45 protein-coding genes, 1 pseudogene and 1 riboswitch (2 of these 47 running past the window's edge) are annotated in these 57671 nt (G+C 65.4%); of the genes and pseudogenes, 25 read left to right on the top strand and 21 right to left on the bottom strand.

The window, feature by feature from the left end; genetic code table 11:
• The 8 genes from ACM9LZ_RS11990 to ACM9LZ_RS11955 form a co-directional block, all read left to right on the top strand.
• Positions 1–1873 carry the 3' portion of an NAD-dependent epimerase/dehydratase family protein gene (locus ACM9LZ_RS11990; RefSeq protein ID WP_416619702.1) on the top strand. 593 nt of this gene lie to the left of the window's left edge, so only the last 1873 of its 2466 coding nucleotides appear in the window; its start codon lies beyond the left edge, outside the window; it ends in the stop codon at positions 1871–1873.
• A gap of 412 nt (positions 1874–2285) precedes the next feature.
• Positions 2286–2585, top strand: coding sequence for a BufA1 family periplasmic bufferin-type metallophore (locus ACM9LZ_RS11985; protein WP_416619701.1), 300 nt, complete (start codon positions 2286–2288; stop codon positions 2583–2585).
• 10 nt (positions 2586–2595) lie between these two features.
• Complete coding sequence (gene bufB, locus ACM9LZ_RS11980) at positions 2596–3453, top strand: MNIO family bufferin maturase (protein ID WP_416619700.1); 858 nt, start codon at positions 2596–2598, stop codon at positions 3451–3453.
• Positions 3447–4199: an HvfC/BufC family peptide modification chaperone gene (locus tag ACM9LZ_RS11975; RefSeq protein ID WP_416619699.1), complete on the top strand. Its 753-nt coding sequence runs from the start codon at positions 3447–3449 to the stop codon at positions 4197–4199. The genes bufB and ACM9LZ_RS11975 overlap by 7 nt, the downstream gene beginning before the upstream one ends.
• On the top strand, positions 4199–4708 hold the full coding sequence (locus ACM9LZ_RS11970; protein WP_416619698.1) for a DoxX family protein: 510 nt from the start codon (positions 4199–4201) through the stop codon (positions 4706–4708). Before ACM9LZ_RS11975 ends, ACM9LZ_RS11970 begins: the two co-directional genes overlap by 1 nt.
• 3 nt (positions 4709–4711) lie before the next feature.
• Positions 4712–4984 (top strand): hypothetical protein, encoded by a 273-nt coding sequence (locus ACM9LZ_RS11965; RefSeq protein WP_416619697.1) that lies wholly within the window; start codon positions 4712–4714, stop codon positions 4982–4984.
• A gap of 25 nt (positions 4985–5009) precedes the next feature.
• Positions 5010–5570, top strand: coding sequence for a sigma-70 family RNA polymerase sigma factor (locus ACM9LZ_RS11960; protein WP_416619696.1), 561 nt, complete (start codon positions 5010–5012; stop codon positions 5568–5570).
• Positions 5563–6207 carry an NrsF family protein gene (locus ACM9LZ_RS11955; RefSeq protein WP_416619695.1) on the top strand — a complete coding sequence of 215 codons (645 nt, stop codon included), beginning with the start codon at positions 5563–5565 and terminating at the stop codon, positions 6205–6207. Before ACM9LZ_RS11960 ends, ACM9LZ_RS11955 begins: the two co-directional genes overlap by 8 nt.
• Before the next feature lie 87 nt (positions 6208–6294).
• On the opposite strand, the gene ACM9LZ_RS11950 is transcribed toward ACM9LZ_RS11955, so the two are convergent.
• Positions 6295–7251 carry an SDR family NAD(P)-dependent oxidoreductase gene (locus ACM9LZ_RS11950; RefSeq protein WP_416619694.1) on the bottom strand — a complete coding sequence of 319 codons (957 nt, stop codon included), beginning with the start codon at positions 7249–7251 and terminating at the stop codon, positions 6295–6297.
• Positions 7252–7381: 130 nt separating this feature from the next.
• Between ACM9LZ_RS11950 and ACM9LZ_RS11945 the strand changes: the two genes are divergently transcribed.
• Positions 7382–8275 (top strand): AraC family transcriptional regulator, encoded by an 894-nt coding sequence (locus ACM9LZ_RS11945; RefSeq protein ID WP_416619693.1) that lies wholly within the window; start codon positions 7382–7384, stop codon positions 8273–8275.
• Positions 8276–8292: 17 nt separating this feature from the next.
• Here the strand turns inward: ACM9LZ_RS11945 and ACM9LZ_RS11940 are convergent, their stop codons facing one another.
• From ACM9LZ_RS11940 to ACM9LZ_RS11930, 3 genes are all read right to left on the bottom strand, one after another.
• Positions 8293–9573: an MFS transporter gene (locus ACM9LZ_RS11940; RefSeq protein WP_416619692.1), complete on the bottom strand. Its 1281-nt coding sequence runs from the start codon at positions 9571–9573 to the stop codon at positions 8293–8295.
• A gap of 61 nt (positions 9574–9634) precedes the next feature.
• Positions 9635–10432 (bottom strand): sugar phosphate isomerase/epimerase family protein, encoded by a 798-nt coding sequence (locus ACM9LZ_RS11935; RefSeq protein WP_416619691.1) that lies wholly within the window; start codon positions 10430–10432, stop codon positions 9635–9637.
• A 1-nt stretch (position 10433) separates the two neighbouring features.
• On the bottom strand, positions 10434–10901 hold the full coding sequence (locus tag ACM9LZ_RS11930) for a C-glycoside deglycosidase beta subunit domain-containing protein (RefSeq protein ID WP_416619690.1): 468 nt from the start codon (positions 10899–10901) through the stop codon (positions 10434–10436).
• Positions 10902–11613: 712 nt separating this feature from the next.
• Here ACM9LZ_RS11930 and ACM9LZ_RS11925 point away from each other — a divergent pair.
• The 5 genes and pseudogenes from ACM9LZ_RS11925 to ACM9LZ_RS11905 all read left to right on the top strand — a co-directional run bounded on the left by ACM9LZ_RS11925 (position 11614) and on the right by ACM9LZ_RS11905 (position 16610).
• The gene (locus ACM9LZ_RS11925; RefSeq protein ID WP_416619689.1) at positions 11614–12729 is read left to right on the top strand and encodes a Gfo/Idh/MocA family protein; all 1116 of its coding nucleotides are present in this window, start codon (positions 11614–11616) and stop codon (positions 12727–12729) included.
• A gap of 3 nt (positions 12730–12732) precedes the next feature.
• On the top strand, positions 12733–13800 hold the full coding sequence (locus tag ACM9LZ_RS11920) for a sugar phosphate isomerase/epimerase family protein (protein WP_416619688.1): 1068 nt from the start codon (positions 12733–12735) through the stop codon (positions 13798–13800).
• Between the two features lie 100 nt (positions 13801–13900).
• Positions 13901–15517 (top strand): GMC family oxidoreductase, encoded by a 1617-nt coding sequence (locus ACM9LZ_RS11915; RefSeq protein ID WP_416619687.1) that lies wholly within the window; start codon positions 13901–13903, stop codon positions 15515–15517.
• 30 nt (positions 15518–15547) lie between these two features.
• A pseudogene (locus ACM9LZ_RS11910) lies at positions 15548–15851 on the top strand (transposase); the annotation flags it as partial.
• Positions 15852–16016: 165 nt separating this feature from the next.
• Entirely contained in the window at positions 16017–16610 is a 594-nt protein-coding gene (locus ACM9LZ_RS11905) for a hypothetical protein (protein WP_416619686.1), read from the top strand.
• Between the two features lie 234 nt (positions 16611–16844).
• Here the strand turns inward: ACM9LZ_RS11905 and ACM9LZ_RS11900 are convergent, their stop codons facing one another.
• The 3 genes from ACM9LZ_RS11900 to ACM9LZ_RS11890 all read right to left on the bottom strand — a co-directional run bounded on the left by ACM9LZ_RS11900 (position 16845) and on the right by ACM9LZ_RS11890 (position 20824).
• Complete coding sequence (locus ACM9LZ_RS11900) at positions 16845–19190, bottom strand: TonB-dependent receptor (protein ID WP_416619685.1); 2346 nt, start codon at positions 19188–19190, stop codon at positions 16845–16847.
• Positions 19191–19424: 234 nt separating this feature from the next.
• Complete coding sequence (locus ACM9LZ_RS11895; protein WP_416619684.1) at positions 19425–19934, bottom strand: luciferase domain-containing protein; 510 nt, start codon at positions 19932–19934, stop codon at positions 19425–19427.
• 74 nt (positions 19935–20008) lie between these two features.
• Positions 20009–20824, bottom strand: coding sequence for a GntR family transcriptional regulator (locus ACM9LZ_RS11890; RefSeq protein ID WP_416619683.1), 816 nt, complete (start codon positions 20822–20824; stop codon positions 20009–20011).
• A 110-nt stretch (positions 20825–20934) separates the two neighbouring features.
• Between ACM9LZ_RS11890 and ACM9LZ_RS11885 the strand changes: the two genes are divergently transcribed.
• Both ACM9LZ_RS11885 and ACM9LZ_RS11880 read left to right on the top strand, forming a co-directional pair.
• On the top strand, positions 20935–21246 hold the full coding sequence (locus ACM9LZ_RS11885; RefSeq protein ID WP_416619682.1) for a putative quinol monooxygenase: 312 nt from the start codon (positions 20935–20937) through the stop codon (positions 21244–21246).
• A complete protein-coding gene (locus ACM9LZ_RS11880; protein WP_416619681.1) occupies positions 21243–22889 on the top strand; it encodes an FAD-dependent monooxygenase in 1647 nt (548 codons plus the stop codon). The genes ACM9LZ_RS11885 and ACM9LZ_RS11880 overlap by 4 nt, the downstream gene beginning before the upstream one ends.
• A 55-nt stretch (positions 22890–22944) precedes the next feature.
• Here ACM9LZ_RS11880 and ACM9LZ_RS11875 read toward each other — a convergent pair whose 3' ends face one another.
• The 5 genes from ACM9LZ_RS11875 to ACM9LZ_RS11855 all read right to left on the bottom strand — a co-directional run bounded on the left by ACM9LZ_RS11875 (position 22945) and on the right by ACM9LZ_RS11855 (position 30421).
• On the bottom strand, positions 22945–24252 hold the full coding sequence (locus ACM9LZ_RS11875) for an MFS transporter (RefSeq protein WP_416619680.1): 1308 nt from the start codon (positions 24250–24252) through the stop codon (positions 22945–22947).
• Positions 24249–25802 (bottom strand): serine hydrolase domain-containing protein, encoded by a 1554-nt coding sequence (locus ACM9LZ_RS11870; RefSeq protein ID WP_416619679.1) that lies wholly within the window; start codon positions 25800–25802, stop codon positions 24249–24251. Before ACM9LZ_RS11870 ends, ACM9LZ_RS11875 begins: the two co-directional genes overlap by 4 nt.
• A gap of 35 nt (positions 25803–25837) precedes the next feature.
• Positions 25838–26965: a dipeptidase gene (locus ACM9LZ_RS11865; RefSeq protein ID WP_416619678.1), complete on the bottom strand. Its 1128-nt coding sequence runs from the start codon at positions 26963–26965 to the stop codon at positions 25838–25840.
• A 71-nt stretch (positions 26966–27036) separates the two neighbouring features.
• Positions 27037–29277 (bottom strand): TonB-dependent receptor, encoded by a 2241-nt coding sequence (locus ACM9LZ_RS11860; RefSeq protein WP_416619677.1) that lies wholly within the window; start codon positions 29275–29277, stop codon positions 27037–27039.
• Positions 29278–29404: 127 nt separating this feature from the next.
• Entirely contained in the window at positions 29405–30421 is a 1017-nt protein-coding gene (locus ACM9LZ_RS11855; protein ID WP_416619676.1) for a dipeptide epimerase, read from the bottom strand.
• A 161-nt stretch (positions 30422–30582) separates the two neighbouring features.
• Here ACM9LZ_RS11855 and ACM9LZ_RS11850 point away from each other — a divergent pair, with 161 nt between their 5' ends.
• The 3 genes from ACM9LZ_RS11850 (at position 30583) to ACM9LZ_RS11840 (ending at position 33951) form a co-directional block, all read left to right on the top strand.
• Positions 30583–31218, top strand: coding sequence for a helix-turn-helix domain-containing protein (locus ACM9LZ_RS11850; RefSeq protein ID WP_416619675.1), 636 nt, complete (start codon positions 30583–30585; stop codon positions 31216–31218).
• Between the two features lie 100 nt (positions 31219–31318).
• Positions 31319–31425, top strand: a riboswitch (SAM-I-IV-variant riboswitch).
• A gap of 54 nt (positions 31426–31479) precedes the next feature.
• Positions 31480–32532, top strand: a complete 1053-nt coding sequence (locus ACM9LZ_RS11845) for a threonine aldolase family protein (RefSeq protein ID WP_416619674.1) — start codon at positions 31480–31482, stop codon at positions 32530–32532.
• 267 nt (positions 32533–32799) lie between these two features.
• Complete coding sequence (locus ACM9LZ_RS11840; protein WP_416619673.1) at positions 32800–33951, top strand: NAD(P)/FAD-dependent oxidoreductase; 1152 nt, start codon at positions 32800–32802, stop codon at positions 33949–33951.
• A gap of 503 nt (positions 33952–34454) precedes the next feature.
• Here ACM9LZ_RS11840 and ACM9LZ_RS11835 read toward each other — a convergent pair.
• Both ACM9LZ_RS11835 and ACM9LZ_RS11830 read right to left on the bottom strand, forming a co-directional pair.
• On the bottom strand, positions 34455–36575 hold the full coding sequence (locus ACM9LZ_RS11835; RefSeq protein WP_416619672.1) for a serine hydrolase domain-containing protein: 2121 nt from the start codon (positions 36573–36575) through the stop codon (positions 34455–34457).
• A gap of 49 nt (positions 36576–36624) precedes the next feature.
• Positions 36625–37962 (bottom strand): MFS transporter, encoded by a 1338-nt coding sequence (locus ACM9LZ_RS11830; protein WP_416619671.1) that lies wholly within the window; start codon positions 37960–37962, stop codon positions 36625–36627.
• Between the two features lie 266 nt (positions 37963–38228).
• On the opposite strand from ACM9LZ_RS11830, the gene ACM9LZ_RS11825 reads away from it, so the two are divergent.
• The 3 genes from ACM9LZ_RS11825 to ACM9LZ_RS11815 all read left to right on the top strand — a co-directional run bounded on the left by ACM9LZ_RS11825 (position 38229) and on the right by ACM9LZ_RS11815 (position 42040).
• On the top strand, positions 38229–38393 hold the full coding sequence (locus ACM9LZ_RS11825) for a hypothetical protein (protein ID WP_416619670.1): 165 nt from the start codon (positions 38229–38231) through the stop codon (positions 38391–38393).
• A gap of 135 nt (positions 38394–38528) precedes the next feature.
• Positions 38529–40619, top strand: coding sequence for a peptidase domain-containing ABC transporter (locus ACM9LZ_RS11820; protein ID WP_416619669.1), 2091 nt, complete (start codon positions 38529–38531; stop codon positions 40617–40619).
• Positions 40616–42040: an HlyD family type I secretion periplasmic adaptor subunit gene (locus tag ACM9LZ_RS11815; RefSeq protein WP_416619668.1), complete on the top strand. Its 1425-nt coding sequence runs from the start codon at positions 40616–40618 to the stop codon at positions 42038–42040. Before ACM9LZ_RS11820 ends, ACM9LZ_RS11815 begins: the two co-directional genes overlap by 4 nt.
• Before the next feature lie 29 nt (positions 42041–42069).
• Here the strand turns inward: ACM9LZ_RS11815 and rfaE1 are convergent, their stop codons facing one another.
• The 7 genes from rfaE1 to ACM9LZ_RS11780 form a co-directional block, all read right to left on the bottom strand.
• Entirely contained in the window at positions 42070–43572 is a 1503-nt protein-coding gene (gene rfaE1 / locus ACM9LZ_RS11810; protein ID WP_416619667.1) for a D-glycero-beta-D-manno-heptose-7-phosphate kinase, read from the bottom strand.
• A gap of 103 nt (positions 43573–43675) precedes the next feature.
• Positions 43676–45589, bottom strand: coding sequence for an O-linked N-acetylglucosamine transferase, SPINDLY family protein (locus tag ACM9LZ_RS11805; protein ID WP_416619666.1), 1914 nt, complete (start codon positions 45587–45589; stop codon positions 43676–43678).
• A gap of 26 nt (positions 45590–45615) precedes the next feature.
• Positions 45616–47418: a hypothetical protein gene (locus ACM9LZ_RS11800; protein ID WP_416619665.1), complete on the bottom strand. Its 1803-nt coding sequence runs from the start codon at positions 47416–47418 to the stop codon at positions 45616–45618.
• 5 nt (positions 47419–47423) lie between these two features.
• Positions 47424–48407: an ADP-glyceromanno-heptose 6-epimerase gene (gene rfaD / locus ACM9LZ_RS11795; protein ID WP_416619746.1), complete on the bottom strand. Its 984-nt coding sequence runs from the start codon at positions 48405–48407 to the stop codon at positions 47424–47426.
• 49 nt (positions 48408–48456) lie between these two features.
• Positions 48457–49623, bottom strand: a complete 1167-nt coding sequence (locus ACM9LZ_RS11790; protein WP_416619664.1) for a glycosyltransferase family 4 protein — start codon at positions 49621–49623, stop codon at positions 48457–48459.
• Between the two features lie 109 nt (positions 49624–49732).
• The gene (locus ACM9LZ_RS11785; RefSeq protein WP_416619663.1) at positions 49733–49969 is read right to left on the bottom strand and encodes a hypothetical protein; all 237 of its coding nucleotides are present in this window, start codon (positions 49967–49969) and stop codon (positions 49733–49735) included.
• A gap of 10 nt (positions 49970–49979) precedes the next feature.
• Entirely contained in the window at positions 49980–51032 is a 1053-nt protein-coding gene (locus ACM9LZ_RS11780; protein ID WP_416619662.1) for a LacI family DNA-binding transcriptional regulator, read from the bottom strand.
• A 429-nt stretch (positions 51033–51461) separates the two neighbouring features.
• Between ACM9LZ_RS11780 and ACM9LZ_RS11775 the strand changes: the two genes are divergently transcribed.
• The 3 genes from ACM9LZ_RS11775 to ACM9LZ_RS11765 all read left to right on the top strand — a co-directional run.
• The gene (locus ACM9LZ_RS11775) at positions 51462–53645 is read left to right on the top strand and encodes a TonB-dependent receptor (RefSeq protein ID WP_416619661.1); all 2184 of its coding nucleotides are present in this window, start codon (positions 51462–51464) and stop codon (positions 53643–53645) included.
• A 64-nt stretch (positions 53646–53709) separates the two neighbouring features.
• Entirely contained in the window at positions 53710–55908 is a 2199-nt protein-coding gene (locus tag ACM9LZ_RS11770; protein WP_416619660.1) for a beta-glucosidase family protein, read from the top strand.
• 10 nt (positions 55909–55918) lie between these two features.
• Positions 55919–57671: the 5' portion of a glycoside hydrolase family 3 protein gene (locus ACM9LZ_RS11765; RefSeq protein WP_416619659.1), read on the top strand. 200 nt of this gene lie beyond the right edge of the window; only the first 1753 of its 1953 coding nucleotides appear in the window; its start codon is at positions 55919–55921; its stop codon lies off the right edge, out of view.

The raw sequence follows: 57671 nt of genomic DNA, 5'->3' as shown, positions 1-57671 counted from the left end.
TTCCGGCGACACCGATGCCGGTCAGGCGATGGTGCATCGCGAGGATATGATCGATGCCTTCGTCCGGGCGATCGACCGGCGCGGACAATTGCCCGACGAGACGGTGATCCTGGTCGGGGAGCCCGATGCCATCGGCTATGACGATCTTCAGGACCGTCTCGGCTGCCTGATCCATGGCGAGGCGGACTGGGCCACTCTGCGTGTGCCGTCCGCCGTGGCCGGCATCGGTGCGTGGGTCCAGGATAAGGCGGAACCGCTGGTGCCCGACGCCATAGACGGGGGTGAGCGCCCCTTCATCCAGCCCTTCATGACGCGGATGGCCAGCGACCATTACGCGCTGGATATCACCCGGGCGCGGGAACTTCTGGGCTGGACGCCCCGGCATCGGCTGGCCGACGAACTGCCGGCCATCATCGCCACCCTGAAGCAGGACCCGGCCGCCTGGTACAAGGCCAACCGCATCCCGGCGCCGGATTTCGTGACCGAGGCGGAGCAGGTCGGCCATGATCCGGAGGTGCTGCGGGCCAGCCATGAGGATTGGTACCGCGCCGCCCATGCCGACAATCGCTGGGCGCATTTCGTCAATATCGCACTCGGCCTCTGGATCCTGGTGCAGCCGGTGATCGTGGAGGTCCGGGAGCCGGCCCTGTTCTGGTCGGAGATCGCGCTGGGTGCAGCACTGGTGCTGTTCGCGACGCTGTCACTGTCCTGGCGGATGGCCTGGGCGCGCTGGGCGTCGGCGGCGGTCGCGGCGGGGATCATGGCAGTGCCGTTCCTGTTCTGGACGAGCAATCCCGCCGCCTTCCTGTCCGACACGCTGGTCGGTGCCTTTGCCTTCGGCCTGGCGGTGGGGACGCGGCCGGAACCCGGCCCGTCCATGGTGGCCGCGATGACGGGGCCGGACATCCCGCCGGGCTGGAGCTACAACCCGTCCGGCTGGGCGCAGAGGCTGCCCATCATCCTGTTCGCGCTGATCGGCCTGCTGGTCGCCCGTTACCTGTCGGCCTACCAGCTTGGGCAGGTGAGCGGGGTGTGGGATCCGTTCTTCCCCGGCCTTCCCGGTGAACCGGCCAAGAACGGTACGGAGGCGGTGATCACGTCAGCCGTGTCCGAAGCCTTTCCCATCCCCGACGCCGCACTGGGCGGCTATACCTACGCGCTGGAGATCGTGACCGGCATCGTCGGGTCACGGGCACGCTGGCGGACCATGCCGTGGCTGGTGTTCCTGTTCGGGCTGATGATCGCGCCCTTGGGCGTGGTCTCGATCCTGTTCGTCATCATCCAGCCCATCATCATCGGTACCTGGGCGACGCTGACCCTGATCGGTGCCGCCGCGATGCTGATCCAGATCCCCTATTCGCTGGACGAGCTGCTGGCCACGGTCCAGTTCATACGACGCAGGGCCAAGGCCGGCCGGCCCTGGCTGCGCGTCTTCCTGTTCGGGGATACGGATGATGGCGACCGGGAAGCGCGGCAGGACGAATTCGACCGGCCGGTGGGCGCTGTGATGCGGGACATGTGGTCGGGCGGCGTCAACCTGCCCTGGAACCTCGCCCTTGCCGGCATTCTGGCAACGTCGCTGCTGTTCACGCGGCTGACATTCGGGGCCAGTGGGGCCATGGCGGATGCCGACCATGTCATCGGCTTTTTGGCCTTGACGGTGATATCGCTGGCGACGGCGGAGGTTGCCCGGACGCTACGCTATTGCCTGATACCGCTGGGAGCGGCCGCGATGGCGGCCCCCTTCCTGTTCGGGGCGGACATGGCGCACAGCGTGGCAAATGTGATCATCGGCCTGTCGCTGATCGCGCTTTCCATCCGGCGGGGAGCCGTGAAAGGGCACTATGGTGGCTGGGACCGGTATGTCATTTGAGCGGGCAGGGAGGGGCATCCCCGTGAAAGCCGATATGCGCATCGGCATTTGCGGCTGACGTGAAATGCTCAGGGGCCTTGTTCGAATGCGGTCCGGCCTTTTCCGCCTCCATATCGTCCACGGGCGTCGTGAACCTGCTTGAGCGCGACAGCGACCGGTTTGCGGTCCTTGCAGGACGCAAATGCCATGCTGTGGCGCGGGAGACCGACGGATATGACCCAGCCGGGCACGGAATTCCTGATAGTCCCCCCCGCTCGGCGTCGGAAGTGGCGTCCGGTCGAAATTTTTTCCCGGAGCGGCGTAACCTTTTTCCCGCCAGCGCGAATGACAGGATACGGGACGGCGAGGATTGCCGGTCCGGGTGGGGCCGATACCGGTGCCCATGATCATGCCCTGTCGAGGAACCACATCCATGAATACACGCATTTCCGCCCTGACCCTCGGTGCTGCCATCGCCGGTGCCCTGTCCCTGGCCGCCATCGCCGCTCCGGCCCATGCCGCCGAGGGGGAGAAGGTCCATTGCTATGGTGTGGCCAAGGCCGGCGAGAACGATTGCGCAAACAAGGCCGCCGGTCATTCCTGTGCCACCCAGTCGACGGTCGATTACAGCGGCCAGGACTTCAAGGCCATGACCAAGGAAGCCTGCGTGGCTGCAAAGGGCAGCCTGACCGCCTTCGAGGGCCCCAATCCCGCCCTGGCCACGCAGAAGTAAGGTTACCCGCATGCGTCCCCCGGCCAACGCCCGTTCCCATGCGTCCCCCCGCGCCACCGGTGTCGGGCTGCGGCATGCGCATGTGCCGGATTTCCTGGCGGCGGTCCAGCCGGTGGGATGGCTGGAGGTGCATGCGGAGAATTACCTGATCGCGGGCGGGCCGCGCCTGGCGCAACTGGAGCGGCTGCGCCGGGACTACCCCGTCTCCTTCCATTCGGTGGCCTTGTCCCTGGGGGCCGCCGATGGGGTGGACGGGGTGCATCTGGCCCGCCTGCGCACCCTTTACGACCGGTTCGAGCCGGCGCTCATCTCCGATCATCTGGCCTGGACGGGACTGGTGGGGGCCCCCGTGCCCGACCTGCTGCCCCTGCCGCTGACGGAAGAAACGCTGGCGATCGTGTCACGCAACGTGGAGCGGGTGCAGGATATGCTGGGCCGGCGGCTGCTGGTGGAAAATCCTTCCCTCTATCTGCGTTTCCAGATGGACCAGATGGATGAGGGGGAATTCCTGGCCGCCCTTGCGGCCCGCACGGGTTGCGGCCTGCTGCTGGACCTGAACAACCTTCATGTCAGCGCCCACAACCGGGGCGGGGATGCGGTGCAATTGCTGTCCCGTTTCCCGGTCGATGCCGTGGGAGAGATCCATCTGGCCGGTCATGCCAGGGTGGAAATCGATGGGGTGACCTTGTTGATCGATGATCATGGCAGCGCCGTGCCCCAGCCGGTCTGGACATTATACGACATGGCCGTGCGCCGCTTCGGCCCATGCCCCACGCTGGTGGAATGGGATACCGGCCTGCCAGCCTTGCCCCTGTTGCTGGCCCAGGCCGCCAGGGCTGATGACATCCGGGAGGCGGCGTCATGCTGATGGCGATGCAGCGATCCATGCTGGCCGCCTGCTACGGCGACCCCGGCGGTTTCGCGCAGACCTTGACCTATCTGGCGCCGGCCCGTGTGCCGGTGGACAAGGCGCTTTATATTCACACGGCCACGGTGACGGCGGCGCTGACCGGGCTGCTGGCCCAGGCCTATCCCAGTCTGGCGGACAGGCTGGGCCCGGAAGGGTTTGCCGATGCCGCCCGTGCCCATCTGCGGACCCACCCGCCGGCCCAGGCCGTGCTGGCCCTGTATGGCGAGGGGTTCGGGAAGGACCTGCCGGGCGAACTGCCGCTGCTGGCGGCTTTGGACTGGGCGGCGCATGCAGCCTATTTCGCAGCCGATGCCGATTGCATGCGGCCTGGAACCCTGGCGGGCATCAGCCCGGACAAGCTGGTTGATCTGCGTCTGTCGCTGGTGCCGTCGGTCCGGCTGATCGGGGGCGGGGTGGCGGTGCTGTCGGCTTGGCGCGCGGGGCGGCAGGATATCCAGCCCGTGGCATCACCCGTGCCTTTGGCGGGGCCGGAGGCGGCGGCGCTGGTCTGGCGCGGGCCCGATCTGCTGGTGGCGGTCACGCTGCTGCCACCCGATGCCGTCACCTTTGTCCGTATGGTGTCGGGTGGTGCTCCCCTGCTGGAGGCGGCCGGCGCTCTGGCCGCCCCCGACCAGTTTCCCCCTCTTCTGGCGCTGCTGATCGGCCATGGGCTGATCGCCGCCGCAACCGGTGAGTTGACGTGATGATCCGCCCGCTGCTGCACTTCCTGACCGATCCCGGTCCCACGGCCCGCGCGGCCCCGCCCTTGAAATGGGGGGTGGCGGCCCTGCTGCTCCTGGGGCGGTGGTGGCTGGCCTGGCCCTTCATCACGGCCGGCTGGCACCGCCTGTTCACCTGGGACAGCCAGGCCTTCCTGTTCACCGATATCCATCCGGTGCCCCTGCTGCCAGCGGCTGTCGCGGCCCCCCTGACCACGGGGGCGGAGATCGCGTTGGGCCTGTCGCTGTTGCTGGGGCTGGGGGGCCGGGTGGGGGCGGCGGGGCTGGCCGTGATGGCGGCGGTCCTGTTCCTGGTCATCGGCCGCACGCCGCAGGGCATGGAAAGCGGTATCGCCATTGCCGAAGAACAGATTCCGTGGATCATGGCGGGAACAGCCCTGTTCCTGTCCGGTCCCGGATCGATGTCGCTGGATGCCGCCCTGCGGGGTTTCTGGCGGCGACGCTTTCCCGCCATTCCCCAGACCATGAGGTGACGCATGCGCCTTTATCATCACTCGGGCCTGTTGCTGGCCTTTTGCCTTGCCGCTGTCCTGCCGGTGGCGGCACAGCAGGGGGGCGCCCCCGCCCTGAGCGCTGCCGAGAAGGCACAGAAGCAGGTGGCGAACGAGGAGGCGGAGCGCCTCTGCAAGACGGTCAAGGACCCGGACAAATTCAATGAATGCCTCGATCTTTATTTCCTGGATGCCGGGAAATTCAAGGCTTTCCTTGAGGCCAACGGTGTTTCCAGGCCTGACAAGCCGGGCAAGTGATGCCTTCATGCCGGCCGGGAGCGCCATGAAGACGGTGCATCATGAGGACCGGAACCTGGGCCTGTTGCTCGCGGCGGCGCAGGAAGGGGATCGCGCTGCCTATGCTTCCTTTCTGCATGCCGCCGTCCCTCTGATCCATGCCGTGGGGTGCCGGAAACTGGCACGTCGGGCCGATCTGGAGGATTTCGTGCAGGATACGCTGCTGGCTGTCCATCAGGCGATGCCCACCTATCAGCCAGGCCGGCCTGTCGGACCCTGGCTGGGAACCATCGCCCGCAACCGGCTGGCGGATGCGCTGCGCCACCTTTACCGCCGCCGCACCGTAGAGGCGGATTATGATGAAGGTGTGGCGGATAATGTCGCGCAGCCGGAGATGGAAGCCGCCCCCGTCCTGGCCCTGGGGCCGCTACTGTCGCAATTGCCGGAGCGCCAGCGCCAGGCTATCGACATGCTTAAGGTCAAAGGCATGAGTTTGAAGGACGCCTCAGCCGCCAGCGGCATCAGCATCGGGGCGTTGAAGGTGGCTGTCCATCGCGGTGTCGCGGGCTTGCGGCAATTATTGGGGAAGGATCCGGACCATGGCTGACCTGGGCCATCTGATCGATCGATTGAGCGCAGAGGCGAGACCGGTCAATCGCCTGCCTCCACCCGTGCTGCGGCTGGCGCGCTGGGCTCTGCTGTCCATCGCGCTGATGCTGCTGGCCACCACCTGGCATGGTATCCGCGGTGATCTTGCCGCCGTGGTGGTCAATCCGCTCTGGCTGGCCGAGCAGGCGCTGGCCCTGGCGGCGGCCCTGTTGGCCGGCTTTGCCGCGATATCCTTCTCGGTGCCGGGACGGCGGCGGTGGGAAAGGTTGGTCTGGCTGCCGGTCATCCTCTTCTGGATGCTGGTTTTATGGGAAAGTGGCCGGCCGCAGATGGCGGTGCAGGAGATGCCGGAACTGGTGCATCTGTTCTGTCCTTATTGTTTCCCCCTGATCAGCGTCGGTTCCGCCTTGTTCCTGGCGGCCGACATGCGTCGGGCGGCGCCGGTGGCGCCTGTGCGCATGATGGGTCTGCTGCTGGTGGCCGGGGGCAGCATGGCCCTGTTCGGGGAGCGGCTGATCCATGACGATCTGGACGCTCCGCTGCTGATCGCGGTGCAGGTACTGGCCATCCTGCTCCTGGGGGTTCTGCTGGCGCCGCTGGGCCGGGTGCTGTTCCGGTGGCGACGGCGCCGCTGAAATCCGCATGCTTTCCGCCTTGTTCCCCGCCCGCCCCTGGGTGCCGGGCGGGGGCCGGCACCGGGCGGCACACCGGGCGGCAATGGCTCACGAAACCAGGGCTTCGCTTTTCAGCCACAGCGTCTTCGCCGTTTCCGCGTCGATTGCGTAGTCGCGCACGCCCTTGCGCACGCCATCGCCGTGCGCCAGCGGGGCGACATTGCAATCCTCGCAATAGCGCCCGCCGATGCTCTCCCCATCCGCGACCACAGCCGCCCAGACGGAAGTGGCGGCTGCCTGCGGGATGCTCTTCAGCTTGAAGGCGGGGGCACCGGTTTCGGCCTTGGCGACGGCGTTGATGCGGGCGACCAGGGCGTCCATATCCTCTTGTGACACGCTGCGCTTCAGGCCGGTTTCGGCACCGCCGGGATGCACGGATGCAGCGCGGATGCCGCGATCCTTCCAGCGCCGGTCCAGTTCGACAGCGAACAGGGCGTTTGCCGTTTTCGACCGGCCATAGGCGATCCAGGCATCGTAATCCGTGCGCTCAAAGTTGGGGTCATCCAGGTCGACATCGGAGAAGCGATGGGCCGCCGATGACAGGACCACCACCCGGCCGCCATCCTTGATGACGGGGGCCAGCCGGTTGATGAAGGCGAAATGGCCCAGATGGTTGGTGCCGAACTGCATCTCGAACCCGTCGGCCGTGCGGCCGAACGGGGTGGCCATGATGGCGGCGTTGGCGATCACGGCATCGAAGGGGCGGCCGTCGGCGACCAGGGCATCCGATGCCGCGCGCACACTGGCCAGCGAGGCGAGGTCGAGCGTGATCAGCGAGAACCGGCCGCCGCCGGTCGCCGCCGCTGCCCGGACATCGGCGCTGGCCTGTTCGGCGCGGCCAAGGTCACGCACGGCGCCCACCACCGCCGCCCCATGCGCCACCAGGGCACGGGCGGTTTCCAGGCCAAGTCCGGAAGAGGTGCCGGTGACCAGGATACGCTTGCCTGAAAGTGTCAGACCGGCCAGCACATCATCGGTTGTGGTCGTGACATCGAATTGGGTCATTGACGTTTCCTTATGGCTTGGGGATGTTGTCTCCCTGTCCCCGCCATGATAGCGGGACCCCGCCCCGGCCGGCTGCCCAATCCTGGCGATCGCTTGCCTGATCCTGTCAAACGGTGAAAGAAGAAAGACCATGGACGAGGTGCCGGACCTGATCGGGGCCATGCGGGAAAGGGTCGCGCGGCATGCGACCTCCCCCCGCACCGAAACGCCGGTTCCCCGGCTGACATTGAGCGTGCTGACCCGTCCCGGCAGCGGTGTGGCCACGATGCTGACGCCCGTCACCTGCCTGATCCTGCGCGGACGCAAGCAGGTGACGGTGGGGGAGACGATGCTGGAATATGACGGCGCCCGCTTTTTCGTGGCCTCACTGGACCTGCCGGCCACGGGCCGGGTGCTGGATGCCAGTCCGGAGGCGCCGTATCTTGCCCTGGGGCTGGAACTGGACCGTGCGGTGCTGGCCGATCTGATCGCCGGCCTGCCGCCAGGATTGGTGGGTAATACGCTGGCGACGGGCGATCAGCCCTGTTTCGGGACAGGTGCCGTCACGCCCGACCTGCTGGAGGCCTGGGCCCGGCTCTTGTCCCTGCTGGACCAGCCGGAAGATATTCCGGCCCTGGCGGCGGCCCGCGAACGGGAAATCCTTTACCGCCTCTTACGCGGGCCGCTGGGCGGGCACCTGTGCCAGATCGCGCTGGGCGACAGCCGTCTGGCCCGCATCCGCCGGGTGATCGACTGGATCGGCAGCCATTACGAGGAAACGCTGCGCACCGGCATGCTGGCCGACATCGCGGGCATGAGCGTCGCCTCCTTCCACCGGCATTTCCGGGCGGCGACGGCCATGACCCCGCTGCAATATCAGAAGACCATGCGCCTGCACATGGCCCGCCGCCTGCTGGCGTCCGGCATGGAGGCGGGGGAGGCGGCCTATTCCGTCGGCTATGAAAGTGCTTCGCAGTTCAGCCGCGAATATAGCCGCGCCTTCGGGATGCCGCCGTCACGCGACGTTGAAAGGCTGGTGGGGTAAGGGTGCCCCGATCTCCCTTACCGCACGCCCCTGATGAAGGCCACGCAGAGCGTGCCCAGGGTGATGAACCCGATCCCCATGGGGAACAGTACGCCATAGGTCCCCGCGACGCTGACCATGGCGCCGGCCAGCCCGACGCCCAGGGTCTGCGACAGGGTCGTCGTCATGTTGATGATACCAAGGTCCTTTCCCGCATCATCCTGCGACGGCAGCACCTTGGTGATCAGCACATAATCGACCGACCCGAAGCCGCCGAAGCCGGCGCCGATCAGGAAGGAATAGATGACCATGCCCAGGAAGGTGGGGAAGGCGATGGGCACCAGGATGGCTCCCACCATCACGGCGGCACAGATATAGATCAGCGGCCGCGTCACCCCCAGCCGGTCGCTGAGCCAGCCGGCCAGCGGCGTGCCGATGGCGGCTCCCACCATGCCGGCCAGGCCCATGGCCGGCACATTCTTCACGGCGTCCGCGCCCAGCCCGACATAGTCCTGCAGGATGTAGAGCAGATAGACCTTCAGGGGGAAAAAGCCCGTCAGCATCAGGAACCGGCCCAGGAAGGTCCAGCCGAAGGCCGGGTATTTCACGGGATTGACCCAGAAGGTGGAAAGCAGCCTGGACAGGCTGAAAGGTGTTTTCGGCTCCCCGAGATTGGACCGCCGGTTCACGACCACGAAGGTGATGATGGACAGCAGCAGAAGCACGCTGATGACGGCGTAACCCAGCAGCATCTGTTCTGCGAAGGCGGCGCCGAACACCTGCCCGAACAGCACCCCCACCAGATGCGAAAGCCCGATGGCGGCAGAGAAGATGCCGCGCCGGGCCACCGGTACCCGTTCGGGGATATAGACGGTGATGGGTGTGAAGATCAGGTTGGTGCTGACCTGGATCAGCAGCCAATAGATGGCCAGTTCCGTGATGGTTCCGGCCTGGGCCAGCAGCAGGGCCAGCACGATGGTTGCCCCCGCCCCGCCCAGCATCCAGGGCCCCCGCCCGCCGATCCGGCTGCGGGTCCGGTCGCTGAGCGCGCCGGCGACGGGGGCCGTGAACAGTGCGCCGATGGCCCCGATGCCGATGACGAAGGCCAGACCACCGGCGGCCCCATCGGGATCGATCTGCTGCACCTGCAGGGCCAGGAAGACCGATTGCAGGGCCGTCCAGAACAGGAACAGTGAAACCGCGGCAAGCCCAAGCGTGGTCAGCAGGCCGACCAGCCGCAATTCACGCAGGCTTGGTGCTGTCGCCCCCTGGGTGGGGCTACCGGTGCCGGTGGCGGTCTCTTGGCGGGCAACGGACATGGGCACTCCTTGGGCGCGGCGGCAAGGGATCGGGTGTTTGGGGGGCGGACCGGGGCGCCCCCTATCGTCCGTATCGCTCCAGCAGGTTGAACAGGGTCCGGGCTGGCTGTTCGGATGGCAGGTCGTTGATGAACCAGCCCTCATATTCCCCGGCGATGGAGCCCTTGAACCCGTGATCGGCCAGCATGCCGAGCAGTTCCTTGTAGGGGGTGTTCGGCTCCTCGCCAGCCGCGTCGAACATGTGTGCCTTGGCGTGGCAATGCACCGTGTATTTCAGCAGCGGTTCGAAGGTGGAAAGCGGGTTGGTCTGGATCTGCCCCGGCGCGTTCGGCCCCTGCCAGCAGGAGAAGTCGGGCACCAGCCGGAACCAGGGCGAGTCCACGGTTTCCAGCGCTTCCTGATAATAGGCGGGCGGATGCGGGGCGTGTAGTTCCACGCCCCAGATGACGCCGTATTTCTCCAGCGCCGGCAACACGGCGTTGACGAAATCGATCAGTTCGCCCACCGGTTCGGCATTGAAGGCGGGGCGCATGACCCTGGCGCCCAGATATGCCGTCAGGGCGATCATCCGTTTGGCATTATGGATCAGTTCTTCCCAGGTCTGGGGCCGGTCGCTGCGGATATTCTTGCCGAAATAGCAGCTGAAGCAGAAAATCTCCATATCCAGCGAGGCCACCAGTTCCCGGATGGCGGTCAGGTCGTCCAGACTGGGGTTGGGCCAGCCGGGGATATGCTGTTCTGCGATGATCTCCACGCCGTCGCAGCCGATCTCGGCGGCTTTGCGGATAGCGTCGAAGACATTCATCTTGCCGGCATGGATGTCGGCACCGAAGGTGTAAAGGCTGAGGCCGAGTTTCATTTCAACGCATCTCCAGTTCGCCGGTCAGCCGGTAGGGCAGCGTGTCGTTGGGGAAGCCGTAGCTGAAGGTCGTTCGCATATCGATATCGACACCGACCTGATTGCTGGCGGTGACGATGTCGGCCAGTGCCGCGTCGGTCAGCAGCACCTCCGCCACTTCGCCCATGCCCCACCAGATTTCGTGCAGATATTTGGCATGGGCGGCCGGGACCTTTTGCCCGCGCAGGGCGATGAAGGTATCCGGTTCCGGCACCACATGGCCGTTCACGCTGATCTTGATGAACGACACGGTGGACAGATAAGTACCCGTGTACCAGGGGTTGCGGATCAGCAGGCGCCAGCCGTCGGGCGTCCTTTCAATCGCGTTATCGGCGAACAGGTCGCGCTGGCCCACGCGGGAAAAGACGACGATCCCCTGTTTGGCCCTGTCGGCCTGGTTCCGGTTCGTCCGTTGCAACTCGTTGCTCATCGAGCGTGTCTCCTCGGCATGATCTGCGGTTCTCCAATCTGCGCGACGCACGGCACGGGCGGCGCTGGAGATAGGGGAAATCAGGGGGAACCGGCGGAAGGCGCGGATCGGCCGCCGCTTCCGGTGGAAACGGCGTCGCTTGCAACCATGTGGATGATGAACAGGCACCGCCCCGCTGACCAGAGGCGATGCATGCCCTGGTGTGTTTTTCGGGAGTGGGTTCGTCTCATCGCCGCCGGGCAGCCATCCCGTGCGTTCGCTTCATCCTCTGAGTATCAGGCTTTCCACTGGCATGCAAGCGCTCTGATGACAGGCGCACACGTTTTTGACCCGTTTCCTGTTCTTGACAATAACCGGCAGGAATGGCCAGAATCTGCGGAAATCCGTTGGTCGGTGATGGTGTGGCCCTGACTTCGGCGCGCGGTGCGCGCATTCCTTCCCTTCATGGTCCGGCGGGTGAGGCGCCAGGCTTTCAGGGGTCCGGTACTGAAATTGCGGCAATCTAGAATTCTTGCATTCTAGCTTTGGCCCCTGTATGGGTATTCCTGCCGATGCGCGATACAGGCTGTGGGCCTGATGAGGGATGGGGCAGGCCCTGGTGGGCCGGTCCGGCGATCGCGCAGAAGCCTGCTTCCAGACAAAGAGCGACATCGGGCCCTTCCATGGCCGGCACGGACGGTGCGCCGAAACCCCAGTGAAAACAGGAGATGTGATGCGGCGGTTACGCATGGGCTTGATCGGCGGCGGGGCGGGTGCCTTCATCGGCCCGGTTCACCGCATCGCCGCCGAACTGGACCGGGAGATCGAACTGGTGGCTGGTGCCTTCAGCAGCGATCCTGCCCGGTCGCGTCAGGCGGGCGACATCTATCGCATCGACCCCAAACGGGCCTATCCCGACGTGGCGACGATGCTGGCGACGGAGGCGGGCCGCGATGACGGGATCGACTTCGTCACCATCGCATCGCCCAACCATCACCATTTCACGGCGTCGCGCATGGCGTTGCGCGCTGGCGTGGCCGTGATGTGCGACAAGCCGGCCACGGCCACCCTGGCAGAGGCCAAGGAACTGGCCGCCATCATCGCCCGTAGCCGCCGGCCCTATGGCCTGACCTACACCTATTCCGGCTATCCGCTGGTGCGCGAGGCGCGGGCGCGGGTGGCGGCAGGGGCACTGGGGATTGTGCGGAAGGTCTTGGTGGAATATCCGCAGGGCTGGCTGGCCGGTGCCGCCGAAGGCAAGCAGGCGCTGTGGCGCACGGATCCGGCCCAGGCGGGTGAAGGCGGGGCCATCGCCGATATCGGGGTGCATGCCTTTCATCTGGCGGAATTCGTGACGGGACTGCGTGTCACGCAATTGCTGGCCGATCTTGCCGCGGTTGTGCCGGGCCGCGTGCTGGACGATGATTGCCAGGTGCTGCTGCGCTTCAACAATGGTGCGCGGGGCGTGCTGCTGGCCTCCCAGATCATGGTGGGGGAGCGCAACGGTTTGCGCCTGCGTGTCTATGGCGACAAGGCGGGCCTGGACTGGTCGCAGGAACAGCCGAATATTCTGACCTGGCGCCATGGCGACGGGCGGACGGAGATCATTCAGGCGGCCGATGCCGGCCTGGGACCCGATGCGCGCTGGGCCACCCGCACGCCCGGCGGCCATCCGGAGGGCTATCTGGAGGCCTTTGCCAATCTTTACCGCGACTTCGCCCGGCAGTTGCGGGGGGAGGAGGGCAGCTTGCTGCCCGGCATCGATGACGGGCTGCGCGGCATGGCCTTCATCCATCTGGCTGTCACTGCCAGCCGGGCCGGGGCCGGCTGGGTCGAATTCGAGGTGTGAGAGATGCGCACGATCAAGGGACCCGCCATCTTCCTGGCACAGTTCACGGGCGACAAGGCGCCCTTCAACACGCTGGATGCCATCGCCGGCTGGGCAGCCGGGTTGGGCTACAGGGGTGTGCAGATCCCCAGTTGGGATATCCGCCTGTTCGACCTGGAAAAGGCGGCGGGCAGCAAGGATTATTGCGACGAGGTAACGGGTACGCTGGCCCGCCACGGGCTGGTGCTGACGGAACTGTCCACGCACCTGCAGGGGCAGCTGGTGGCGGTGCATCCCGCCTATGACGCTCAGTTCGATGCCTTCGCCCCGCCGGCCGTGCGCGGCAATCCCACGGCGCGGCAGGAATGGGCGGTCGGGCAGATGCGACTGGCGGCCCGCGCCAGCCGCAATCTGGGCCTGATCGCGCACGCCACCTTCTCCGGCGCGCTGGCCTGGCCCTATCTTTATCCCTGGCCGCAGCGGCCGACAGGTCTGGTGGAGGATGCGTTCGCCGAACTGGCCCGCCGCTGGCGGCCGATCCTGGATGCGTTCGACGATGCCGGTGTTGACCTTGCCTATGAGATCCATCCCGGCGAGGATCTGCATGACGGCGTGACGTTCGAGCGGTTCCTGGCGGCGGTGGATAACCATCCGCGCGCCAATATCCTCTATGATCCCAGCCATTTCGTGTTGCAGCAGCTCGATTACCTGGCCTTCCTGGATATCTACCGGGCGCGCATAAAATGCTTTCATGTCAAGGATGCGGAGTTCCGGCCGGATGGCCGGTCCGGCGTCTATGGCGGCTATCAATCCTGGGTCGACCGGCCGGGGCGGTTCCGGTCGCTGGGTGACGGGCAGGTCGATTTCGCGCGCATCTTCGCCAAGATGGCGCAGTATGATTTCACCGGCTGGGCCGTGCTGGAATGGGAATGCGCGTTGAAGCATCCCGAACAAGGGGCGGCCGAGGGCGCGCCTTTCATCGACCGGCACATCATCCGCGTCACCGAACATGCTTTCGACGATTTCGCCGCCGCCGCCGGCGATCGGGCCCTGAACGCGCGGGTCATGGGTATCAAAGCTGCTGTCGATTGACCGGAAAGCGTTCCGGCGGCCCCGAACATGAAGAACTGAAAAGCGAGAGCGTGTTTCCGGTCAGCGGAAACACGCTCCAATGGATCGGAAAAACCGAAGAATGGCTGATTTCGACTATATCGTCGTGGGGGCGGGTTCATCCGGCTGTGTGGTGGCGCGGCGGCTCAGCGATGATCCGGCCAGCCGTGTGCTGCTGGTGGAAGCCGGCGGCACGAACCAGAGCGTCTTCATCAAGATGGCCGCCGGTTTCGCCAGGATCATGGGCAATCCGGACTATTACTGGTCCTTTCCCGTGGTGCCGCAGCCCGGCCGCCGGCCGGAACGGCACAGCTATGGCCGTGGTCTCGGCGGCTCGTCGGCTGTCAACGGCACCTGGTATCTGCGTGGTCAGCCGCGTGATTTCGATGCCTGGCGCGACCGGGGGCTGCCATCCTGGGGTTGGAACGCCATCCAGGAATCCTATCGCCGGATCGAGGATTACCGGGCCCCCGGCGCGGACCGGTCACGCGGGTTCGACGGGCCGCAGCAGATAACCCAGGCCACATACCGGGGACAGGTGTTCGACGCCATCGTCGGTGCCTGCCAGGAAATGGGCATTCCCTGGACGGAAGATATCTGCACACCTTCGGTGGAAGGGGTGGGGCGCACACAATATACCGTGAACCGCCGGGGGCAGCGTGCATCGGCCTATGAATCCTTCCTGGCGCCCGTGCGCAACCGCCCCAACCTGTCCATCGTCACCGATTGCCTGGTGAAGCGGGTGGTGGTCCAAGGGGGGCGTGCCATTGCCATCGAATGCGAGCGGGGCGGCGAAATCCTGCGCCATACGGCGGGGCGCGATATTGTGCTGTCGGCCGGTGTCTACCGCTCACCCCAGCTTCTGATGCTGTCGGGCATCGGGCCGGGGGCGCATCTGGCGCAGCAGGGCGTTCCGGTCCTGCACGATTTGCCGGCGGTGGGGGCGAACTGGAGCGACCATCAGAAGATGGGCATCTCCTACGATCTGCGAAACCACCCTGGCCTGAACCGCGAATTCCGCGGTTGGCGGCTGCCGCGCAATGCTCTGCGCTATTCCCTGACGGGCACGGGGCCGCTGGCGCGGGTCGGCATGCCGGTCACGGCCCTGGTGTCAGGGGAAGGAGCGCCCGCCGACTGGCCCGACATGCAGCTTGCGGCCTCTCCCTTCGCCATGCGCACCGTCAAGGAAATGGCCGCCAATCCCGGCAGCCCGATCTCCGACAAGCCGGGCATCACCTTCGCCGGCTTCCACCTGCGGCCCAAGGGGCGCGGCACGGTGCGACTGGCCAGCGCCGATTACCGTGACGCCCCCATCGTCGATCCCCGCTTCTGGCAGGAGGAGGAGGATCAGCGCAAGGCGCTGGAACTGTTCGGCCTGCTGCGCCGGATGGCGGGGGCCAAGGCACTGGCGCGATTTGTCGGGGAGGAGCGGCAGCCCGGCCCCGCCTGTCAAAGCGGGGCGGAGATCATCACCGAGTTGCGCGGCATGACCGATCCGGGCCTGCATGGGACAGGCACATGCTCCATGGGCGTCGATCCCGACACATCTGTGGTGGATGATGCCTGCCGCGTGCATGGGGTCGGGGGCTTGCGGGTGGTGGATTGTTCCATCATGCCCATGCCCGTATCGGGCAACACCAACGGTCCGGCCATGGCCATTGGCCAGCGGGCGGCGGAACTGATCCTGCGGCGGGGGTGACGGGAAAACGGCCTGCGATGATCGCGGGCCGTGCAGACCTGCATCGTCCATCTCCTGCGCCACAGCATGGAATTCGCGTCATGGAAGGACCGCAAGCCGGTCGCTGCTGCGCTCAAGCAGGTTTACGACGCTTTGGAGGACAAGGCCGCCTAAGCGGCGCGGGCGGTGTTCGAGGAAGACCCTTGGGGCCAGCAATATGAGGCCATCGGCAAGGCTTGGCGCCGGCACTGGTAGGAAGTCATCTCCTTCTTTTCCTTTCATCGTATGATTAGGTACATGCTATATAAAAATAAATGCCTTCGGGGCCCTGAATTCAAAGCTCCGCCGTTCCATGGGACATGATGATTTTTCTGTTCGGCGAAAAGATCACAAAGCCGATAAACACCTGATTTCAGAACACCTAGCCGAGCGCGGAATTCCTGATACTCCCAAGAAGCCGGTTGACTCGTCTCCATCAACTATGACAATGGCGGACACTACAAATCAGTGAGATGAAATCATGCCTGTGCCGGATGAGCAACCTGACCTTGCACTGGTTGAAGGTTATCTAACTAGAAAGGGTATCATTGCCAGCCGCTTCCCCCTTTCTGCAACACAGAAAGGAAAGACACCGGATTTCCGGGTGATGCGGGACAATCAGCTGATCGCATATTGCGAAGTGAAATCGCCCAATGATCCATGGTTGGACACGCTGTTGGAGGAAGCGTCACCCGGCACCATTGTCGGTGGCCTGCGGAATGATCCAATCTTTAATCGGCTGGCTCGACTCTTGATGAAGTCAGCCGAGCAGTTCGAGGCCGTCAACCCGGGACGTAGCGCTTTCAACATCCTCGCCTATGTTAACCATGACGTTGCATGTGGTTTCGCCGACCTGCGTGAAACGGTGACGGGTTATTTCTATGCCGAAGGCGGTGGAAGATACGCGACCATGGTTCATCTAGCCGAGGGTCGCCTGCGCGAGCCAAAGCGAAAGATAGATGCTATTCTGTGGTTTGAAGCTAAAGAACAGCGGATGGTGGCCGCGATGGTCAACTATGACGACCCGATCCGGGAACAGCAGGTTCGTACATTGCTGAACCTACCAAGGAAATAACCAGGCGGCTATCGCCATCAGGTATACTTACTTTGGCAATGTGGCCCACCGATAAAGAGAGATTTCGCATTCCCTCAACTGGGAGGTGCCATCCGGCGCCATCCGGCGGCTTTCACGCGACACGAGGCGCGGGCGTTCAACGCGCCAACCAAGCTACAATGAGTTCCACTCATCGCAGCTTGGTATAGAATACACACCGGACTTTAGCAGAATGCTATGCGCCGGGTACCGCAATCAGAACCTGAACCCGGCCCGCACGCCGAAGGTGCGCGGATCGGAGATCTGGGCCGTGCCATCGGTCATGGCCGGATAATTGGCGGACAGGGCGACGCTGCCCAGGGCGATGTCGTTTTCCAGGTTCTTGGCATAGGCCTGGATATAGTAACGGTCGCCGGGGGCGTTGTAGGTGGCCGTCAGGTCGGTGCGGGTGAAACTGGGCTGACGGAAGAAGTTGCGCAACGCGGTATTGATCAGGTGATAGCCGCCGCTGATCCGCGACCGCGCCCCCAGCACCAGCGACCCTTCACCCACCGGCAGCGTATGGTCATAGCCCAGGGTAGCGGTCCATTTCGGCGACCTGTCCAATTGCTCGCCCTTCAGATTGACGCCGGGGGAGACCAGATAATCCGTGTAACGGGCGTTCAGCCAGGCCAGTGACAGGTTGAAACGGTTGCGCGCGTCGGGCTGGGCCAGCGCCTCGACTTCCACGCCGTCGATCTTGGCCTTGCCGGCATTGCTGGTCACAAGACACGGCGCCCCGTCGCAATAGGTGGCGGAAATCTGGCTGAGCTGCAGGTTGGAATAATCATAGTGGAAATAGGCGCCGGTCAGGCGGACCTTGCGGTCGGCCAGGCTGGTCTTCACCCCCGCCTCATAGGCGGTCAGGGTTTCAGGTGAATAGAACAGGTCGCCGGCGGGAACCGGGGCATTGCAGTTCTGCTGCCCGGCCAGACAGCCCTCGTTGAAGCCGCCGGCCTTGTAGCCTGTGGAGACATTGCCATAGAGCATTGTCTCTTCGGTCAGATCGTAATCCAGGCCCGCCCGCCAGGTCAGCTTGGTATAGCTGACGGCGGCATTGTTTAGCGAATCCCGCTGGCCACGCGGGTTGGTGGTTCCCGGCTGGGTCGCGGGGGTAAAATCCAGAGGATCGCCGACGTTGGCATGGTTGATGGTGGCGCCGACGCGCGACTTGTCATCGCTGGTATGGCGCAACCCGCCCGTGACGCGCAGATCGTCGGTCAGGCTGAAGGTCGCCTGCCCGAAGAAGCCCAGGGTCTTGGAGATGGTCGGGTCCTGCGGGAAGCCATAAACATAGCCCCGCTGGCCCGGCATGAAGCCGCGCGTGCCGAACAGCAGGAATTCCACGCCCGACTGTTCACGGAAATAATAGACGCCACCCTGCGCCAGCAGGCGGTCGGTCTGATAGGCGAAGCGCAGTTCATGGGATTGCTGTTCGTAATCGCCATTGAATGTTGCCTCCAGCGGCACCCGCGCGCCCGGCGGCGGCAGGCCCGGCAGGGCCTGATAGGTCAGGCCGACATAACCGCGCTGCAGCTCGTCGCGCGTGAATTCACGATATGACCCCAGATAGGTGGCGGTCAGGTTTTCAACGATATCGACCTCCAGCTCGCCATGGATGCCCCAGGTGCTGTTATCGGCGGTCGATTTGCGGTTCTGGGTGAAGCCCAGGCTGCGCAGTTCCCGGGACGATTGATTGGAGAGGCGGACGGGCGTGGCGCCGCGCTGTCCGTTCGGGGCCGCCGTGATGGGCATCTGAAAGAAGTTGGACAGGGCCACCCCGGTCTGGGGGTTGCCCTTCATCGTGCTGGTGTCGCCCTTCACGTAAAGCCGCACGCGCTCCCCGATATCGGCCTTGGCGCTGAGCCGGAAGGACAGGTCCTTCTTTCCGGGGTCGAGGGAGGCGGTCGACGCCCCCTCATACAGGTAGCTGTCGCGGTAATTGTAGTTGGCGGCGGCACGGATGGCGATATTGTCATCCACCGGCACATTCACCATGGCAGAGGCCTGCAAAGTGTCGTAGCTGCCATAGGTGAGGTCGCCCGACGCCTGGAACTTGTCCTTGGGACGGGCGGAGATCAGGTTGACCAGGCCGGCCGTGGTGTTGCGCCCGTAAAGCGTGCCCTGCGGGCCGCGCAGCACCTCCACCCGTTCGAGGTCGAAGAAGCTGACCTCCTGTGCCTGTGGCCGCGCGATATAGACGCCATCCACCAGGAAGGCGGCGGATGGATCGCCCTTTTCACTGTTGTCCGTGCTGGAAACACCGCGGATGGTAATCTGCACGCCCGCCCCATTGACGCGGTCGATGGTCAGGTTGGGTACGGCGTCGGCCAGGTTGGTCGGATCGCTGATGCCCTGGTCACGCAAATTGTCGGCGCTGACGGCGGAAACGGAAACGGGTGTCTTGGACAACAGCGTTTCCGCACGCACGGCGGTAACCACGATCTCTTCCAGTACGAATTCCCCAAGCCCGGCATTCGCCGGGGCGACCGTCTGTGCAAGGGCACCAGAAGCAGGCAGCCCGGTCAGCAAGGCCGTGCCGGCCAGCAGGAATTTCTTCATGAATACCTCCCCAAGGTCTTTATTTGTCGTCGATTGCTTGTTTCAGCAGGCGAGACGATGGCTGGCTGTTGCCGTCGATCCTGCCCTGATCGTTGTCAAACGCGGGGCGCTGCGCTGCGCGGAGGCAAGGCATCCCCGTCCAGCGCCCGGTGAAGCATCCGGATGCCGGCTTGTGACGGTTGGATTTTGCGGATTTTGCGGGTCGCGATGGCTGTTTCGCGGTCCGCGGCGATTTCAGAAGGCTGGTTCCGCGCCGACGCTGTCGGATGCGTATGCGTGGGCCTTGCGGACCAGCCAGGCGACCATTTTCACCTCTTCCTGGTTGCGGGGTGCATAGATCATCACGGTGTCGGGCGACACGGTGGGATAACCGGCCAACGGGTGCGGTTCCGCCCACCCTTTGGCGATGGCCTCGCTGCGCAGCGGCTCGGGCAGCACGGTATGCAGGCTGCCATCATCCTCCAGATGGACATGGGCGAATTCATGGCCCAACAGGAAAGCCCGTGGCCGTTCCTGCGGCCGCCCGTGGCGCAGATACAGGCCGACGGTTCCAGGCGGGGCGCGCCGGCTGCCACCTGTTTCCACGCCGGGCAGGGCGTACAATGCGGTCAGCAGCAACTGTCCCCATTGTCGCCGGTCCGCCGGGATCTGGTCGATCTGGCTGTGAGGCGCGTGGGGCGTGGTGCGGGGCCGGGGGCCATATCGTGCGGATAACCCGTCTTCATCTGTGGCAATCACATCCATGGCTGCATCCTGATGGCTTGGTATTGGTGATGGCGATGCCGCCGCTCAAGTGTCAACACCTTGTGGGCGACGGTTCAGTCGGGCAGGATCACGCATTCGACCCGTCCGCCGGGCATGCCACGCACGCGGATGGTCAGGGCGGAGGGGCCGGCCGGATCGGCAATGGTCAGCGCGCCGCGCACCGCCTCCACATAAAGGTTCAACTGCACCGGCAGATAACGACGGTCGAGATAGGCCAGCGCCTTGCCGGCGATATCGGCGATCTTTTCCGCAATGAACAGGGCCGCCGCGGCCGCATCCCGCTTCTCGCAGGCCTCCAGCAGTGGCTGGAACCCGTTTTCCAGCGGGTAGGGTGGCGGGTTTCCTGCCACCTCGTGCAGGGCGCGGAACATGGCCAGCCGGTCCAGAAGATCGTTGATCATCTGGGTCACATGGCGCCCGCCACGACTGCACAGCGTGCTGATCAGCCGGCGGAATGCCAACCGCCGGCGCGTGGCGCCCCGTGCGCTCTGGGCCAGTTCCGGGGCCGCTTCGATCCGGGCCACGGCGCGGCGGACAATGGCCATGTCCGCTTCCGTCAACCGGTCCGCCCCGGCCCGGATGGCCAGGGCCGCGTTCAGTGTCAACAGGGAGAAGACCTGTTCCAGATCGTCGATGGAATAGCTGACGACCCGGCCCTGCTGGTTGGTTTCCGCCTCGATCAATCCTTCCTGCTGCAACATGCGCAGCGCCTCGCGCACCGGCCCCCGGCTCGTGTCGAAATCCAGGGCCAGCTGCACCTGTGAGAGCGGCTGGCCGCCCTTCAGCTTGCCGGACAGGATCATCCGCCGCAGGCGTCGATAGACCGAGGCGACATTCTCGCGGGATGGGGGGGAGGCGCGTTCATTCATGATGCAAACCATTCTAGCAAGATTTGTCGACAGCGCAATGCCAAACTGTTGACACCTTGGGCGTCGTCTGCACATTGTACCGGCATAACGATCCAAGCAGGGAGGATGATATGCCGACGGATGCACTGGCCGTCTGGGCGACGATGGAGGCACATCCGGGCCGGGAGGATGCCGCGCGCGTCTTCCTGACGGAGGCCGCACGGCGCCTGCAGGCCGAGCCCGGCACCACCAGTTTCCGCGCCATGGATCTGGGCGGCGGCCGGTTCGCCATCTTCAACACCTTCACCGATGAGGATGCGTTCAAGGCCCATGTCGGGGGAGAGGTGGCGCGCTGGGTGCAGGAAAGCAGGGAGGACCTGTTCATCGAACCCTATGCCATCACCCTGTGCCGCACCTTCGCCGCCAAGGGGGATGTTCCATGAATATTGTGCCGGATTGCGATGTCCTGGTTGTCGGTGCCGGCCCCACGGGCCTGATGGCGGCGTGCCTGCTGGTGCGCAGCGGCGTCAGGGTCCGCATCATCGAGCGGCGGGAGGAACCGACGCGCGAATCCCGGGCCTTCGCGGTTCAGGCCCGTAGCCTGGAACTGTTGCAGTCCATGGGGCTGGCCGACCGTTTCCTGGCCCGCGGCGTCATCGCCGGCTCGGTGAACCTGCATGTGAGGGGACCGTTCCGGGGTGGATTGAACTTTGACCTGGCGCGCACCGGCGACACGCCATTTCCCTTCATCCTGATGATCCCGCAATCGGAAACGGAAGCGCTGCTGATCCAGGACCTGGAGGAACAGGGCGTCCGTGTCGAGCGAGGGCAGCAATTGCTGAACCTTGTGCAGGATGGCGATGGGGTCAGTGCCCATGTCACGGCCCCGGGCGGGACGGTGGATGAAATCCGCAGCCATTTCATCATCGGCGCCGACGGATCGCGCAGCGTGGTGCGCGAGGCGTCGGGGATCGGCTGGGACGGGGAAATGCTGCCCCAGCGTTTCCTGCTGGCCGATTGCAAGGTGGAATGGCCGCTGGACCATCACCGGTTCCGCGTCTTCATCAATGGCAGGCGCATCGGCCTGTTCCTGCCCCTTTATGGCAGCCAATTGTCGCGGGTGATGGCCACCGACCTTTCCGGCGGCTTCGGGGACGGGGAGGCGGCGCAACCGCCGCCGCTGGATCTGAAGGAGATGCAGGAGGGGATGTCGGCCGCCATCAACATGCCCATCACGCTGAGCAACCCGGCCTGGATCACCCGCTATCGCGCCCATCACCGGTTCGTGGACCGCTATCGCTCGGGCCGCGCCTTCGTGGCCGGCGACGCGGCCCATATCCATTCACCGGCAGGCGGGCAGGGGATGAATACCGGCCTGCAGGATGCGGCGAACCTGGCCTGGAAACTGGCCACCGTCCTGCGCGGCGGCAATGCCGGGCTGCTGGACACCTATGACGGGGAGCGCCGGCCCGTGGGTGAGAAGGTGGTGAAAAGCACGGGCCGCCTGTTCGCCGCCGCCGCCGGCCAGGCCGGGTTGAAGGCGGCGCTGCGCGACCTGATCCTGCCGCTGGCACTGAAGATCATCTCCCGCGCGCGGCCGATCCAGACCAAGGCCTTCCGCCGCCTGTCGCAGCGCGACATCGCCTATCCCGCCGGCACGGCGGCTGTGGCGGCCGACAAGACCGGCTGGAGGAAGGGACCGGCGCCAGGCGCGCGGGCACCCAACGCCGCCTTGCGGCCGGGGCGGGAGATATTCGACCTGCTGGCCGGTTACCGGATGACGGTGCTGGCCCTGTCGCGCAAGCCGCTGGAGGCACGGCAGATCGAGCATCTGAACCAGTCGCTGACCGGTCTGGCGTCGGATCGTCGCGGTGTGTCCACACATCTGGTGGCCCGCCAGGATTTCGGCATGGGTCAGGGGGTGGAGTTCACCTCCCTGCCGGATGTCTTCGAGCGTTACGGTGTGGGGCTGCGCGATGGCCAGGCCCTTTACATCATCCGTCCCGACGGGTATGTGGCCTGGCGCAGCCCGACCTTGAACATCCAGGGGGCGGCGGCCTTCCTGGCGGACATGGCAGGCGGTTGAACGACACCCGGACCGTCCCCCGCCCCGCCGCATGACAAGGGGGATGCCTCCCTTGTCATGCATGGGCACCCGTGCGCCGGAAGAAGCGGATCGCCTGATAGAAGAACAGGGCGGCACCGATGGCGCAGGGCACGCACAGGGCGGCGATGGCGATGCCCAGCTGGCTTTCCCCACCCAGGGAGGCGCTGACCAGGGCGATCAGGGGCGGGGCCGTGGCACCGGCGAAGATGGCCGTCAGCAGGGTATTGGTGCCCAGCGCCAGGCCGCGCACCTCGTTGGGAATGTTCAAGGTGATGGCGATGACACCCAGCGTGGCGACAACGGCACCGGCGAAAATATGCGCCGTCAGCATCACCGCGAAGATCGGCACGCCCGGCGCCATGCCGAACAGAGACAGGGGGGCGATGGCCAGGGCCGCCACCACCGCCGGCACCAGCACCCCGGCCCGGCCGCCACGACGCTGGCCCAGCTTGCCCAGCCAGCCGCTGCCGGCTGCACCGGCAATGCCGCCGATCAGCAGCACAGCACTCAGCCAGCCTGCGAACTGTCCTGGCGACAGGTGGTAATTGCGGATCAGCATGGGCGTGGCCCAGACCGATGCCGCCTGGATCGTCACCTGGCTCAACAACAGGGCGATGATCAGGGGCAGCAGGAAGCCCCGATACTGCCAGAGTTCCCGCAGGGCCACGGATGTCTTGCCGCTCCGGTCCTGCTGTTCCTGTCGCGCCGGCTCGCGCACGGGGGTCAGCAGCAACAGGATGGCCACGCCCAGGATGGCGGCGCCCAGATAGAGCAGGCGCCAGGGCGGCAACCCGAACAGCAGACCGGGGTCCACATCATGCCAGCGGGTCAGCGCGTCGAAGGCAAGGCCGCCGGCCAGGATGCCGATACCCTGGCCCGTCGCCTGCCCCACCACCAGCAGGCTGGTGGCCACCGACCGCCGCTCCGGCGGATAAAGGTCGGCGGCCAGGGAAAAGGCGGCCGGGACCAGCAGGGCGGCATTGGCCCCCATGACGACACGTCCCACCACCAGCGACAGGAAATTGGGTGCCAGGCCGGTGACGATCATGGCGATGATCCAGGACACCAGGCCCCAGAACAGCAGCCGCATGCGCACCTTCCGGTCAATCAGCCGGCCGCTGGGGATCGACGCGATGCCCAGCGCCAGTCCGAAGGCCGTACCCTGCAAAAGGCCGACCTGCAGGTCGGTCAGGGACATGTCACGCTTCATCGGCTCGATCAGGAGCGTGGTCAGCGTGATGTCCATCGACAGGAAGAAGCCCAGGATGGACAAGGCCAGCAGGGCATAGCGGGCCCGGGCCGGCGAGGGGAAATCGGGACGCGCGAGGGCGGGGTAGCTCATTTATGACGCTCGAAACGCAGGCGCAGGGTGCGGCCGGTGGTCAGGCGGAAGCCCCTATCGTCGAATTCCAGCGTGGCGGCCAGAGGCAGCGGCCCGGCGCCGCGCGCTTCCCAGAGATCGGTGGCCACGGGGGTGAGATTGTAGATGAAGGACCCGATGGCATTGCGTAGGATGAGGCGCGGCACCTCTTCCCCCGATCCGGCGATGATGGCGCTGATGCCGGCGGCGGCGCTGCCATAGTCGCCCAGGATCGGGGCGGCATCCTGCCCTTGCGCCGGGGCGACGCGGGTCAGAATCTCGCGTTGCCCGAACTCCGTAACGTCCAGCGACGCGCCGCCATCGATGGGGCGCAGGCGCATGTCGGTGGGCACGATGGGCAGGCTGAGCCAGCCGTCGCCGGCGCATTTGGCCGGCAGGGCCATGCCGCCCAGGCGAATGGCCTGCCGGCCCTCATGCGCCACCAGGGTCAGCTTGCGGCCGGTATCGGGGTTGTAATAATCCCCCTCAACCGGCACGCCCTCGGCGTCGCCGGGCAGGGGCGGCAGGCCGGGGATGCAGCGGTCGATGATGTCATCGACCAGCTTGTACAGTTCCAGGCTGCTGCGGCCGTTGGAGATGATGATGATGTCCAGCTCATGCCCAAGCACTTTCAGCATCTGGCTGGAACCGCCGACGACCGCACCGGCATGATGCACGGTGTCCAGCCCCCGATGCTGGTTCATGGTCAGGCCCAGGCCATAGCCATGGGTGGCGTGCGGGGTGCGCATCGCCGCCCATGTGGCCTCGCTGCCGACCACAGGCGCGCTCATATGCTTCAGCCAGAGCAGCATGTCGTTGATTGTGGAGACGATGCCGCCTTCCCCGCCGATGGGGGAGCCGAACACGCCGCGCATGTAGCCACCGTTGGGGCTGGGCACGTGCAGGGTGGCGCTGTTGGGCACCAGATCGGTGTCGAGCGCCCGCACCAGCGTGTCATGCATGCCCACCGGCGTGAAGATGCGTTCACGCAGGAAGCTGGCGAAATCCTGTCCGCCCAGCCGTGTCACGATCTCCGCCAGCAGGACGTAACCGCCATTATTGTAGCTCCAACTGGTGCCGGCTGCGAAATTCACGCTGTCCAGGGCCGCCAGCATCCTGAACTGGAAATCGGATGCGGTCGCTATGCCGGGGCCGGCCGCATGCAGCAGCAGGTCCAGGCTGTCACGCATGCCGCTGGTATGGGCCATCAACTGGCGAACCGTCATGGTATCGGCCCAGGCCGGCAGTTCCGGCAGATGCCGGCGCACACTGTCATCGATGGACAGCCTGCCTTCCTCCGCCAGCAGCATGACGGCCAGCACGCAGAAATGCTTGCTGGTGGAGCCGATGCGCATGCGGATGGTGGGAGAGAGCGTGACCGGCAGCTCGATGCTGGCCATGCCGACCCCGCGCCGGTAGACGGGCTTGCCCTGCAGCGCAACACCCACCGCGAAGCCGGGGGCATTGGTGGTGTCATAGGGTGCCAGAAGCGCGTCGAGCGCCGCAGGCTCGATCCGGGCCTGGACTGTCATCTGTCTCTCCTGATCCTGTCTTCGTGAATGCGCCGTCAGCCGGTCCCGGCGGCGGCGCTGTCGCCGGCCTGGGTCAGGACGCGCAGCAGATTGCCGCTCCACATCTTCTCCAGATCCTGCGCGGAGAAGCCGGCTTCCAGCAGCCGCTCGGTGACACGGGGCAGGGCGGTCACGTCGCGGAAGCCCTCCACGCCGCCGCCGCCATCCCAATCGGCGCCAAAGCACACATGATCGACGCCGGCCACCCCGATCGTGTGCAGCAGTGCCGCCATGTAATCCTCGAAATCCGCCTTCCACATCGGCGCGGTGGCATCCAGCGCGTTCCAGCGCCGGCCAAGATCGACCTGCTCGGCCATGGAAAGGTCGCCGATATGCCCCATGGTGCGGAACAGGGCGGCCCGTTCGGGCACCATATGCATGGCGGACAGGTAGATGGTGGTGAAGCCGATGACCCCGCCGCCAGCCACCAGCGTCCGGATACGCCCATCATCCAGATTACGGGGATGGTCATAGAAGCCGCGCGTGCCGGAATGCGACAGGACAAGCGGTGCGGCGGATAATTCGAGCATCCGGTCGAAGGCGGCGTCGGAGGCGTGGCTGGCATCGATGATCATGCCCAGCCGGTTCATTTCCGCGACCCAGCCTTCACCCAGCGGGCTCAACCCGTTCCAGCGGGGCGCGTCGGTGGAACTGTCGGCCAACTGGTTGGTACGCACATGCACCGGCCCGGCCATGCGCACGCCCTGGGCATGGAACTCGGCCAGCAGCCCCAGATCCTCACCGATCGGGTAGCAGTTCTCGATGCTGCGGAACGCCACCATCCGGCCTTGCGCATGCAGAAGCCGGGCGTCGTCGGCGGTCGTCGCCGGCCCGATCCGATGGGAAAAACGGGCCAGCGTCTCGTCGATTTCCCGCGAGCGCCGGCGGGCCTGGGCCAGTGCCCCGGCATAGCCCTCCGGCGTCAGCGGCCCCTGTGCGGTATAGATGACGAAGAAGCCGCCGGACAGGTTGCCTTCCATGCGCGGCAGGTCGAGCTGGGCGACATCATCCGCCAGATCGTGCCGTTCGTCGAAATGCCAGCCTGGCCGCGCGAAATGGATCGGCGTGTCGAGATGGGCATCCAGCGTCAGCAGATGGCGATGGAGGTCGGTGGCGTGAGGCATGCTGTCTCCTGCGGCAGGGATGCCGGTTCCGGTCGTTGCCGACATAGGGACCGACATCCGCCGCACTCGCGTCAATAGCTTGTGGAGATGGTCAGCCCGAAGCTTTGCGGGCGGATGATGCCGGTGGCCAGCGCTCCGCCCGGATGCACAGGTCCCCCATTGGCCGTGACGGAAGCGGTGGAGGTGCGGCCCTTGCTGTTGCCGATGTTCCTGGCATAGGCATCCAGCGCGAAGGAGCCGAAATCCAGCCCCGCCCGCAGGTCGATGACCTCGTAGGAGGGCAGATACCGCTGTTGGCCGTTGGCAGCGTAGTAGGCGGCGTCGTAGTCGCCCTGCTGCCTGGACAGGAAGCGGACCGACCCGCCGACCGAAGCGGTGATGGTGCCCGTCAGGTCCCAATTGTAATCGCCGTTCAGGGCGGCCGTGAATTTCGGCGTGAAGGGCAGGCGGTCGCCATCGAACCCGCCGATGACCGGTGTCGTGTCGTCGCGCAGCCTGGCGTTGGTATAGGCAGCGTTGGCCGACAGTTCCAGGCCGCGCATCGGCCTGAAGGTCACGGTGCCTTCGGCACCGTCGCTCTTGGCCTTGCCGCCATTGATGTTGATGCCATAGTCGTTGATGACGGCGATCAACTGGATATCGCGCCAGTCCAGATGGAAGACGGACAATTCCGCGCTGAACATGCCGTCTTCGGATTGCATCTTGGCGCCCGCTTCGTAGCTGATCAGCGTGTCGCTGTCGAACTGGCGCGGCGTGTCGGCGGGTGCGTTCGGCGGCAGCGGGTTGGGCCCACCGGGGCGGTAGCCCTTGGCCACGCGGACAAAGACCGATGCATTTTCCGAAATCTTGTACTTGGGCGCCGCGGAGAAGGTGAAGACGCTTTCCGACGAGCGGATGTCGGGATAGACCGAGGCGCCGCCGGCCAGCGCGCCGTCGGTGGTCTGGCTGGCCTTCTGCCGGTTATGGCTGTAGCGGGCACCGAAATCGACATCGAATTGCTGGTTCAGATGCAGGGTCGCATTGGCGAAGCCGGCATATTCCTCGTACTTGGACGGCAGTTGCACGTCGGCCAACAGGGGAAGGGTGGTGATCGGGGACAGCGTGCCGGGCTGCACGGCGGTATAGCCCTGCTGGATCAGCGCCTTCTCATGCACATAATAACCGCCGATCAGCCATTCGAACGTCCCTGGCTGAGAGGAGGTCAGGCGCAGTTCCTGGGTGAATTTTTCCACATTCGTGTTCTGCCCCAGATAAATCTCGTTCGGCGTGCCGAAGACGCCATCGATCAGGGCGGACAGGTTGTGGGTCAGATCGGTCCGGCTTTCCTGCTTCTGCGAGGAGAAGCTGGTCGAAGACAGGATGTCGGCAAACCCCGCCTCGTACTTGGCCGTGCCGTTATAGACGCGGTAGCGGATGTCGCGGAAGGACGGTACGAACTGCGAGAAGGTCGGGCGGCCATACAGCAGGGCGATGCTGTCGGGATCGCTTTCCACCGTGCTGGGCGCATCGGCCTTGATATCCTGCAGCAGGGCGCTGAGCCGCAGCGAGAAGCCGTTGTCGGGCGCATAGAGCGCCGAGACGCGGCCGCCATAGCTCTGGCTGTCGTTGATGTTCTTTTCCCGATCCGATCCGGCCGTGCCGATGCTGTCGATGAAGCCGCCGGTCTTGCGGTAATAACCAGAGGCCCGCACCGCGAAATCCTGCCCCATGGGCATGTTGACCATCGTGTTGCCGGAATAGGACAGATCGCCGCCCTTCGTGGTTTCAATACCCACGCGCGAACGGCTTTCCACCCTGTCCGTGGCGGGTTCGTTGGTGATGTATTTCAGGACGCCGCCCAGCGAGCTGGCACCATAGAGCGTGCCCTGCGGCCCGCGCAGCACCTCCACCCGGGCGATGTCGAACGTGTCGAAATCGCCGGCCAGAATGGCGCCATTGGCCATGGCCGTGCTGGAGCCGAACGGCGTTTCATCCATATAGACCGACACGGTGGATGCCACGCCGCCGGTATTGACGCCGCGCATCACAAGGCGGCCCTGGCCGGGTGTATCCTGCGCGATCTGCAGTCCCGGCACCAGCTTCAGGTAATCCTGGATGGTGTTGGCCTGCTGTTTTTCCAGGGTGGCGCCGGAGACCACCGACACCGATTGCGGCACGTCGATCAGGGTCTGGCGGCGCTTCTGGGCCGTGACGATGATCTCCTCCAGCACGATGCCGGAGGAGGAGGGCTGGCCCTGTGCCATGGCCGGCGCGGCCGCCGTGACGGCCATCATTCCGGTGGCCAGCAGCAGCGTGTTACGAAGCATCCCCATGAGGCTCTCCTGTTCTGGTCCATGACCCGCGCCTTTGGCTTGTCTGGGTCAATTTAATCCTGACTGGGATATTATTTTCTAATTTTACTATATGTCAAAGATTTTTCCGATTATCCGTGCGATTTCGTCAACTGCCCCCGGCCGCCGCGGCGCGCGTGCCCCATACATCCTCGCCGATATGGATGTCACCGCCCTGATAGACGGCGCCGGGTGTGCGGTCGCGGGCAAGGAAGATGGGTGAATCGAGATCGACAATGTCGCAAAGCTGGCCCAGCACAAAGGCCGGTGCCATGGCCAGACTGCTGCCGACCATGTTGCCGACCATGACGCCAAGACCCAGGCGCCGCGCCTCTTCCGCCATCAGCAGCCCTTCGGTCAGGCCACCGCATTTGTCCAGCTTGATGGTCACGATATCGAAGCGGCCAACTGCGCCGGCAATGTCGCAAAGCGATATGATGCTCTCATCCCCTGCGATGGGGATAGGGGAACTGTACCCTTCCAGGTCGGCATCCCGGGTGCGGGCCAGCGGCTGTTCCAGCAGGGCGACACCGGCCCCCTGCAGGGCGGCAACCAACGGATCCAACTGGTCTATGCTGAAGCCCTGGTTGCCATCGACGCTGAGCCAGACATCGGGCCTGGCGGCGCGGATGGCCTGGACGCGCGCGATGTCCAATGGCAGATCACCGGTCAGCTTGATCTTGATGGCCCGGGCATCACCATAGTTGCGGGCCCCCTGCGCCATCACCTCCGGCGTGTCGGCGCCCAGCGTGAAGGTGGTGCGCAGCGGCCTGGGCGCGGTCTGCCCGGCCAATTGCCAGACCGGTCGGCCGCTGCGTGCCGCCTCCAGTTCCCAGAGCGCGCAATCCACGGCATTGCGCGCGCCGCCCGGCGGCAGGATCCGGCGCAGTTCCTCGCGCGTGGCGCCGGCCTCGATGGCGGGACGGGCAGCGGCCAACTGGCTTGTCATATGGGTAATGTCGTCACCCAGGAAGAACACGCCGCCTCCTTCTCCACGGCCTTGATATTCGCCGTCGTACAGGGTCACGACGATGACGTCGGAATGCTCGAACACATAGCCGGAGATGCGGAAAGGTTGGGCCAGACGCAACCGCTGGGTCGCGACCGTCATGCTCAGTCGTGCCATTACTCGATCACCATTGTTCGGGGCGCCGTTGCGGCGGACCTTTGGTTCCTGATTGCCCTTTCGGCGGGCTGGCAATAGAATTGCCTGGCGAAGTTGCCATTAATGTCCTGATTGGGACAATATGATCCTTATCGGAAAATTCGTCAATGGAGTAGCTGCACTTGTCCTCTGCTCTTCCCACCCTCGGTGCGCTGCTGCGCGGCCTTCGTTCCCGCAAAGGCTGGACTCTCAAGGAGATGAGCGAGAAAAGCGGAATTCCTGTCTCCACCCTGTCGAAGGTGGAGCATGACCGGCTGACCCTGACCTATGACAAGCTGCAGCAATTGAGCCGGCGGCTGGGCCTTCGCATGTCGGAACTGTTTGCCGAGCCGGTGGGCGACCCGTCACCCGCCGCGGTGACGGCGCGGCGCAGCTTCGGGGATCTGGAACGTGCCATCCGGGTCGAAACCGACAATTACGATTACTATTATCTCTGTACTGAGCTGCGCCGGAAGCGGATGATCCCGGTCCTGACCAAGATCAGGGCGAAGACATCGAAACAGTTCGGTCAGCTTGTCCACCATTCCGGGGAGGAGTTCATTTTCGTCCTGAAGGGGCGTGTGGTGGTGAATACGGAATTTTATGACCCTGTCATCCTGGATCAGGGCCAATCCATCTATATCGACAGCACCATGGGCCATGCCTATCTGGTGGCAGAAGGGTGCGAGGAGGCGGAAGTGCTGGGCATCATGTCCAGTGCGGATGAGGAACTGATGCAGTCGCTTCTCTCCCTGCATGATGACCGGCCGTCTATGTGAGGAATGATCCTGATCAGGACTCTTTATGTCCCGTTCAGGCGCATGCCAGCATGGAGAAATTCACAGCTTGCCAAATGCGGGGGGCCCGGCTAATCACCTGTCCATGCATCGAGAGTCGGGCCGACGCCCGACACCAACCTGCTCCCGGGCAAGGTGGTGCCTCCCACAAGGAGGGATGTGGCCGGACCGGCAAAAAACGGGAAGCCCACGCGCGTCGTCACGTCACTCGAAGGCAGTCACCAGCCGGAAGGGACGTCGGACATGCAGCAATTTCCCCAGCAATTCGCCAGCGACAATTATGCCGGCATCTGTCCACAGGCCTGGGCCGCGATGGAAGCGGCCAACCAGGGCCATGTGCCGGCCTATGGCGACGATGTATGGACCGACCGCGCAGCAGACGCTTTCCGCACGCTGTTCGGCATCGATTGCGAGGTGTTTTTCGCCTTCAACGGCACGGCGGCCAATTCCCTGGCGCTGGCCGCCCTCTGCCAATCCTATCATAGCGTCATCTGCTCCTCGTCGGCCCATGTGGAGACCGATGAATGCGGTGCGCCGGAATTCTTCTCCAACGGGTCCAAGCTGCTGGTGGCCTCCACGCCGGACGGCAAGCTGACACCCAATGCCGTGCGCACGCTGGCCACCGGCCGGTCGGACATCCATTTCCCCAAGCCGCGCGCCGTCACCATCACCCAGCCGACGGAAACGGGGCTGGTCTATTCCATCGCGGAGATCAAGGCCATTTCCCAGGTCTGCCGCGAACTGGGCCTGCGCCTGCACATGGATGGCGCACGCTTCGCCAATGCCTGTGCGGCACTGGATTGTTCGCCGGCCGATATCACCTGGAAGGCCGGGGTGGATGTGCTTTGCTTCGGCGGTACCAAGAACGGCATGGCTGTGGGCGAGGCGATCCTGTTCTTCAACCGCGATCTGGCGCTTGATTTCGAATGGCGCTGCAAGCAGGCGGGCCAGTTGGCGTCGAAGATGCGCTTCCTGGCCGCCCCGTGGATCGGCATGCTGGAAAGCGGCGCCTGGCTGGACAATGCCCGCCACGCCAATGAATGCGCCTCACGGCTGGCAACGGCGGTGGCCGGGCTGGAGGGGGTTAAGACAGCCTATCCGGTGCAGGCCAATGCCGTGTTCGTGACGGCGCCGGCCCCGGTGCTGGAGGGGTTGCGGCAGCGGGGGTGGCGTTTCTACACCTTCATCGGCGGTGCCGCCCGTTTCATGTTCGCATGGGATGCGGACCCGGCACGGGTGACGGCCCTGATCGGGGATCTGCGGGTCGTGGCGGAACGAGAAGCCTGTCTGCTGTAATGCCAGCTTGTGATGAGTGGAACGCATTACAAGCTGGCACGGCGTTGACTGCCACAGCACCGCTCCTGCGCTGTCGCCAAGCTGCCGGATGGCAGCGCCGGCGATGGAGGGCGGTGATCAAAACCAAAAGGTTTACCGGGGGGCCGTCGGCCGTGACGGCAAAACAGCAAGAGAATTCCACGCATTTATTACTATGCGAAAAATTAAGAAAAAACTTTGACTTATACGACACAATTTCTCACCATGACGGCAATGGGAGGTGATTTCATGCAGTCATTTGACATCGTGATCGTTGGCGCCGGGATCGCTGGTGCCTCCATTGCGTCGGCTCTGGTGGATGCCGGTGTCGAGGGCGCGCGTATTCTGCTGGCCGAGCGCGAGGATTTTCCCGGCTATCACACGACCGGCCGGTCGGCTGCGCTCTACAGCGCGCTTTACGGAAACGAGACGGTCTGTGCCCTGACGGCAGCCAGCCGCGCCTTCTATCTGGCCCCGCCGCCGGGTTTCACCGACCATCCCCTGCTGACGCCGCGCGGCTGCCTCTATATCGCCGGTGAGGATGCGGTTGGCGAACTGGATGCGTTGGAGGCAACGGCGCAACGGGTGGGGGCCCGGACGACGCGGATGGGCGCCCATGAGGCGCGAGCCATGGTGCCTGTGCTGCGTGACGAACTTGTGTCTGCCGCCCTGTGGGAGAGGGAGGCGATGGATATCGATGTCCATAGCCTGCACCAGGGCTATCTGCGCCGGGCGCGGGCCGCGGGCGTGGTCCTGTCCACCGGTGCCGAACTGCGCGCGGCGGCAAGCGAGGGGGATGGCTGGGTCCTCACCTTCGGCAGCGCGAAGGTGCGGGCGGCGACCCTGGTCAATGCCGCCGGTGCCTGGGCAGACGAGGTGGCTCGCATCGCCGGGGTTCCCACGATCGGACTGATGCCGCTGCGGCGCACGGCCATCATGCTCGACCCGCCGGCCGGGGCCGACGTGCATCGCTGGCCGGCGGTTATCGATGCCGGCGGGTCCTTCTATTTCAAGCCCGATGCCGGAATGCTGCTGGCATCTCCGGCGGATGAGACCCCGTCGCCGCCCTGTGACGCGCAGGCCGATGAATGGGACATCGCCGTCTGCGTGGACCGGGTGCAGGCGGCGGCCGAACTGCCCGTGCGTCGCGTCGCGCGAAGCTGGGCCGGCCTGCGCAGTTTCGTGGCCGACCGCAGCCCGGTGGTGGGAAGGCCGGCGGCACATCCGGGCTTCTTCTGGTTCGCGGGACAGGGTGGCTATGGCATCCAGATGGGGCCGGCACTGGCGTTGACCGGCGCCTCGCTGTTGCTGACGGGGAAGGTGCCGGTGCCGCTGGCCGAACGGGGGGTGGATGTCGCAGCCCTGTCGCCGGACCGAAGCCAGTTGCGGCAGGCTGATTGATGGCAGCACTATACTATTTTGCGGTGATCAGAACCAAGAGGCTTTGATCACCACCCTCAATCGCCGGCGCCAACATTCGTTGGCTTGGCTGCGCCGCGCGAGCGGTGCTGTGACGGTCGCCGCCGGGCCAACTTGCGATGAGTTCCACTCATCGCAAGTTGGTATATCCAAATAACCAGAGAATCCCCGTAATCTCTTTTTTAAATCTCTGAAAATAAAGGAAAATATGAGGTCTCTACCGGGATTTTCTGAGGGGAGCGGTATATTACAGGCGGGCTTCACCTTGTCATCATATGCAGACGCCCCGGTGGATCACTCCACCGGGGCGTCTTCTTGTCGATCATTCGGCCAGGGGACCAGCCGGCCTGGAGGAACCTGCCGACTCCATGGTTTGCAGATTTTCCGAGCCCGCCCATCTGTGGGCGGAGTTCGGAAAATCTGCTTAGCAGGCGGGAAAGAAGCCCCCGGCCCTGGCGGGGCCGGGGGGTAAGTGATCGGCGGGATCAGTAATTCAGGCTGAAGCTTACCAGATGGTAGGTCACGATGAACCACAGCACGGCCAGGAACATCACCACCATCAGGCTGGCCCGGATGCGGGCCCACCAGCCGGCGGGCTGCCGCCACAGGTGCCAGGCCTGCCAGGCGGCGGGCACCAGACCCAGGACCGCCAGCAGAGCCGACAGTTGCAGCAGGCGCAGCAGCCAATCGATGGTGCCTTCCATCAGGGGCGTGATGGCCATCGTCATCACGGCGGTCATGCCGCCCAGTGCCACAACGGTCATCAGGCTGGCCGCGCGCACCAGCCGGTCGGCCAGCAACGGTTGGCCGGACAGGGGATGCGGCCGTCCATAACGGCGGCGCACCAGGGCGGCCACCGGCCACCACAGGGCGGTGAACAGGGCCAGAAACAGCGTGATGCCCAGGGCCGGCACGGTCCAGGCCTTGTTGGTGGCGGCGGGCACGGGTTCGAACACGAAGATGGCGGGATAATCGTCGGTGGTGATGGCGGTGACCCGACCTGATGCATCGGTGCGCGTATGCATCAGGCTGTCGGTGCCCACTTCCTGCCAACGATCGGGCGCCACTTCGCGCCAGCGCTTGGGCTTGCCCGCGAAATCGCGGAACAGGGTGAAGGAGGCGGTACCATCCTCGTTCGTCACCAGATCCCCCTGGCCGAACAGGTAGGTGAGGGAGAGCAGCGTGCTGTCGACGCGGCGGGAGGATTGGAAGGTGCCGCCCACCGGCACGGCGCGTTTGATCGTCTCGGCTGCCGGCGCCGGTGCTGCTGCGGGTTCGCGGGCCGGGAAGTAGCGGTCGGCGATCAGGGCGAGCAATTCGTCGCGGATCGGGCCGGGGGAGATGCCGTCGCCGGTGCTGTTCATGGAGATGAACAGGCCCACCCCCTCATCCAGCCAGAGTGCAAGGTCGCTGTGGAACAGCACCGTGTCGCCGCCATGGCCCATGATGCGGTAGCCGTTGCGGTTCTGCTCATAGAAACCCAGGCCCATGGCCAGTTGCTGGCCCGGCAGTGGCCGGTGATGCGGCTTCTGCATCTGGGCCAGGGTTTCCGGCTTCAGGATGCGGCCGTTCGGTCCTTCACCGCCATTCAGCAGCGCGATCATGAACCGGCCCATATCTGCACCGCTGGCCGACAGGGAGCCGGCGGGGGCCGGGTTGACGATCTCGAACGGCTGGGCCGGATCGCGGGAGGATTCATAGCCCTTGGCCATCAGGGGTGCCAGGTGGGCCGGCAGCGGCTGGGCCATGCTGGAATGGGGCATGCCGGCCGGCACCAGGATGTGCCGGTCGATGTAATCGGCAAAGGGTTCCCCGCTCAACCGCTGCACGATATAGCCCGCCAGCGCGGTGGCATAATTGGAATAGGCGGCGGTGGTGCCGGGCTTGAAGATGCGGGCCGGGATATGACCGGCCAGCAGCGTGCCCAGATCGGCGGGTGGCCCGCCCAGCACGATCAGGTCCTTCACCTTCTCCTCGAACCCCGCCGTATGGGTCATGAGATGGCGCATGGTGATCGGTTCGGCGAAGGTCGCCGGCAGCTTGAAATCAAGATACTGGTTGACGTCCGCATCCAGGTCCAGGCGCCCGGCCTCCACCTGCTGCATCACCGCGATCCAGGTGAACAGCTTGGAGATGGAACCCGGCCGGAACATCGTGGTTTCCGGGTCGATGGCCTGGCCCGTCTCCCGGTCGGCCACGCCATAGCCCTTGCCCAGCAGGATCTGTCCGTCCTTGACGATCGTGACCACGGCGCCGGCAATGTCGCCGCGCTTCAGGGCATAGGGCAGGAAGCCGTCGATCAGTGTTTCCACATCGCTGGCGGTCAGCGGATGGGTGGTGACGGGCGGGTCCTCCGCCGGGCTGGTGACGACGGGGGTGGGGTCGGGCACCTGCGCCAAGGCGGGGGCCACCGGCAGTGCCAGGGCCAGCGCCAGGGCCAGCCGTCCCCAGATGGGCTTCTTCGCGGTGACATGAGCCGTCTCATGCCGCTGGAGACCGGCACCCGCCGGCCCGCCCCCGCCCCCGCCCCCCCCGGCGCGGAACCCAAGCCGCCGGATGGCGGCAACCGGCGCCTGCGGGCGCCAAGCTGATATCAGATGTCTCATGTCCTCGTCCCTGTTCGGTCGTTGTGGTGGATTGCCTTTTCCCGGTTCTTCATACGTTTGTTCGGTCGGCCAGCGCCTGGCGCGTGCGCCGGTAGTGCGGCTTGGCCCGCCACAGCGCGGCGGCGGCCACCCCCAGCAGCGGCAGGCAGGTCAGCATGATGGAATAGCCCACGGCGTTGGGGTCGCCGAACACATGGTCGGTGGTCAGCGCCACCAATGTCGGCCCCATGCCAAGGCCGATGGCGGTGTAGAGAAAGGCCTGGATGGCCGTGGTCATGCCCCGCAGTTCCGACGGCACCAGATCCAGTATGGCGGCGATGCCGGTGCTGGCCCCGACGGCCAACAGGAAGGCGAAGAGCCCGAACAGCATCAGCAGCAGGGTATCGGACCCGCTGGCCGGGAACAGCAGACAGGGCACGGCCAGCGTCGTGGCCAGGGCGGCGATGATCAGCTTGCCGCCGGCCACGCCGCGCTGTTCCAGGAAATCGGCCAGGATGCCGCCCGACAGGGTGCCCAGGCCGGCCACCCCGATCAGGATGCCACCCAGCGCGGCGCCGGTTTCCGCCGCACTATAGCCATAGACACGCATCAGCAGCGATGGCGTCCAGCTATTGGTGCCGTAATCGACCAACTGGGTCAGGGTCAATCCGCCCAGCAGCAGGAAGAAGGTGGCGCGGTGCTTTCCCATGTAGCGCAGAAGTGGCCCCAGGCCCGTCGCGTCCTTGCCGCCCAGGCTTTCCCGCCGCTGCGGCTCCCTGATCGGCAGTACCAGGGCTGCCATCACCCCGCCGGCCAGCCCCAGCGTCACCAGCACCGCCCGCCATGGCGGCAGGTCGCCCAGGAAAGGCACGCCGCTCAGCGCGCCGCTGGCGAAAAGATCGATCAACACGCCGCCGGTCAGGGTGGCGGTGCCGCCGCCCATCACCATGCCGGCCAGGAAGATGCCCACCGCCGTGCCGCGCCGATGCGCGGGGAACAGGTCGGGTATCATCGACAGCGCGGCCGGTGCCAGGGCAGCCTCACCGATGCCCACCAGCACACGCGCCGCGAACAGTTGGCCGTAGCTCTGGGCCAGACCACAGAGCAGCGTGGCAAAGCTCCAGACCAGCACGCCGGCCAGGATCAGGTTGCGCCGTCCATGCCGGTCGGCATGACGGCCCATCGGCAGGCCGGCGAACGCATAGATGACCGCGAAGGCCGCCCCCTGCAGGAGGCTGACCTGGGTATCGGTGATCGCCATTTCCGCCCGGATCGGGCTGACCAAAAGGTTCAGGATCAGGCGGTCGGTATATGAGAGCATGGCGGCAAGGGCGAAGACGCCGATGGCGTACCATGCCTGCGGACTGGCCCCGGCCCGATCGGGCGGGATATCTGTGGCGACACCCATGGCACTTCTCCAGAATGACGAATATTTTTCTTATAAGAAAAATTTCGCCAATTGGGTATCGAATTATCAAATCCGGATGATGATAATCTGCTGTTGCTGTCCATCATGCTGTTTGCCCGCCGATCGGGCCAGACAGGCGGCTCCCCACTCAGGCGCCGGCGGCAAGCGGGTATGGTATGTATTCTGACATGGGCATCGATCCATCATTGCGGGTCGGTATAACCCGGCACGCGCAAACAACTGTCTGTCGGCCGGCCAGGTCGAGAATGATCATCGACGACCAGCCGGCGATCAATATAGGTCTGTATCGCTTCGATATGCCGCGCCTTTTCGGCCAGCTTGATGCGACCGTCCGGATGGTCGACCAGGCGAGAGCGGCAAAGATGAAATCGGCCGAGATGGCGTGGCAGATCAGCGGACAGGTGGGATAATCCACGGCCGTATGGAGATTAAGCTCGTGAAAATGCCCAAAGCCCGATAGTTTCGGGCGACAGGCATCTCTCACCCGGAATAGGCGTTCATTGTCTCCGCATATGTCAGCCTTGCGCTGCCTTTTCTTGATAGCGATGCACCACGGAATCCAGTTGGCACCGGAAGAGTTGCCGACAGGTGGTACGGACGATATCAAGAATTCCATTCTGCGCGCCATGCGTGCCGTCGGCCTGAAGGGCCGGGCGATCGACAATTGCAGTTGGGAGAAGGCGGGGGCCCTTGGCACTGCCTATCCCGCACTGGCGATACGCAAGGACGGCTCCTGGGTGGTGCTGGCCCAGGTGGTCACGGCTGCCGATGGTCAGCGCTTTGCCGCCGTGCTGGACCCGGCGACGGAGAAGGAAGGCGTCAAGCTGCTGACCCGCGAGCAGTTCATGGAGGAATGGGACGGCACGCTGGTCCTGTGCAAGCGCGTCTATGCGCTGACCGACGAGGAGCAGCCTTTCGGCTTCCGCTGGTTCATGCCCGAGATCGTGCGTCACGCCAAGCTGTTCCGGGGCGTGGCGGTGGCTGCCGTGATGGCCAACATCATCGGCCTGTGCATCCCGCTGCTGTTCCAGGTGCTGATCGACAAGGTGGTGGCGCACCAGAGCTATCAGACCCTGTTCGCCGTGGTGCTGATCTTCGTGGTGCTGACGCTGTTCGACGGGTTCTTCGGCTATGTCAGGCAGAACCTGATGCTGATCGCCTCGAACAAGATCGATGCGCGGCTGACATCGCGCACCTTCCGGCACCTGCTGGGCCTGCCGCTCGCCTTTTTCGAGACCAGCACGGCCGGCGTGCTTGTCCGACACCTGCAACAGACGGAAAAGCTGCGCCATTTCCTCACCGGCCGGCTGTTCCAGGTCCTGCTGGACGCCGCGACCCTGCCGATCCTGTTGATCCTGCTGGTCTTCTATTCCGGCACCCTGACCGCCGTGGTGCTGGGCTTCTCGGCGGCGATCGCCTGCGTCATCGGCGCCATGGTGCCGAAATACCGGACCGAGTTGAACAGGCTCTACGAGACCGAAGGGGCCCGGCAGGCCCATCTGGTGGAAACCATCCACGGCATGCGCGCGGTGAAGTCGCTGGTGCTGGAGCCGATCCGCCAGCGCGCCTGGGACGGCAAGGTGGCGAAGGCCGTGCATCAGCACGCCGCGGTGGGCCGCGTCAGCGCATTGGGAAGCGTGCTGACCGGCATGCTGGAAAAGCTGATGCAGATCAGCGTTCTGGCCATCGGTGCCGTTGAGGTGTTCAACGGTCAGCTCAGCCTGGGCGCGCTGATCGCCTTCAACATGCTGTCCAGCCGCGTCACGGGACCGCTGGTGCAGATCGTCGCCCTGATCAATGAGTATCAGGAGGCGGCCCTGTCGGTGAAGATGCTGGGCAACGTGATGAATACGCCGCCGGAACGGTCCGGCCGCACCCGGTCGGCCCGCCCGGCCATCACCGGACAGATGGTGTTCGAAGGCGTCACCTTCCGCTACAGCGCCGGGTCAAACGCGGCCCTTCAGCGCGTTTCCTTCGCCGTGGAGGAGGGGCAGGTTATCGGTATCGTCGGCCGGTCCGGTTCCGGCAAGACGACGGTCACCCGGCTGATCCAGTCGATCCATACGCCGCAGGATGGCATCATACAGTTGAACGGCGTCGATCTGCGCCATATCGACCTCAACCATCTGCGCCGGTCCATCGGCGTGGTGCTGCAGGACAACCTGCTGTTCCGCGGCACCATCCGCGACAATATCGCCGCCGCCCGGCCGGATGCGCCCCTGGCGGAAATCCTGGAGGCGGCGCGCATGGCGGGGGCGGATGAGTTCATCAACCGGCTGCCCATGTCCTATGACACCTTCGTGGAGGAGAATGCCTCCAACTTCTCCGGCGGCCAGCGTCAGCGCATCGCCATCGCCCGTGCCCTGCTGACCCGGCCGCGCCTGCTGATCTTCGATGAGGCGACCAGCGCGCTGGACCCGGAAAGCGAGGCCATCGTGCAGCGGAACCTGGCCGACATCGCCCGCGGCCGCACGATGATCATTGTCTCCCATCGCCTTTCCTCCCTGGTGACGGCGGACAGGATCCTGGTGCTGGAGCAGGGCGAGGTGGTGGATTTCGCCCCACATGGGGTATTGCTGGAACGGTGCGATATCTATCGCCATCTGTGGCAAACCCAGACGCAGCACATTCAATGAGCGGGTCCCTGAAAAAACTGGTGCCGGCCATCATCCGGCGTCGCATGGCCCAGCCGGCGGCCCCATCGGTGGCGCCGGAGGCACTGCCCTTCCAGGAGGACCTGGAGGAGATCATCGCCGCCCCGCCGCCGCGCCTGCTGGGCGCGCCGCACCTGGCGGTGGCGGGGCTTTTCCTGCTGATCCTGTTTATTGCCGCTGTTGTGGACGTGGATGTGATCGTCGCCGGCAACGGGCGGCTGGTGCCGGACAGCCCGGCCATCGTGCTGCAGCCCCTGGACCGGTCGGTCGTCCGGGAGATCAATGTGCGGCCGGGCGACAAGGTGACGCGCGGGCAGGTCCTGGCGCGGCTGGACGCCACCTTCTCGCTGGCCGACCGCGCCAGCCTGACCGCGCAGCAGAGCGCCCTGTTCGCCCAGTTGCGCCGTCTGGAGCAGGAGGCGGCGGGCAAGCCGCTGACCCAGGACATGGAGCAGGCCGTTGACGGCGACTTGGCGTTGCAGGCCAACCTCTACCGCCAGCGCCGTGCCCAATACGCCTCCAGTCTGGCCGCACTGGACGGTGAGATCGCCAGCCTGCAGGCCGGATTGCGCACGGCGGAGGATGACCGCGCCTCGCTCAGCGAGCAGTTGGCGGTGGCAAAGGACGTTGAGCGCCTGCGCGAGGAACTGTTCCGCGGCCAGACCGGGTCGCGCCTGCAATTGCTGGATGCACGGGCGACCCGGCTGGAGGTGGAGCGCAGCCAGCAGAGCACGATCAACAAGCTGTCCGAACTGCGGTCCAGCCTGACCGCCAAGCAGGCGGAACGGCAATCCTTCATCGACCAGTGGCAGCGTCAGTTGCTGGAGGAACTGGTGAAGGCCCGCAGTGAGGCGGTACAGGTCGACGAGGCGCTGACCAAGGCCGTGCGCATCAACGATCTGGTGGAACTGGTGGCGCCACAGGACGGCGTGGTGCTGGAAGTGGCCAGGCGTTCCACCGGCTCGGTGGCGCGCGAGGCGGAGGCGCTGATCACCATGGTGCCCAGCAATGTGCCGCTGATCGCCGAGATCACCGTGCGCTCCGCCGATGTCGGCTACACCAAGCCGGGGGACGAGGTGGCGGTGAAGGTCGACGCCTTCCCCTTCCAGCGCCACGGCATGGTCAAGGGCCGCCTGCTGTCGGTCAGCGAGGAATCCTTCGCCATCAATGCCGCGCCTGAACAGACGGATGCCGAGCGCGCACCAAGGCTGGCCGATGCCGGTGCCGTCCATCGCGGGCGGATAGAGTTGCTGTCGACCGAATTGAAGAACCTGCCGGAGGATGTGGGGCTGACGCCGGGCATGACGGTGCGGGCGGAAATCAAGGTCGGCAAGCGCAGCGTACTGTCCTATTTCCTTTATCCCATCACCCGCGGGCTCAGCGAGGCGATCCGGGAGCCGTGACGCGGGCGGGGGGGTGACGGCCTGCCGCGTCAGCTGCCGGGGCTCCCGTTCCCGCCGCTGGCAACCATGCGGGCCACCGTGCTGGTCGTGCTGAAACCGGCCTGCAGGTCGGCCAGCAGCACGCGGCCACCATGGGACTGCACGAAATCGGCCCCGACCACCTGATCGACCCGGTAATCGGCGCCCTTGACCAGCAGGGCGGGGCGGAGGGCCTGGATCAGGTCCAACGGCGTATCCTCGGCAAAGGGAACCACCAGATCGACCACCTGCAGCGCCGCCAGCACGGCGGCCCGTGCCTGCAATGGCTGGATCGGCCGCTGCGGCCCCTTCAGCCGGCGGACCGATGTGTCGTCATTGATGCCGACAACCAGGCGGTCACAGGCTGCCCGCGCCTGGCGCAGCAATGACAGATGGCCGGGATGCAGCAGGTCGAAGCAGCCATTGGTGAAGCCGACGACCAGCCCGCCTTCCCGCCATTGCGCCGTGCGTGCCGCCGCCAGCGGCCGGTCGGCGATCTTGGCGGCAACGGGGTCCCCGGCCTCCTGCTGGTGCAGCGTCAGGGCCAGTTCCCCCGGCGTCACCTGGGCCGTCCCCAGCTTGCCCACCACGATGCCGGCCGCAACATTGGCCAGCCGCGCCGCAACGGTCAGCGGCACCCCGCGCGCCAGGGCGCAGGCCAGCAGCGCCGCCACGGTATCGCCGGCGCCCGACACGTCGAACACTTCCCGCGCCTGGGCGGGCAGATGTTCGGCACCATCGGCCGTGACGACGGACATGCCGTGTTCGCTGCGCGTGACGATGATGGCACCAATGCGGTGGCGTCCGATCAGGCTGCGGGCGGCTGTGACCACCTCCTCATCCCCATCACAGGGGAGACCGCTGGCCTGACGCAATTCCCCCAGGTTGGGCGTGACCAGATCGGCCCCGGCATAACGGCCGAAATCATGGCCCTTCGGATCGACGATCACAGGCTTTCCGGCGCCGTGCGCGGCAGCGATCAGGCGGGGGGCCATGTCGCCGGCCAGCACGCCCTTGGCATAATCGGACAGCAGCAGCACATCGAAGCCCGGCAACACGGCCCCCACGCCGGTCAGCAGCGCCTCGGTCTCTGCCGGTGTCGGTGGCGCTATCTCCTCCTCATCCAGCCGCAGCATCTGTTGCTGACGGGCCACGATGCGGGTCTTCACCGTGGTCGGCCCGGCGGCCCGGCGGCCCAGGCGGGTGGTGGCACCGGGCAGGGCCGCCACCAGGTCACCGATCCTGTCGCCCGCCGCGTCGGCACCGACCAGCGCCGCCAGCAATGTGGTGGCCCCCAGGCTGGCGGCGTTGGCAGCGACATTGCCGGCGCCCCCCAGCATTTCCCGCCGGTGATGCAGCTTCAGCACCGGTACAGGCGCCTCGGGGGAGATGCGGTCGATATCGCCATAGACGAAACGGTCCAGCATCACGTCGCCGACAATGGCGACCCGCGCGCCGGCCAGGGCGGCGGCTATATCCGTCAGGACGGGGGACGCGCGTTCTGGCTCGGTCATTCCGGTCGGTCGCCTGCAATTCCGGTGGGGGCCGTGGGACGACGGCACCATCTGCCTTGCTGTATAGCGCTCCGGCCTGGCTCAGGCCAGCCACAAGCCGCTGTCAGGCGTGCATGTCCATGTCCGGCCGCACCGGATCGCCGGGTCCGGTGGCCGGACCTTCGGCCCAGGTCCGCCATATCCGGCGATAGGCCTGCTCCACCTGTCGGGCGAAGCCGTAGGGATCGCACAGGGGGCTGTTCCGCATGCGCGCCCGCAGCCCCCGCCGCAATGCCGCCAGCCGGTCCCTGTCCGCAGCCAGTCCGGCGGCGATGTCGATATAGCTGTTCGTATCCGCTGCAACCAGATCATCCAGGCCGCAGCGGTGCAGGATGCTGGAAGTGACGCGGGCGACATGGTGGCCGCCCTGCAGGGTCACCACCGGCACCCCCATCCACAGCGCCTCGCAACTGGTCGTCGTGCCGTTGTAGGGGAAGGGGTCCAGGGCGATATCGATGCCATCATAGGCGCGCAGATGGTCGCCCTGGTCGGGTGTATGAAGCATCAGTTCAAACCGGTCGGCAGCGATGCCCTGTGCGGTGAAAAGGGCGCTGTAGCGGGAATGGGTGGTGGGGTCGGCGAAGGAACGGCTTTTCAGGACCAGCCGCGCATCCGGCACGCGCTGCAGAAGCGCTGCCCAGACCGCCACCACTTCGGCCGATATCTTGGCATTGTTGTTGAACGACCCGAAGGTGACATGCCCGTTCCTGTGGGCGGGAAGGTCGGGGCTGAAGCCGGTGTCCCGCAGCGGGCGGAAACAGAGGAAGCCATCCTCCAGCCGTACCAGCTTTTCCATATGCCAGCGGTCGGTCACGCCCGGCGGGTCGGCAATCGCATCGGTCAGACGGTAATCCATCGCCGCCATGCCCGTGCCGTCCGGATAGCCCAGCCAGGAAACCTGCACCGGGGCGGCCCGGCGGGCGAAGATCAGCGGACGGCAGTCGCAGGTATGGCCCGCCACATCCACCAGGATATCGATGCCATCGGCCCGGATGCGCTCCACCGCCTCCTCATCCAACAGGCCGGTCAGCGGGAACCAATGGCCGGTAATGGCCTGGAACCGCGCGGTGGTTTCATCACGGCGCCGGGAGGTGGGATAGCAGAATATCTCAACCGCGCCGCGATCATGACCGCGCAGCAGCGGTTCCAGAAAGCAGGAAACGGCATGGCCGCAGAAATCCGGCGAGACATAACCGATGCGCAACCGCCGGTCGGGATCACGGTCATTGGAAAAAGATGGTGCCACCGCAGGGGCCAGGGGGGCGGCGTGGCGCTCCCCCCAATGCCGGTGGGCGCGGAAGATGACCTCTGGCGGGACATGCGGTGAATAATGCAGGGCGAACAACAGGTTGGAATGCAGCACGGGCAGGTGCGGATGCTGTTCCAGCCCGTGCTGCAGAAGGGTGATGGCCTCCGTCACCCGGCCCTGTTCCTTCAGCACCTCGCCCAGATTGACGTAAGGCTGCGGCAGGTGGGGCTGCAGGCGCAGGGCGGTGCGGTAGCATTCCATGGCCCGCGTCAGTTCCGCTGCCGATTTATGCAGGTCGCCCAGGTTGCTGTGGGCTTCGCCCATGTCGGGTTTCAGGCGGATGGCGCGGTGATAGGCCCCCCTGGCGGCATCGGTGGCGTGCAGGTTGCGGAATATGTTGCCCAGATTGAACCAGGCCTCGGCATAGTCGGGGCGCAGGCTGACGGCCAGCATGCCGACCTTGGCAGCCTGCGCATCCTGCCCCATGTCGGACAGCACGCAGGTCAGGTTGTTGTAAAGGTGGGCGTCTTCGGGGTTGGCATTCAACGCGCGCCGGTAGCAGGCGACCGCCTCCTCCCATCGCCGCTGCACCCGCAGCAGGATTGCCAGATTGTTGTTGGCGAACGGATGATCCGGGTTTTCCGCCAGCACCGTGCGGTAAAGGCGTTCCGCCTGCATCAGGTTGCCGGCCTTATGCTGGTCCAGCGCGGCGGTGAAGAGATCGGTCACGGTATCGTCCTGTCGGTAACGCCGGCTCAATGGCGCAGCAGCCCGGCATCCGCCAGGATGCGGCGCAGTTTAAGTGCTGCCTGGTTCCAAGTGAAGTTGTCCAGCAGATGGGCCGCGGCATCCGGCAATTCTGAATCGCGGCCCCGGATGATATCAGACAGGATGGATGCCGCCGCATCCTCGTCCGGCTCCCACCAGTCAAGCCCGAAGAACGGCTCCCAGGGTTCACGGCTATAGGGCAGGTGGGCCGGACCGATACCGCAGGGGATCATCCGGGCGAAGCGCGCATCCAGGTAATCCAGATAGGCGCTGTGGGCCGGGGCGATCAGGCCCAGCCCCATCGCGCCGGCCTTGGACAGCGGCAGATCCCAGCCCTCGCCATGCGACAGGCTCCAGTAATAATTGGCGGTGCGGAACAGGCCGGTCATTTCCGCCTCGCTCAACGGCTGGTCGATCAGCACGATGGGGGCGGCCTCGGCGAAGCTGCGGCCGACATGGGCCTGGGTCTGGCGCACGATGGCTTGCAGGTGGCGACGCGCGCTTTCGGTGCCCCCCTTGCCGGGCTTCAGGATCAACACGGCGTCATCGTCCCGCCGCGTCGTCCGCAGCCAGACCCGCAGCACCCCATCCAGGTTCTTGCGCGGAATGGCGTCTGACACGTTGAGGAAGCGGTGGCGGTAACTGTCGACCCGGCGGCCGGCGCTGGTGACCAGGGTCAGGGCGGGGGCCTCGGCCGCCGCCGGTTCCGCATCCACACCCAGCGGACAGACGCGGATGCGATCCTCCGGATAGCCTTGTGATGCCCAGGCGATGCGGGACGATTCGGTCGGCACGATCACGAGGTCGGCTGACAGGCTCTGCCGCGCCCAGCTCTTTGAGATACGCGGCCCCTCGAACATGGAATAGAGGATCGTGGTCAGGCCGGGGATCGGCTCCACCGCCAGCGGGACCATGATGTTGATGGCGGCCTTGGACCCGACCGGGGCCTCAAGCGGCTCCTCCCCCCAGGTTTCGTGCCCGAAGACACCCACGACCTGCATCGGCACGCCCTGCTTGCGCAGTGTCTGGATATAGCGGCGACCCATATGGGCATAGCCGCTGCTGGTGGAGAAGGGGCCGCGCAGCAGCAGCCCGTCGCCGGGGCCGGGCCCCCGTGCCGCGGCCGACTGGCTGGCGGTGTGGTAGCGCTGGCAGCGCAGGGCATGCCGGCCGGCATCCTCGTGACCGGGGTTCAGGCGCAGGGCGCGGCGCAGTGGATGCAGGGCGGCATATACCTGCCCCTGTCGCAGCAGGGCGCCTGCCCGCTGCACATAGGGATGGGGATCGTCGGGGTTCAGGGCGATGGCGGCATCCAGCGCGCGGATCGTCCGTTCCAGATCATGCGGTGCCCAGGCCAGGGACTGGTTGATGCGGATGGTCTTGTCGTTCGGCGCAAGACGGGCGGCCCGGTCGGCCAGCCGGGTGGCCCCCTCGCGATCCCCCCGCCAGGTCAGCGACAGCGCCCCCAGCCGGTCAAACGCGGCGGCGCTGGCGGGGTTCAGCACCACAAGATGGCGCAGGTAATGCCAGGCGGCCTTCTGGTCGCCGGCATTGTAGAGACCGATGGCCAGATTGGTGACCAACCCCTCATGCTCCGGCCATTGCCGGACCGCTTTCAGCAGCACCTGCAGGCCCTCGTCCGCCTGCTGTGCGCTGATCAGGCAGACAGCCAGGAGGTTGTGAGTCAGCGGGTCGCCAGGAGCGCTGGCCGCCGCCAGCCGGGCGGCCGCCAGCGCCGCATCCGTGCGACCCGCCCGGTGATGGGCGACGGCTTGGTCATAGGCGTCCATCCGCTTTACCTGTAGGGATCGGGTTGTGACAGGAAACGGCCCACATAGTCGGCGACCCCGTCCTCCAGCCCCGTCATCGGCATGTGGTAGCCGGCGGCGCGCAGCCGGCCCAGATCGGCCTGGGTGAAATACTGATATCGGTCGCGCAGGCTTTCAGGCATCTCGATATAGTCGATCGCCGGCTCCCGTCCGACGGCCTGGTAAAGGGCCGCGATCAGGTCGTTGAAGGAACGGGCCTGACCGGAGCCGACATTGAAGATGCCACTGACCCCTGGATTGTCCAGCAGCCATAGCACGACATTCACCGCATCACGGACATGGACGAAATCGCGCAACTGGCCGCCATCGGGATAATCAGGCCGGTATGACCGGAACAGCCGCACCCGCCCGCCGCCCGCCGCGATGGCGTGGTTCCTGGCCACCACGCTCATCATCCCGCCCTTGTGATATTCGTTGGGGCCGTAAGCGTTGAAGAATTTCAGGCCCGCCCATTGCGGCGGATGGCGCCGGCCCCGGCGCATCTGGTCGACCACATGGCGGTCGAAGGCCAGCTTCGACCAGCCATAGGCGTTGAGCGGGCGCAGGCGGGCCAGTGCGGCAGGATCATTATCATCGGAAAAGCCGTGGGCTCCATCGCCATAGGTGGCCGCCGACGAGGCGTAGATGAAGGGCACCCCCCGCTGGGCGCACCAGTTCCACAACAGGGTGGAAAGCCTGATATTGGTCTCCACGATCAGGTCGGCGTCGGTTTCCGTGGTGGTGGAGACGGCACCCATATGGATGATGGCCTTCACCAGACCGGCATTGTCCGCCAGATAGCGCGGCAGGTCGGGCGGGGCCACGAAGCCGGCGATCAGGTGCCTGGCAAGATTGCGCCATTTGTCGTCATGGCCCAGCCGGTCGCAGACCACGACCTCTTCCCCGCGCGCAGCCAGCGACGCCGCGATGTTGGAGCCGATGAAGCCGGCGCCGCCGGTGATGATGGTCAGGGCGGCGGTCATGGGCCTGTTACCCTCTGTTGGTGCTTGGCATTTCCGCTCATCGGGCCGCCTCGATGAAGCTCTCGGCGAAGTTCCGCCAGGTCCGGTCGATCCGGATGAAAATCTTGGCCCGGTCGGCCATGGCACGCGCGGCCCTGCGGTTTTCGTACAGGCTTTCCAGGTGCGCCACTATCTCGTCCACCGACGAATGGGACCAGCCACGGCGCCGGTCCGCCTCCTCCGTAACGGGTGTCTGCTGCCGCAGCGCCAGGCAATGGTCATCCCGGATCAGGTCGCGGTGGCCGGTATTGTCCGACAGGATTACCGGCACGCCGCAGGCCATCGCCTCCATGGCCACCAGATTGGTCGCCCCCTCGCAGCGGTTGGGGAAGATGGCGGCATGGCATTCGGCCAGGATGGGGGCGATCTGCGGACGCACGATGAAGCCCAAATCGACGAAGGCGTCATGCGACACCCCATGCGCCGCCGCCCATTCGGCGATGCGCAGCTTGCCCGTGGCCGGATCGATGGCCGGCGCCCGGTCGATCAGGGGTGACTGGGCGATGTCGGCGGAGGTATGCGGCCAGGCATTGTGCCAGGCGGTCACCAGCAGCGCGTCGGGATGGCGGGCGTGGAAGATGCCGAACGCCGCCAGAACCAGATCCTGGGCCTTGCGATATTCAAGCTTGCCGCCGGAGAATACAACGAACCGGTCGCCGAACCGGCCGGTGCGCGGCAGCAGCGGCATTTCCGTGGGATCGACCCCCTGCAGCGCGACCCTGACATCATCGAACCCGTGGGACACCAGCAGGTCGTGATTATAGGTGGAATGGACGATGATGCGGTCATACCGGCGTGCCCGCCCCAGCACCTCGGCATCGAACAGCGTATCCTCGAACGCGATGACCCCGATATTGCCCTCCCCCTGGTAAAGGTCGGAAGGCGGCCCGTGATTGAAACCGTTGCCCAATGCATGCAGCGCCACGCAATCATGCAGCCGCAGCGCCCGCCCGCCATGCTTGGCCGACAGGGCGCTGATCTGTTCATAGCCATGGACCAGTTCGCGAAGCTTCTCCTGTGTGGACGGGCGCATGCTGATAAGGGCAGGCTTTTCCAGCAGCAGGGGCGGCTGTTTGCGGTCCATCAGGCAGAGTGCCGTATGGACGCCGACCAGCCCCCAGCCGTGGATCTCGGTCAGTTGCCACGTCAAAGCCAGAGTCTGCACCAAACCATAACTCCCGACACGATTGCCCCGGCATGACGGAGCAGGGGCCGACGGCACCATGGCACTGGTCGCCCCCCAACGGCAATGCCGGCAAACATCGCCGTAAAGCTTATCGCAGACGTGCGGCGCCATTGCCCGGACCCCGGGCGACCCGCCATATCCCCGCCGCCGTTGCCAGCAGCAGCACGGTAGCAATGGCGATGACGCCGTTGAAGGCCTGGTCGAACGCGCTGCGTGCCAGGGCGGCCACCTGTTCCGCCTGGGGTGCCGTCAACCGCCCCGCGGCGATCAGCGCCTCGTCCAGGCTGTCGGCCGCCCGAGGGGCGATGGGCGTGCCAGCCGGCAAGGCGGGTTGATCAGCGGCGGGCAGGCTGTCCCGGCGGGGCCGTGCTGTCGCGTACCACCAGTTCGTGTGCGAAGAAGGGCAGGTGCGGCGGTGCATCCCGCGACCGGCTGGCCGCGACGATATAGGTGGCCGCCGCCGCCCCCATGGCGATGATCGGCTGACGCACGGTGGTCAGGGCCGGCCATATGGCGGACGCCATGCTGATATCATCGATGCCGGCCACCGACAAATCCGCCGGGACGCCCAATCCCTGCTGCTGTGCCAGGGCCATGACACCAATGGCCATGCTGTCATTCGCGGCGAAGATGGCCGTGGGGCGCGGGTCGAGCGCCAGAAGCTCCCCGCCGGCCACCCGTCCCGATGCCCGCGTGTAATCGCCGTTGCGTACCAGATCGGGATCGAAGGTACCGGCCGCCCTCATGACATCGCGGAACGCCTGCAGGCGCAGTTCAGCCGAACCGAAATTCGGGCGGCCACCGATGAAGCCGATACGGCGGTGTCCCAGTTCCAGCAGATGGCGCGTCATCTCGGCGCTGGCGCGGTAATCGTCGATGCGCACCATGGCGGGCAGGGCCGGCAGTTCCACGCCGGGACTGACCCGCACATAATGGCCGCGCCGTTCCGTCAGCACACGCAGCAGGCGCGGGTCGTCGGCAAGGCCCGGCATGATGACGAATCCATCCACGGCCGGCATCGAGATGATCCGCGCCGCCCGCTCGGCAAAACCCGCATCCGTCATTTCCAGCGGTTCGACCAGCAGATGGAACCCGGCCGCCCGTGCCGCGGTCACCGCCCCCACCTGCAGGCCCGCGATATATTCATTCTGCAGGGATACGTTCGGTTCCTCCGGATAGGTGCCGAACACAAAGGCCATCATGAAGTTGCGGGATGCTGAAAGACTGCGGGCCGACAGGTTGGGCGAATAGTCCAGCGATGCCACCGCCGCCATCACACGCTCCCGTGTGGCGGGGCTTGCCTTGGGCTCCCCGTTCAGCACGCGCGAAACCGTCTTGATCGACACGCCAGCCACGCGGGCCACATCATGGATGGTGGGTTTGCTCACGAGAGGGGGCGCTCCGGCCAAATCCTTGTTGACGCTTGCTTCTACCCTATCGGGACCGGCACAGGCAACAGAGGGGACAACGTTGGACATTTTCTGCTTGCGGCAGGATGGTTATCAATGGTAACAGAATTTCCAGCCGGAAGAGAGAGACCCGGTTATTTTCGGAACGGCAGGGACAACGTTGTCCCTACAAGAATGCCGACCGTAAGCGAGAGCCCCAAAAGGGGACGGTATCCTGGGGAGATGACAATGAACCTATCCGCACGCGCCGTTACCGCAACCTGACGCCCCAGCGCGTCAGCGGCCGGTCCCTGTCTGCATCCATCCGCACGGACTTTCCGTTCCGGAAATGACCGGCCGTCGCCCGACGGGCGCCGGATGATCCTTGCTCGCTTCCCATAACCAAAAGACCAAATGGGAGTGGACCTTATGCGCAACTATTCATTGATGGTCGGGGCTGCCATCGTGGCCATGGCGCCCGGCCTGTCGGCGGGGGCACAGACGGCGGAGACTGTCCTGCAACTGGACGAAATCGTCGTAACGGCCCAGCGCCGCGCCGAGAATCTTCAAAAGACGCCGCTGGCCGTATCGGCCGTGACGGGGGAGGGGCTGGAAAGTGCGGGCGTGAAAAGTGTCGTCGACCTGTCGGCGACCGTCCCCAGCCTGCAGATCACCAATACGGGCGGCGGTGCGTCGCAGATTTTCATGCGCGGCATCGGCAGCACGAACGTGACAGAGGTGGGGGACCCTGCCGTCGCCTATCATATCGACGGCATCTATATCGCCCGTGCCACGGCCACCGGTGCCTTGTTCTATGATATCGACCGGGTGGAGGTGCTGCGCGGGCCGCAGGGCACGCTCTATGGCCGTAACGCGACCGCGGGTGCCATCAACGTCATCACCAGAAAGCCGACCCAGCAGTTGGAAGGCTCTGCCGCGGTGGAATTCGGCAATTACGACGCGCTGACCACCAGCGGCGTGCTGAACGTGCCGCTGGGCGATACGTTCGCGGTGCGTGCCGCGTTCCAGACCACGCGCCACGACGGCTATCAGAAGTCGATCACGCCCGGCCCGCAGGCCGGCAACGACAAGGACAGCCAGGATGACAAGTCCGCCCGCCTTCAGGCGCTGTGGACCCCGGCGGAGAACCTGTCCATCAACCTGCGGGCCGACTGGCTGGCCCGTGGGGGCACTGGCGGCGGTGATGTCGCCTATCCCATGGAAACCGGCGACCCGCGCACTATCCTGTCGCGCGTCAATACCTATCGCGACAACACCTATTGGAGCGCCGGGACCGAGATCAATTATGACCTGGATTTCGCCCAACTGACCTATCTGGTCGGTTTCAATTCGGCCAAGGATGACCGCGTGGGCGAGAACCCCTCCACCCACGCCCCCAATTATTTCTACGGCCTTGACGAGACATGGTCGCATGAACTGCGCCTGGGCGGGGAGACGGACCGGCTGAAATGGGTGATCGGCGCCTATTACTTCAAGGAAGACAATGATGTCGATTTCCGTATCTTCCTGGCAGACGATAATTACCTGAGCTTCATCCAACCGGATGTCTTCGCCTCCACCAAGGCGGTCTTCTCCCAGGTGACATGGTCGGCAACCGATGAACTGCGCTTCACGGGAGGCCTGCGCTATACCAAGGACCGCAAGGGCCGCAATGGCGGCACCTATTTCACCAACAATGCCGGCGCCGTCACCGGCACGGTGACGCTGAACGTGTCCGACAATAGCTGGGACCGCGTCAACTGGCGGGCCGGTGTCGATTATGATCTGTCGGAAGACAGCATGCTCTATGCCAATGTCGCCACAGGCTACAAGGCCGGCGGCTATTTCGACGGGATGGAGCCGAATGATTACAAGCCGGAAACCATCACCTCCTATGAACTGGGCGTGAAGAACCGGTTGCTGGACAACCGGCTGCAACTGAACGCCTCGGCCTTCTACTATGATTATCGCGATTTCCAGATTTCGGCCATCGGCACCATCGCCGGGCAGGATGCCACCGTCACCCTGAATGCCGACAAGGCGGAGATCTATGGTCTTGAACTGGAAACCGACTATCTGCTAACAGCGTTCGACCGTATCGACGCCAGCCTGTCCTGGCTGCATGCGCGATACAAGAAGTTCCTGCTGCCCCGTGGCGATGCCTTTTCCAACAATGTGGCCAATGCCGGCATCGCGCGCTGCTACACTGCCGACTACACTGCACCCGCCCCGCGCGCGGCCGATTTTTCCGGCTGCCATATGGCGCGCACGCCGGAATGGTCGATCAATCTGGGCTATCAGCACGAGTTCGAGATGGCCGACGGCGCCAGTCTGACGGCGCGCGTACAGACCCACTACGAATCGTCCAAGTATCTGGAATATCACGGGTTCCTGGAGAACAAGCAGGGTGATTTCACCCGTACCGACCTCACGCTCACCTATAAGCCGGCCGAGGATGCCTGGACGGTCATGGCCTTTGTTCGCAATCTGGAGAATGACGACATCCGCACGACGTCCAGCCCCAATGCGACCGCGGGTGTAGCCACCAATGGCACGGGTGATTTCTACGCCCCGCCGCGCACCTACGGCGTGCGCCTTGGTATCGACTTCTGATCTTCCTCCGGCGCGGGCCCGCCCGCGCCTTTTTTTCTCCAAAGACATTCCCCTGGAGGCCTTGATGAATATCCACCGTTTGTTCAGGAGTGGTCTGGCTGCCGGATTATGTGTCACGGCGTTGGGCACGGGGCTGCATGCGGCAGGTGCCAAGGATTGGCGTGACAGCACATTGTCGCCCGATGAGCGGGCCCGGCTGCTGGATGCGGAATTGACCCTGGATGAGCGCATCGGCCTGCTGCACGGGCCCATGGCGCTGCCTTTCAAGGTCGAGAAGCTGCCCGCCGACGCCATCGGCGGTGCCGGCTATATTCCCGGCGTGCCCCGCCTGGGTATCCCGGCCTTGAAGGAAACCGACGCCAGCCTGGGCGTGACCAACCCCATGAGCATCCGGCCCGGCGACACGGCCACGGCCCTGCCGTCCGGCCTGGCGTTGGCCGCCAGCTTCAATCCCAAGCTGGCCCATGATGGTGGCGCCATGATTGCGAAGGAGGCGGTGGCCCGGGGCTTCAACGTCCTGCTGGCCGGTGGCGCCAATCTGGCCCGGGACCCGCGCAATGGCCGCAATTTCGAATATCTGGGGGAAGACCCGTTGCTGGCCGGCACCCTGGCCGGCGAAAGCATCCGGGGCATCCAGTCGCAGAACATCATCTCCACTATCAAGCATCTCAGCCTGAACGGCCAGGAAACCAACCGCCACTGGGCCAATTCCGTCATCGGGGAGGCGGCGCATCGGGAAAGCGACCTGCTGGCCTTTCAGATCGCCATCGAGAAGGGGCAGCCCGGCTCCGTGATGTGCGCCTACAATCTGGTGAATGGCGACTATTCCTGCGGCAGCGATCATCTGCTGAACAAGGTGTTGAAGGGCGATTGGGGCTATAAGGGCTGGGTCATGTCGGACTGGGGGGCGGTCCACGCCACCGACTACGCCGCCAGGGGCCTGGATCAGCAGTCGGGCGAACAGCTGGATGATCAGGTCTGGTTCGGTGAACCGCTGAAACAGGCGGTGGCCGCCGGTTCCATACCGGAAGCGCGCCTGTCCGACATGTCGCGCCGCATCCTGCGTTCCATGTTCGCCGCCGGCCTGTTCGAGGCGAAGCCGGCGCCCGCCATCGATAGCATCGCCCATGACGCCATCGCCAGACAGGTGGCCGATGAAGGCATCGTGCTGCTGGCCAACAAGGGCATCCTGCCCCTGGCGCCCGGCGTGAAGAAGGTGGCGGTGATCGGCGGCCATGCCGATAGCGGTGTCCTGTCGGGTGCCGGTTCGTCACAGGTGACCAGCCATGGCGGCAACCCGATTGTCATTCCGGTGGGGGGCGAGGGGTTCATGGCGGCCTGGCTGCGGCAGGCCTTCCACAATTCCTCTCCGCTGAAGGCGCTGCGGGCTGCATTGCCGGATGCCACCGTCAGCTTCAATGACGGCCGATACCCGCAAGCGGCCGCAGCCCTGGCCCGGGATGCCGATATCGTCATCGTCTTTGCCAACCAATGGATGTCCGAAGGGCTGGATGCCTATGATCTGTCCCTGCCGCAGGGTCAGGACCAGTTGATCGAGGCGGTGGCCGCCGCCAATCCAAACAGCATCGTTGTCTTGCAGACAGGCGGCCCCGTCCTGATGCCCTGGCTGGACAAGGTCGGCGGCGTCGTCGCAGCCTGGTACAGCGGGCAGAAGGGGGGCGAGGCCATTGCCGATATCCTGACCGGCAAGGTCAATCCGTCCGGCCGCCTGCCCGTCACCTTCCCGGCCAGCCTGGACCAGTATCCGCGCCCGACCCTGCCGGGCTGGGGCCTGCCGGAAAAACAGCAGTTCGATGTGGTGTATGAGGAGGGTTCGGACGTGGGGTACCGCCGTTTCGCGGCAAAGGGCATGAAGCCGCTGTTTCCGTTCGGTCATGGCCTGTCCTACACGACCTTCACCTATGACAAGCTGCGGGTGAAGGGTGGCGAGACGCTGACCGTCAGCTTCGAAGTGACGAATACCGGCAGGTTGCAGGGCAAGGACGCGCCGCAGATCTATCTGGCCGGTGCCGCCGGCAAGCCGTTGCGCCGCCTGATCGGGTTCGAGAAGATCGACCTGAAGCCCGGTGAGCGCCGCACCGTCACCGTCAAGGCCGACCCGCGCCTGCTGGCCCATTTCGATGAGGCCGGGCGCCAATGGCGCATCGATGGCGGTGATTATGACGTGGCCGTCGGCCCGTCCGCCGCACAGACCGTGCTGTCGGGCAAGGCCCGCGTCAGCCAGCGCACGCTGAAGCCGTAAGGGGGTCCGGATGTCGAACAGAACCACTGCCGGCATGATCTCCCTGGCAGCGTTGCTGCTGTCCACCGGCAGCCTCGCCGCCCCGCTGCAGCCGGCCCTGCCCGCCGGGCAGCCGCAGGTGAAGGCTGATGGGTTGAGCTTCCGCGACCTGAATCGCGACGGCAAGCTGAACCCCTATGAGGATTGGCGCCTATCGCCGGAGATACGGGCCGCCGATCTTGTGTCGCGCATGACCCTGGCGGAGAAGGCGGGGGAGGCGGTGCATGGCACCGCCCCGGTCCAGGGGGGCATGATGTCGCCCGGCCCGGCCTATGATCTGGACGCCGCGCGCGCCATGATCCTGGACCGGCACGTCACCTCCATGATCACCCGCATGGCCGTGAAGCCGGTGGATTTCGCGACCGAGAATAACCGGTTGCAGGAGGTTGCGGCCGGCGGCCGGCTGGGCATCCCGGTCATGATCTCAACCGATCCGCGCAGCCATTTTCAAGTGACGGCGGGCGCCAGCGTCACGACCACCGGTTTTTCGCAATGGCCGGAAACCTTGGGTCTGGGTGCTATCGACGATCCGGCCCTGACCCGGACCTTCGCCGCCATGGTGCGGGATGAATACCGCGCCGTCGGCATCTCCATGGCCCTGTCGCCGCAGGCCGATCTGGGCAGCGAACCCCGCTGGTCCCGCCTGAACGGCACGTTCGGGGAAGACCCGGCCCGCGTGTCGGCGCAGGTGAAGGCCTATGTGCAGGGCATGCAGGGGGCGGATGCCGGCCTGTCACCCGGCGGTGTCGCCACCGTGGTCAAGCATTGGGTCGGCTATGGCGCCGCCATCGAGGGTTATGACGGGCATAATTACTATGGCCGCTTCACGGATTTCACCAAGGGTGGATTCGACCGGCATGTCGCGGCCTTCCAGGGCGCGTTCGAGGCCGGGGCCACCGGCATCATGCCCACCTACACGATCCAGAAGGGTCTGGTGCTGAACGGCAAACCGGTGGAGCCGGTGGGCGGCGGCTATTCACGCGAACTGCTGACCGATCTGCTGCGTGGGGCCCATAAGTTCCAGGGGCTGGTCCTGTCCGACTGGGCCATCACCTATGACTGCAACGAAAGTTGCCGCACCGGCAACCCGCCACAGGCACCCAAGGATATCGCCATGCCCTGGGGCGTGGAGGGGCTGACCAAGCCGCAGCGCTTCGCCAAGGGCATGCTGGCCGGCATCGATCAGTTCGGCGGCGTCGATGACGGTTCCGCCCTGCGCCAGGCGGTGGAACAGAAACTGTTGCCCGAAGCGCGCCTGGACGAGGCGGTGGGCCGTGTCCTGGCCCTGAAAATCCGTCTGGGCCTGTTCGAGAACCCGTTCGCCGATGCCGCCCGTGCCGCCGCCATCGTCGGTTCGGCCGACAAGATGACTGCCGGGCATGCAGCGCAGGCGCGGTCCCTGGTCGTGCTGGAGAACAGGCTGGGCGCCATCGCCCTGCCGGACAGGGGCAAGCGCCTGTTCCTGCACGGTGTCGATCCGGCAGCGGCACGGGCGGCGGGATTCACCATTGTGGACAGCGCCGACAAGGCGGATATCAGCCTGATCCGTCTGTCCACCCCATACCAGACCCTGCATCCCGGCCATTTCTTCGGCTCGCGTCAGCATGAGGGCGATCTGGATTTCAAGCCGGGCGATGCCGGACTGGCCATTGTGCAGCAGGCGGCATCCGCCGGTCCCGTCATTCTGGCCGTGGATATGGACCGGCCGGCCATCCTGTCGGCGG

This window comes from Niveispirillum fermenti (genome assembly GCF_048066175.1).
GTDB lineage: Bacteria > Pseudomonadota > Alphaproteobacteria > Azospirillales > Azospirillaceae > Niveispirillum > Niveispirillum fermenti.
The sequence above is the reverse complement of the archived record's forward strand: the minus strand, read 5'-3'. Positions and strand labels throughout refer to the sequence as shown.

Excerpts from the sequence above, each read along its gene's own strand:
- ACM9LZ_RS11985 (WP_416619701.1), top strand. The coding sequence starts at position 2,286 with ATGAATACACGCATTTCCGCCCTGACCCTCGGTGCTGCCATCGCCGGT.
- bufB (WP_416619700.1), top strand. The coding sequence starts at position 2,596 with ATGCGTCCCCCGGCCAACGCCCGTTCCCATGCGTCCCCCCGCGCCACC.
- ACM9LZ_RS11975 (WP_416619699.1), top strand. The coding sequence starts at position 3,447 with ATGCTGATGGCGATGCAGCGATCCATGCTGGCCGCCTGCTACGGCGAC.
- ACM9LZ_RS11970 (WP_416619698.1), top strand. The coding sequence starts at position 4,199 with ATGATCCGCCCGCTGCTGCACTTCCTGACCGATCCCGGTCCCACGGCC.
- ACM9LZ_RS11965 (WP_416619697.1), top strand. The coding sequence starts at position 4,712 with ATGCGCCTTTATCATCACTCGGGCCTGTTGCTGGCCTTTTGCCTTGCC.
- ACM9LZ_RS11960 (WP_416619696.1), top strand. The coding sequence starts at position 5,010 with ATGAAGACGGTGCATCATGAGGACCGGAACCTGGGCCTGTTGCTCGCG.
- ACM9LZ_RS11955 (WP_416619695.1), top strand. The coding sequence starts at position 5,563 with ATGGCTGACCTGGGCCATCTGATCGATCGATTGAGCGCAGAGGCGAGA.
- ACM9LZ_RS11950 (WP_416619694.1), bottom strand. The coding sequence starts at position 7,251 with ATGACCCAATTCGATGTCACGACCACAACCGATGATGTGCTGGCCGGT.
- ACM9LZ_RS11945 (WP_416619693.1), top strand. The coding sequence starts at position 7,382 with ATGGACGAGGTGCCGGACCTGATCGGGGCCATGCGGGAAAGGGTCGCG.
- ACM9LZ_RS11940 (WP_416619692.1), bottom strand. The coding sequence starts at position 9,573 with ATGTCCGTTGCCCGCCAAGAGACCGCCACCGGCACCGGTAGCCCCACC.
- ACM9LZ_RS11935 (WP_416619691.1), bottom strand. The coding sequence starts at position 10,432 with ATGAAACTCGGCCTCAGCCTTTACACCTTCGGTGCCGACATCCATGCC.
- ACM9LZ_RS11930 (WP_416619690.1), bottom strand. The coding sequence starts at position 10,901 with ATGAGCAACGAGTTGCAACGGACGAACCGGAACCAGGCCGACAGGGCC.
- ACM9LZ_RS11925 (WP_416619689.1), top strand. The coding sequence starts at position 11,614 with ATGCGGCGGTTACGCATGGGCTTGATCGGCGGCGGGGCGGGTGCCTTC.
- ACM9LZ_RS11920 (WP_416619688.1), top strand. The coding sequence starts at position 12,733 with ATGCGCACGATCAAGGGACCCGCCATCTTCCTGGCACAGTTCACGGGC.
- ACM9LZ_RS11915 (WP_416619687.1), top strand. The coding sequence starts at position 13,901 with ATGGCTGATTTCGACTATATCGTCGTGGGGGCGGGTTCATCCGGCTGT.
- ACM9LZ_RS11905 (WP_416619686.1), top strand. The coding sequence starts at position 16,017 with ATGCCTGTGCCGGATGAGCAACCTGACCTTGCACTGGTTGAAGGTTAT.
- ACM9LZ_RS11900 (WP_416619685.1), bottom strand. The coding sequence starts at position 19,190 with ATGAAGAAATTCCTGCTGGCCGGCACGGCCTTGCTGACCGGGCTGCCT.
- ACM9LZ_RS11895 (WP_416619684.1), bottom strand. The coding sequence starts at position 19,934 with ATGGATGTGATTGCCACAGATGAAGACGGGTTATCCGCACGATATGGC.
- ACM9LZ_RS11890 (WP_416619683.1), bottom strand. The coding sequence starts at position 20,824 with ATGAATGAACGCGCCTCCCCCCCATCCCGCGAGAATGTCGCCTCGGTC.
- ACM9LZ_RS11885 (WP_416619682.1), top strand. The coding sequence starts at position 20,935 with ATGCCGACGGATGCACTGGCCGTCTGGGCGACGATGGAGGCACATCCG.
- ACM9LZ_RS11880 (WP_416619681.1), top strand. The coding sequence starts at position 21,243 with ATGAATATTGTGCCGGATTGCGATGTCCTGGTTGTCGGTGCCGGCCCC.
- ACM9LZ_RS11875 (WP_416619680.1), bottom strand. The coding sequence starts at position 24,252 with ATGAGCTACCCCGCCCTCGCGCGTCCCGATTTCCCCTCGCCGGCCCGG.
- ACM9LZ_RS11870 (WP_416619679.1), bottom strand. The coding sequence starts at position 25,802 with ATGACAGTCCAGGCCCGGATCGAGCCTGCGGCGCTCGACGCGCTTCTG.
- ACM9LZ_RS11865 (WP_416619678.1), bottom strand. The coding sequence starts at position 26,965 with ATGCCTCACGCCACCGACCTCCATCGCCATCTGCTGACGCTGGATGCC.
- ACM9LZ_RS11860 (WP_416619677.1), bottom strand. The coding sequence starts at position 29,277 with ATGGGGATGCTTCGTAACACGCTGCTGCTGGCCACCGGAATGATGGCC.
- ACM9LZ_RS11855 (WP_416619676.1), bottom strand. The coding sequence starts at position 30,421 with ATGGCACGACTGAGCATGACGGTCGCGACCCAGCGGTTGCGTCTGGCC.
- ACM9LZ_RS11845 (WP_416619674.1), top strand. The coding sequence starts at position 31,480 with ATGCAGCAATTTCCCCAGCAATTCGCCAGCGACAATTATGCCGGCATC.
- ACM9LZ_RS11840 (WP_416619673.1), top strand. The coding sequence starts at position 32,800 with ATGCAGTCATTTGACATCGTGATCGTTGGCGCCGGGATCGCTGGTGCC.
- ACM9LZ_RS11835 (WP_416619672.1), bottom strand. The coding sequence starts at position 36,575 with ATGAGACATCTGATATCAGCTTGGCGCCCGCAGGCGCCGGTTGCCGCC.
- ACM9LZ_RS11830 (WP_416619671.1), bottom strand. The coding sequence starts at position 37,962 with ATGGGTGTCGCCACAGATATCCCGCCCGATCGGGCCGGGGCCAGTCCG.
- ACM9LZ_RS11825 (WP_416619670.1), top strand. The coding sequence starts at position 38,229 with ATGATCATCGACGACCAGCCGGCGATCAATATAGGTCTGTATCGCTTC.
- ACM9LZ_RS11820 (WP_416619669.1), top strand. The coding sequence starts at position 38,529 with ATGCACCACGGAATCCAGTTGGCACCGGAAGAGTTGCCGACAGGTGGT.
- ACM9LZ_RS11815 (WP_416619668.1), top strand. The coding sequence starts at position 40,616 with ATGAGCGGGTCCCTGAAAAAACTGGTGCCGGCCATCATCCGGCGTCGC.
- rfaE1 (WP_416619667.1), bottom strand. The coding sequence starts at position 43,572 with ATGACCGAGCCAGAACGCGCGTCCCCCGTCCTGACGGATATAGCCGCC.
- ACM9LZ_RS11800 (WP_416619665.1), bottom strand. The coding sequence starts at position 47,418 with ATGGACGCCTATGACCAAGCCGTCGCCCATCACCGGGCGGGTCGCACG.
- ACM9LZ_RS11775 (WP_416619661.1), top strand. The coding sequence starts at position 51,462 with ATGCGCAACTATTCATTGATGGTCGGGGCTGCCATCGTGGCCATGGCG.
- ACM9LZ_RS11770 (WP_416619660.1), top strand. The coding sequence starts at position 53,710 with ATGAATATCCACCGTTTGTTCAGGAGTGGTCTGGCTGCCGGATTATGT.